At 75.7% G+C, this 56338-nt stretch carries 48 protein-coding genes, 4 pseudogenes and 1 riboswitch (1 of these 53 cut by a window edge); of the genes and pseudogenes, 25 read left to right on the forward strand and 27 right to left on the reverse strand.

Annotated features, from left to right (window positions below):
• Nucleotides 1-3262 (reverse strand): annotated as a pseudogene (locus tag BS72_RS13360) (sacsin N-terminal ATP-binding-like domain-containing protein) (it extends 55 nt beyond the left edge of the window).
• A 480-nt stretch (nt 3263-3742) separates the two neighbouring features.
• Nucleotides 3743-4681: a DUF3027 domain-containing protein gene (locus BS72_RS13365; RefSeq protein ID WP_037910626.1), complete on the reverse strand. Its 939-nt coding sequence runs from the start codon at nt 4679-4681 to the stop codon at nt 3743-3745.
• Nucleotides 4682-5023: 342 nt separating this feature from the next.
• On the opposite strand from BS72_RS13365, the gene BS72_RS13370 reads away from it, so the two are divergent.
• From BS72_RS13370 to BS72_RS13385, 4 genes and pseudogenes are all read left to right on the forward strand, one after another.
• Nucleotides 5024-6334 carry an MFS transporter gene (locus BS72_RS13370; protein ID WP_232792384.1) on the forward strand — a complete coding sequence of 437 codons (1311 nt, stop codon included), beginning with the start codon at nt 5024-5026 and terminating at the stop codon, nt 6332-6334.
• A 332-nt stretch (nt 6335-6666) separates the two neighbouring features.
• Nucleotides 6667-7149, forward strand: coding sequence for a hypothetical protein (locus BS72_RS13375; protein ID WP_037910630.1), 483 nt, complete (start codon nt 6667-6669; stop codon nt 7147-7149).
• 36 nt (nt 7150-7185) lie between these two features.
• Nucleotides 7186-7964 (forward strand): annotated as a pseudogene (locus BS72_RS13380) (futalosine hydrolase).
• 195 nt (nt 7965-8159) lie between these two features.
• On the forward strand, nt 8160-9053 hold the full coding sequence (locus tag BS72_RS13385; RefSeq protein WP_037910632.1) for a 1,4-dihydroxy-6-naphthoate synthase: 894 nt from the start codon (nt 8160-8162) through the stop codon (nt 9051-9053).
• Nucleotides 9054-9185: 132 nt separating this feature from the next.
• Here the strand turns inward: BS72_RS13385 and BS72_RS39525 are convergent, their stop codons facing one another.
• Entirely contained in the window at nt 9186-9572 is a 387-nt protein-coding gene (locus BS72_RS39525) for a cold-shock protein (protein WP_037910634.1), read from the reverse strand.
• A gap of 174 nt (nt 9573-9746) precedes the next feature.
• Here BS72_RS39525 and BS72_RS13395 point away from each other — a divergent pair, with 174 nt between their 5' ends.
• Complete coding sequence (locus tag BS72_RS13395; protein ID WP_037910636.1) at nt 9747-9974, forward strand: hypothetical protein; 228 nt, start codon at nt 9747-9749, stop codon at nt 9972-9974.
• Between the two features lie 61 nt (nt 9975-10035).
• Here the strand turns inward: BS72_RS13395 and BS72_RS13400 are convergent, their stop codons facing one another.
• The 3 genes from BS72_RS13400 to BS72_RS38215 all read right to left on the reverse strand — a co-directional run bounded on the left by BS72_RS13400 (nt 10036) and on the right by BS72_RS38215 (nt 11993).
• Nucleotides 10036-10710 (reverse strand): HAD family hydrolase, encoded by a 675-nt coding sequence (locus BS72_RS13400; protein WP_265736821.1) that lies wholly within the window; start codon nt 10708-10710, stop codon nt 10036-10038.
• Between the two features lie 169 nt (nt 10711-10879).
• Nucleotides 10880-11200 carry a hypothetical protein gene (locus BS72_RS38210; RefSeq protein WP_051951073.1) on the reverse strand — a complete coding sequence of 107 codons (321 nt, stop codon included), beginning with the start codon at nt 11198-11200 and terminating at the stop codon, nt 10880-10882.
• Between the two features lie 244 nt (nt 11201-11444).
• Entirely contained in the window at nt 11445-11993 is a 549-nt protein-coding gene (locus tag BS72_RS38215) for a hypothetical protein (RefSeq protein ID WP_051951074.1), read from the reverse strand.
• A gap of 75 nt (nt 11994-12068) precedes the next feature.
• Here BS72_RS38215 and BS72_RS13410 point away from each other — a divergent pair, with 75 nt between their 5' ends.
• Nucleotides 12069-14693 carry a helicase-associated domain-containing protein gene (locus tag BS72_RS13410; RefSeq protein ID WP_051951075.1) on the forward strand — a complete coding sequence of 875 codons (2625 nt, stop codon included), beginning with the start codon at nt 12069-12071 and terminating at the stop codon, nt 14691-14693.
• A 53-nt stretch (nt 14694-14746) separates the two neighbouring features.
• Here the strand turns inward: BS72_RS13410 and BS72_RS38220 are convergent, their stop codons facing one another.
• Nucleotides 14747-15286 (reverse strand): VanZ family protein, encoded by a 540-nt coding sequence (locus tag BS72_RS38220; protein ID WP_322942232.1) that lies wholly within the window; start codon nt 15284-15286, stop codon nt 14747-14749.
• A 606-nt stretch (nt 15287-15892) separates the two neighbouring features.
• Nucleotides 15893-16483: an LPXTG cell wall anchor domain-containing protein gene (locus BS72_RS37200; RefSeq protein WP_198545886.1), complete on the reverse strand. Its 591-nt coding sequence runs from the start codon at nt 16481-16483 to the stop codon at nt 15893-15895.
• Nucleotides 16484-16669: 186 nt separating this feature from the next.
• Between BS72_RS37200 and BS72_RS13425 the strand changes: the two genes are divergently transcribed.
• The 3 genes from BS72_RS13425 (at nt 16670) to BS72_RS13435 (ending at nt 20695) form a co-directional block, all read left to right on the forward strand.
• Nucleotides 16670-17218, forward strand: coding sequence for a hypothetical protein (locus BS72_RS13425; protein ID WP_157856217.1), 549 nt, complete (start codon nt 16670-16672; stop codon nt 17216-17218).
• A gap of 484 nt (nt 17219-17702) precedes the next feature.
• A complete protein-coding gene (locus tag BS72_RS13430; protein ID WP_037910641.1) occupies nt 17703-18911 on the forward strand; it encodes an IS110 family RNA-guided transposase in 1209 nt (402 codons plus the stop codon).
• A 155-nt stretch (nt 18912-19066) separates the two neighbouring features.
• On the forward strand, nt 19067-20695 hold the full coding sequence (locus BS72_RS13435) for a DNA repair helicase XPB (protein ID WP_037910643.1): 1629 nt from the start codon (nt 19067-19069) through the stop codon (nt 20693-20695).
• A 76-nt stretch (nt 20696-20771) separates the two neighbouring features.
• Here the strand turns inward: BS72_RS13435 and BS72_RS37205 are convergent, their stop codons facing one another.
• Nucleotides 20772-20942, reverse strand: coding sequence for a hypothetical protein (locus BS72_RS37205; RefSeq protein ID WP_198545887.1), 171 nt, complete (start codon nt 20940-20942; stop codon nt 20772-20774).
• Nucleotides 20943-21294: 352 nt separating this feature from the next.
• On the opposite strand from BS72_RS37205, the gene BS72_RS13440 reads away from it, so the two are divergent.
• Complete coding sequence (locus BS72_RS13440; RefSeq protein ID WP_037910645.1) at nt 21295-23400, forward strand: HelD family protein; 2106 nt, start codon at nt 21295-21297, stop codon at nt 23398-23400.
• Between the two features lie 93 nt (nt 23401-23493).
• Here the strand turns inward: BS72_RS13440 and BS72_RS13445 are convergent, their stop codons facing one another.
• The gene (locus BS72_RS13445) at nt 23494-24204 is read right to left on the reverse strand and encodes a copper homeostasis protein CutC (protein WP_037910646.1); all 711 of its coding nucleotides are present in this window, start codon (nt 24202-24204) and stop codon (nt 23494-23496) included.
• A 266-nt stretch (nt 24205-24470) separates the two neighbouring features.
• Nucleotides 24471-25151 (reverse strand): HD domain-containing protein, encoded by a 681-nt coding sequence (locus BS72_RS13450; protein ID WP_037910648.1) that lies wholly within the window; start codon nt 25149-25151, stop codon nt 24471-24473.
• A gap of 217 nt (nt 25152-25368) precedes the next feature.
• Here BS72_RS13450 and BS72_RS13455 point away from each other — a divergent pair, with 217 nt between their 5' ends.
• Nucleotides 25369-25863 (forward strand): glutathione peroxidase, encoded by a 495-nt coding sequence (locus tag BS72_RS13455; protein ID WP_037910651.1) that lies wholly within the window; start codon nt 25369-25371, stop codon nt 25861-25863.
• A 191-nt stretch (nt 25864-26054) separates the two neighbouring features.
• On the opposite strand, the gene murQ is transcribed toward BS72_RS13455, so the two are convergent.
• From murQ to BS72_RS39900, 4 genes and pseudogenes are all read right to left on the reverse strand, one after another.
• Nucleotides 26055-26987 carry an N-acetylmuramic acid 6-phosphate etherase gene (gene murQ, locus BS72_RS13460; RefSeq protein ID WP_037910653.1) on the reverse strand — a complete coding sequence of 311 codons (933 nt, stop codon included), beginning with the start codon at nt 26985-26987 and terminating at the stop codon, nt 26055-26057.
• A gap of 457 nt (nt 26988-27444) precedes the next feature.
• Nucleotides 27445-28413: a MurR/RpiR family transcriptional regulator gene (locus BS72_RS13465; protein ID WP_078901339.1), complete on the reverse strand. Its 969-nt coding sequence runs from the start codon at nt 28411-28413 to the stop codon at nt 27445-27447.
• A 238-nt stretch (nt 28414-28651) separates the two neighbouring features.
• On the reverse strand, nt 28652-28996 hold the full coding sequence (locus tag BS72_RS38225; RefSeq protein WP_232792385.1) for a hypothetical protein: 345 nt from the start codon (nt 28994-28996) through the stop codon (nt 28652-28654).
• 175 nt (nt 28997-29171) lie between these two features.
• Nucleotides 29172-29564, reverse strand: a pseudogene (locus BS72_RS39900) (hypothetical protein); the annotation flags it as partial.
• Here BS72_RS39900 and BS72_RS13475 point away from each other — a divergent pair.
• The 3 genes from BS72_RS13475 to BS72_RS13485 all read left to right on the forward strand — a co-directional run bounded on the left by BS72_RS13475 (nt 29563) and on the right by BS72_RS13485 (nt 31554).
• Nucleotides 29563-30000 (forward strand): hypothetical protein, encoded by a 438-nt coding sequence (locus BS72_RS13475; RefSeq protein ID WP_051951077.1) that lies wholly within the window; start codon nt 29563-29565, stop codon nt 29998-30000. The pseudogene BS72_RS39900 and the gene BS72_RS13475 sit on opposite strands and share 2 nt — an antisense overlap.
• Nucleotides 29997-30290, forward strand: a complete 294-nt coding sequence (locus tag BS72_RS13480; protein ID WP_037910658.1) for a DUF4031 domain-containing protein — start codon at nt 29997-29999, stop codon at nt 30288-30290. Before BS72_RS13475 ends, BS72_RS13480 begins: the two co-directional genes overlap by 4 nt.
• Nucleotides 30291-30657: 367 nt before the next feature.
• Nucleotides 30658-31554, forward strand: a complete 897-nt coding sequence (locus tag BS72_RS13485) for a YhjD/YihY/BrkB family envelope integrity protein (RefSeq protein WP_051951078.1) — start codon at nt 30658-30660, stop codon at nt 31552-31554.
• A gap of 404 nt (nt 31555-31958) precedes the next feature.
• On the opposite strand, the gene groL is transcribed toward BS72_RS13485, so the two are convergent.
• The 4 genes from groL to thrC form a co-directional block, all read right to left on the reverse strand.
• Nucleotides 31959-33581, reverse strand: a complete 1623-nt coding sequence (gene groL / locus BS72_RS13490) for a chaperonin GroEL (RefSeq protein ID WP_037910660.1) — start codon at nt 33579-33581, stop codon at nt 31959-31961.
• A gap of 550 nt (nt 33582-34131) precedes the next feature.
• Nucleotides 34132-34335, reverse strand: a complete 204-nt coding sequence (locus tag BS72_RS13495) for a cold-shock protein (RefSeq protein ID WP_037910665.1) — start codon at nt 34333-34335, stop codon at nt 34132-34134.
• A 480-nt stretch (nt 34336-34815) separates the two neighbouring features.
• Nucleotides 34816-35091 (reverse strand): ubiquitin-like small modifier protein 1, encoded by a 276-nt coding sequence (locus BS72_RS13500; protein WP_037910667.1) that lies wholly within the window; start codon nt 35089-35091, stop codon nt 34816-34818.
• On the reverse strand, nt 35088-36413 hold the full coding sequence (thrC, locus tag BS72_RS13505; protein ID WP_037910669.1) for a threonine synthase: 1326 nt from the start codon (nt 36411-36413) through the stop codon (nt 35088-35090). Before thrC ends, BS72_RS13500 begins: the two co-directional genes overlap by 4 nt.
• Nucleotides 36414-36431: 18 nt before the next feature.
• A riboswitch (SAM riboswitch) is annotated at nt 36432-36562 on the reverse strand.
• Nucleotides 36563-36879: 317 nt separating this feature from the next.
• On the opposite strand from thrC, the gene BS72_RS13510 reads away from it, so the two are divergent.
• The 3 genes from BS72_RS13510 to BS72_RS13520 all read left to right on the forward strand — a co-directional run bounded on the left by BS72_RS13510 (nt 36880) and on the right by BS72_RS13520 (nt 39893).
• Nucleotides 36880-37848, forward strand: coding sequence for a glucosyl-3-phosphoglycerate synthase (locus tag BS72_RS13510; RefSeq protein ID WP_037910672.1), 969 nt, complete (start codon nt 36880-36882; stop codon nt 37846-37848).
• Nucleotides 37849-38094: 246 nt separating this feature from the next.
• Nucleotides 38095-39516 (forward strand): alpha,alpha-trehalose-phosphate synthase (UDP-forming), encoded by a 1422-nt coding sequence (locus tag BS72_RS13515; RefSeq protein WP_037910674.1) that lies wholly within the window; start codon nt 38095-38097, stop codon nt 39514-39516.
• Nucleotides 39517-39698: 182 nt separating this feature from the next.
• Nucleotides 39699-39893 carry a hypothetical protein gene (locus BS72_RS13520; protein WP_037910676.1) on the forward strand — a complete coding sequence of 65 codons (195 nt, stop codon included), beginning with the start codon at nt 39699-39701 and terminating at the stop codon, nt 39891-39893.
• Nucleotides 39894-39953: 60 nt separating this feature from the next.
• Here BS72_RS13520 and otsB read toward each other — a convergent pair whose 3' ends face one another.
• The 3 genes from otsB to BS72_RS13535 all read right to left on the reverse strand — a co-directional run bounded on the left by otsB (nt 39954) and on the right by BS72_RS13535 (nt 42680).
• Nucleotides 39954-40802 carry a trehalose-phosphatase gene (gene otsB / locus BS72_RS13525; protein WP_037910678.1) on the reverse strand — a complete coding sequence of 283 codons (849 nt, stop codon included), beginning with the start codon at nt 40800-40802 and terminating at the stop codon, nt 39954-39956.
• Nucleotides 40803-40862: 60 nt separating this feature from the next.
• Nucleotides 40863-41081, reverse strand: coding sequence for a DUF3263 domain-containing protein (locus BS72_RS13530; protein ID WP_037910680.1), 219 nt, complete (start codon nt 41079-41081; stop codon nt 40863-40865).
• Nucleotides 41082-41363: 282 nt separating this feature from the next.
• A complete protein-coding gene (locus tag BS72_RS13535; RefSeq protein ID WP_198545888.1) occupies nt 41364-42680 on the reverse strand; it encodes an extracellular solute-binding protein in 1317 nt (438 codons plus the stop codon).
• 239 nt (nt 42681-42919) lie between these two features.
• Here BS72_RS13535 and BS72_RS13540 point away from each other — a divergent pair, with 239 nt between their 5' ends.
• The 3 genes from BS72_RS13540 (at nt 42920) to BS72_RS13550 (ending at nt 46138) form a co-directional block, all read left to right on the forward strand.
• Nucleotides 42920-43852 carry an ROK family protein gene (locus BS72_RS13540; RefSeq protein ID WP_037910683.1) on the forward strand — a complete coding sequence of 311 codons (933 nt, stop codon included), beginning with the start codon at nt 42920-42922 and terminating at the stop codon, nt 43850-43852.
• The gene (gene nagA / locus BS72_RS13545) at nt 43852-45072 is read left to right on the forward strand and encodes an N-acetylglucosamine-6-phosphate deacetylase (protein ID WP_051951079.1); all 1221 of its coding nucleotides are present in this window, start codon (nt 43852-43854) and stop codon (nt 45070-45072) included. The genes BS72_RS13540 and nagA overlap by 1 nt, the downstream gene beginning before the upstream one ends.
• A gap of 130 nt (nt 45073-45202) precedes the next feature.
• Nucleotides 45203-46138, forward strand: a complete 936-nt coding sequence (locus BS72_RS13550; protein ID WP_037910685.1) for a 1-phosphofructokinase family hexose kinase — start codon at nt 45203-45205, stop codon at nt 46136-46138.
• A gap of 82 nt (nt 46139-46220) precedes the next feature.
• Here BS72_RS13550 and BS72_RS36470 read toward each other — a convergent pair whose 3' ends face one another.
• Nucleotides 46221-47324, reverse strand: coding sequence for a carbohydrate-binding protein (locus BS72_RS36470; RefSeq protein ID WP_037910687.1), 1104 nt, complete (start codon nt 47322-47324; stop codon nt 46221-46223).
• A gap of 332 nt (nt 47325-47656) precedes the next feature.
• On the opposite strand from BS72_RS36470, the gene BS72_RS13560 reads away from it, so the two are divergent.
• Nucleotides 47657-48742, forward strand: coding sequence for an SAM-dependent methyltransferase (locus BS72_RS13560; protein WP_051951080.1), 1086 nt, complete (start codon nt 47657-47659; stop codon nt 48740-48742).
• Nucleotides 48743-48788: 46 nt separating this feature from the next.
• Here the strand turns inward: BS72_RS13560 and BS72_RS13565 are convergent, their stop codons facing one another.
• Nucleotides 48789-49766, reverse strand: a complete 978-nt coding sequence (locus BS72_RS13565) for an NAD-dependent epimerase/dehydratase family protein (RefSeq protein WP_037910689.1) — start codon at nt 49764-49766, stop codon at nt 48789-48791.
• A 96-nt stretch (nt 49767-49862) separates the two neighbouring features.
• On the opposite strand from BS72_RS13565, the gene BS72_RS13570 reads away from it, so the two are divergent.
• Nucleotides 49863-51014: an NADH-quinone oxidoreductase subunit D gene (locus BS72_RS13570; protein ID WP_078901340.1), complete on the forward strand. Its 1152-nt coding sequence runs from the start codon at nt 49863-49865 to the stop codon at nt 51012-51014.
• Nucleotides 51015-51207: 193 nt separating this feature from the next.
• Here BS72_RS13570 and BS72_RS13575 read toward each other — a convergent pair whose 3' ends face one another.
• Nucleotides 51208-52146, reverse strand: a complete 939-nt coding sequence (locus BS72_RS13575; RefSeq protein ID WP_037910694.1) for a hypothetical protein — start codon at nt 52144-52146, stop codon at nt 51208-51210.
• A 480-nt stretch (nt 52147-52626) separates the two neighbouring features.
• On the opposite strand from BS72_RS13575, the gene BS72_RS13580 reads away from it, so the two are divergent.
• From BS72_RS13580 to BS72_RS32290, 3 genes are all read left to right on the forward strand, one after another.
• Nucleotides 52627-53511, forward strand: a complete 885-nt coding sequence (locus tag BS72_RS13580; RefSeq protein ID WP_051951081.1) for a DUF5753 domain-containing protein — start codon at nt 52627-52629, stop codon at nt 53509-53511.
• Nucleotides 53508-53720: a DUF397 domain-containing protein gene (locus BS72_RS13585; protein WP_037910697.1), complete on the forward strand. Its 213-nt coding sequence runs from the start codon at nt 53508-53510 to the stop codon at nt 53718-53720. The genes BS72_RS13580 and BS72_RS13585 overlap by 4 nt, the downstream gene beginning before the upstream one ends.
• A 402-nt stretch (nt 53721-54122) precedes the next feature.
• Nucleotides 54123-54776 (forward strand): phytanoyl-CoA dioxygenase family protein, encoded by a 654-nt coding sequence (locus BS72_RS32290; protein ID WP_232792387.1) that lies wholly within the window; start codon nt 54123-54125, stop codon nt 54774-54776.
• A 221-nt stretch (nt 54777-54997) separates the two neighbouring features.
• Here the strand turns inward: BS72_RS32290 and BS72_RS37210 are convergent.
• Nucleotides 54998-55393: pseudogene (locus tag BS72_RS37210) on the reverse strand (rhodanese-like domain-containing protein); the annotation flags it as partial.
• Between the two features lie 11 nt (nt 55394-55404).
• On the reverse strand, nt 55405-55854 hold the full coding sequence (locus tag BS72_RS37215) for a cupin domain-containing protein (RefSeq protein WP_232792388.1): 450 nt from the start codon (nt 55852-55854) through the stop codon (nt 55405-55407).
• Between the last annotated feature and the right edge of the window lie 484 nt (nt 55855-56338).

Raw genomic sequence — 56338 nt, forward strand, 5'->3', positions numbered from 1 at the left:
AGCGCGGCCAGCTCGAAGCGGCGCTCCCAGTGGCCGGCGGCCCAGGCGAGGCCGGCCGCGACGCCCTCCACGGTGGAGCCGTGCAGTACGCCGCCGGTCCACCGCCAGTCGACCTCCACGTCGCCGGTGAGCAGCAGCCGCTCGTGCTCCACGTAGGAGGCGGGCGCGCCCGGCAGCAGGTCGTGCACGGCCGGCGGCACGTCGTGCGGCTCGCCCTCGGAGACGACCTCGGCCCGGACGGCCTCGCTCAGCCGCCCCACCTGGAACAGCTCGGCGAGCTCGGCGGCCAGCCGGGGCGGCACCGGCAGCAGGGGCCGGCCGGCGGCCAGCGGCAGCAGGTCGGGGGCGTCGGCCACCAGCGCGTCGGCGGCGTCCACGACGGCCGGCTCGCCGTCCAGCACCGCCCGCACCTCGTCCGGGAGGGTGACCTGGTCCGGGTCGAGCACGGCCAGCGCCGCGTACAGGGCGTGCAGCTGCGCGGCGGAGACCGGCCGGTCCGGGTCGGCGAGCCGGGCCAGCAGCTCGGCGGCGCCACCGGGTTCGGCCAGCAGCGCGGCCACGGTGGTGCGTACCCCGAGCGCCCGCAGCACCTGCTCGTCCACGTCCGCGTCGGTGTCGGCCTCGTCGTAGAGGCCGGCCAGCAGCCGGTCGCCGCCGGCGGCGCGCAGGCCGACCGGGCGGCGGCCGTCGAGCACCGGGTGGTCGCGCAGCCACCAGGCCGCGTAGGGGCGGACGGAGTCGGTGGTGCCGTCCGGCAGCAGCACCCGCAGCGGGGAGGTGACGGCCTCGCGCAGCGGCGGCCGGGAGAGCAGCGCCAGCGCCTGCGGCCAGGCGTCGTCGTCCACCAGGTCCAGGTCGCGGACGCCCACGATCTCGGTGGCCACCGGCGGCACGTCGGTCTCCGGGAGCTGGTCGAGCACGTCCTCGCACCACACGTCGACGGCGTCCAGCAGCCCGACGTCGTCGGGTTCGGCCCAGTCGGTGTCGCGGGGTTCGAGCTCGTCGGGGTCGAGGACGACGTCGGCGGCGCGCACCAGCGCGAACGTGGCGAGCACGCCGACCGCGGTGAGCGGCTGTTCGCCCCACCGGTCGGCGAGCGCGGTGTCCACGGCGGCGAGTTCGCCCTCCCGCAGCACGTCCTCCAGCGGGCTGCCGGGCAGCACCAGCTCGCCGGCCGGGGCGAGTTCGCCGTCCTCGTCGGGCAGCGCGAGCGCGGCCAGCCAGGGCTCGTCGCCGGGCGCGAGGCCGGCGGCCCGCACCAGCGCGAGGACGGTGTCGGCGAGTTCCTCGGCGTCCAGGCCGGTGTCGTCGTCCCAGGCGGGGCGGTCCTCGTCGAGCGAGGCGGCGACGGCCGCGCGCACCTGGGGGCTGGTCAGCACCGCGCGAGGGGTGGCCGGGGCGGCACCGAGCTTCTCCAGCAGCGGGTGGGCGGCGTCGGCGTGCGCGACCCGCAGGCCCAGCCGGGCCAGCGCGCGCGGGTCGGGGCCGTCGTCCTCGGACGGGGCGTCAACGGCGCCGCCCGGGACGGTGGACGGCTCGGGCAGCGGCACGGGCAGCAGCACCTGCCGCGGGCCCACCACGGTGCGCCCGTCGGCGAGCGGCACCGGCAGCCCGCTGAGCACGTCCGGTGAGGTGCCGGCCAGCGCGTCGTAGAGCCGCCACCACCACTGCGCGGGCCGTTCGGCGCCGGCCAGCCGGTCCACCGCGTCGGCCAGCGTCATCCGGGCGACGCCGAGCTGGCGCAGCGCCGGACGCCGCTCCAGCGCGGCCGGCAGCAGCGTCGGCAGCACCTCTGCGAGCACCGCGACGGCCTCGGCGCCGGCGCCCTCCACGATCTCGGCCTCGACCGGGCGCAGCGTGCCGCGGTCCCCGGCCAGCGGGGCCCCGCCGTCCCAGCCGCCGTCCCAGGCGTCCGGGTCGGCGGCGGGCATGCCCTCGTCCGGGCCGGCGGCGTCGGGCCGGACGGCGCGCGGCAGGAAGGCGGTGCGCGGCAGCGCGTCCAGCACGCGGCGGCGCAGTTCGCCGTCGAGCGCGCCCTGGCCGAGCGGGCCGGGCACCAGGTCGACCACGCCGGTGCCGGCCGGCTGCCAGCCGGCCATCAGCCGTACGTAGCCCGCGGCGGCGCGCTCCAGCAGGAAGTCGGTCAGCGGGCCGGGGGCGGCGTGCCGCCGGGTCGGGTCGAGGGGGAAGCTGGCCAGCAGCAGCGCCGGCAGGTCCAGCGGCTCGTCGGTCGGCGTGGGGGCGTGCACCACGCGGGCGGTGCGCGGCGCGGCCGGGGCGCCCTCGGCGTCCACGGGGACGGCCCAGGTCACCGACCAGACGGGGCGCAGCCGCTCCTCGACGGGCCGGTCGGCCAGCAGCGCGGGGTCGAGGGCGCCGCCGGAGGCGTCGACCCGCCAGCGGGTGGGCGCGGGCCGGGCGGAGTCCTCCACGAGCACGTCACCGGCACCGGCACCGGCACCGGCACCGCCGCCGTCCAGCGGGCGCCGGGTGAGGGTACGGGTGCCGGCCGGGGTCTCCACCACGACCTCGGCCAGGCCCGGCAGGGCGAGCAGCAGCGCGTCGTCCACGCCGGCCAGCAGCCGGGCGGCGAGGTCCTCGGCGCCGCCGTCGCGCAGCGGCAGCACCACGACGGTGTCGTAGCCGTCGGGGCGCTGCCCTCGGCGGGGAAGGGCAGCCGCAGCAGCGGGACGTGGCCGTCGCGGCGGCGCAGCTCGTCGGCCAGGCCGGGCACCTCGGCGGCCAGCTCGCGGGCCTCGGCCAGCGACCAGCGCGCCCCGCCGGTGCGGCTGAGCACGGCGGGCTCGTCGCTGACCGCGAGGACGGCGGCGAAGCCGACGCCGAACCGGCCGACCACGGCGTTCGAGGCGGCAGCGGTGCCGGCGTCGTCGTCGCGCTTGGCGGAGGCGCGCAGGGTGGACAGCGACTCCACGGCGGCGGCGTCCAGCGGGGCGCCGGTGTTGGCGGCGGCCAGGCAGGGCTGCGCGTCGGGGCCCGCGCCGGAGCCGGCCTCGTAGAGGGTGAGCCGCAGCCGGCCGGGGACGCCCGCGCGCACGGCGGCGTCGGCGGCGTTCTGGGCGAGTTCGACGATGAGGCGGTCGCGGTGGCCGCCGAGTGCGAGGTCCTCCTCGGCGTTGGCGTCCTCGCGGAAGCGGGCGGCGGAGCCGGACCAGGCGGTCAGGACGGCCCGTCGCAGGTCCGCCGTGCGGAACGGGTCCGGCCGGCCTTCCGGGGTGCTGCGGATTACGCCAGGGCGGGTCACTGCGGCCTTCCGTCGTGCTGCTCGTGGGTACTCGGGTGTACGGGTCGGTACGGGTCGGGTACGGCGGGCTGGCTGACGGCCCCTTCCGGGCCTCTTGCAGGGTGACGGTACCGCTCTCGTGGGCGTGCCGGGGTGCCGGGTGCTGGCGGGGCCGGGCCGCGCGGTGACGGGGTCCGGGCAGGTCCGGGGCGGGGTCGGGCAGGTCCGGGGCGGCGTCGCCGGTACCGGAGGCGGGGTCCGCGCGGCCTCGCGGGCAGAGGGGCAAGCGCCGCCCCCCGCGGGGCCGCCGCGAGACGGCCAGGCGGGATGAGACGGCAGCGCCTCACGGCCGGGCGGACCGGGCCGCTTGACGCGGGCCGTCAGCACGGGCGGGCGGGTGCGCTGGAGTGCGGCCGGAGCCCGCCTGGGGCGTGGCGGCGGCCGGGAGGACGGCGCGGGTCCCCGGCCCGCGAGGGGGTCGGGCCGGGAGGCGCGGCGGCGTCAGGAGGTGCCGGGGTCCCCCGCGGCCTCGTCGTCCCCTTCGGCCGGGTCGGCGGGGGTCTCGGGGTGCAGTTGGTCCGTCTCGTTGAGGTCGTCGAGGACCATGGGCGGCGGGGGCGGCGTTCTGGGCATCACCGCGGCCTCGGAGTGGCCGCCGCAGCCGTACTCCAGCGAGACCAGCTGGCCGTCGGAGCTCGCGTACTCGTTGGCGCACACGCCGAACGCCTGCCGCAGCGACCCGGCGACCGGCACCAGGAAGGCGCAGCTGGCGCACCGCGCGGGCGCGGCCTGCGCCATGGCGGTCTCCGGGCCGAACCGCTCCTCCCAGCGTTCGGCGGCGGCCTTCAGCCCGTACCGGGACAGCACCCGGGCCCGGTCCATGCCGATCTCGCGGGCGACGGCGCCGATCTCGGCGGTGGACGGCGGGGGTGTGACGGCGACGACGCCCGTTGACGGCTCCTGCTCAAGCTCCGGCTCGGCCTCGGCCGGCTCGGCCGGCTGAGCAGCCCTGACCTCGGCCCACTCCTGCTCGGCGGCCCGCGCCCGCGCCTGCGCCTCGGCGCCGCCGGTCCAGCCCGGTTCGAGGCGCGGGTCGTCCGGCTCGGTGGGGAGCAGGTCGCCGGGGCCCATGTCGCCGGGGCGCAGCCGCTCGCTCCAGGGCACCCACGCGGGGGCGAGGACGGCGTCGGTCCCGGGCAGCAGCACCGTTTCGTCGACCGTGACGGCCTTGCCCCGGGAGGCGCGGGTGAGCGTGGTCGCCCACCGCCAGCCCCGGTAGGCGGGCTCCTCGCAGGCGAAGAGGTGGGTGACGACGCGGTCGCCCTCGGCGACGACCCCGAGATGCTCGCCCACCGACTCGTGGCCGACCGCCTCGCGCGTCACCGTCCGCGCGAGATCGACCGCCTCGGCGCACAGGCGGTCAGGGGTACGGCTTCGCATCGCAGGACTCACAGAAATCGTTTCTCTCTCTACGCCGTCTGAACGCCTTCTCGTGGTGTGCGCACGGGGGCGGGCGGGACGCGGGCGGTGCCTGGAACGTGCGGCGGAGCGGACCTGCGGACCGCTTCAACGCCTGGTTCCCGGCTCTCCCCGGTCCTGCCCGAGCGTCCTCGGGCGCACCTGTTGCACCTATTCTGCGCGATCGCACGGTACCGGTGCGCACCACGGCCGCAAAGGAGGGGGTGCGGAGACTTCCATTTGGGGCAGGATTGCGACGTGGCACGAACTCTGGCCGCGGGTCGTGGACCCGTTCGCAGAGCCGGGCGCGCCCTCGTCGGCGGCGTGGGGCGATCGGCCGGCGCGGTGCGCCGCCGCGTCCGCCGTACGACGCACGCCGGCGGGGCGGGCGAGTCCGGGCTGGCCAAGCTGATCGAGCTGCACGCGGTGCACTCCGCGGGCGACATGCTCATCACCGTGGCCCTGGCCAGCACCGTCTTCTTCTCCGTCCCGAGCGGCGAGGCCCGCAACCGGGTGGCGCTCTACCTGCTGGTGACGATGGCTCCGTTCGCCCTGCTGGCGCCGGTGGTCGGCCCGCTGCTGGACCGGATGCAGCACGGCCGGCGGGCGGCGATGGCCGGTTCGCTGATGGCCCGCGCCGCGCTCGCCTGGACGATGGCCGGGGTGGTGTCCACGGCGGGCCTGGGCCTGTATCCGGCGGCACTGGGCGTGCTGGTGGCGTCCAAGGCCTACGGAGTACTGCGCAGCGCGGTGGTGCCCAGGCTGCTGCCGGCCCGCACCACGCTGGTCAAGGCGAACTCCCGGGTCACTCTGGCGGGCCTGCTCGCCACCGCGGTGGCCGCACCCGTCGGAGCGGGGTTGCACGTGATCGGGCCGCAGTGGCCGCTGTACGGGGCGTCGGTGATCTACGTCGGCGGCGCGCTGATGTGCATGGCGCTGCCGGCGGTGGTGGACTCGGCGCGCGGCGAGGGCAAGGCGCGGCTGTCGGCGGACGAGGAGGCGCCGCCGGAGCCGACCGGTCTGCCGGGGCGGCCGCCGGGGCTGCTGGGGGTGGGCCCCTCCGTACTGCACGCGCTCCAGGGCAACTGCGGGCTGCGCGCGCTGTCCGGGTTCCTGACGATGTTCCTGGCGTTCATGCTGCGCGAGCACCCGGTCGGCGGGCTGTCGCCGGAGCTGTCGCTGGGCATGGTGGCGGTGGCGGCGGGCGCCGGCAACGCGCTGGGCACGGCCCTGGGCGCCTGGCTGAAGTCCCGCGGGCCCGAGGTGATCATCGCGACGGTGCTGGTGTGCGCGCTGTCCGCCGCGGTGGTGGCGGCCGGCTGGTTCGGTGTGGTCACGGTGGTCCTGGTGGCGGCGGTGGCGGGCATCACGCAGGCGCTGGCGAAGCTGTCCCTGGACGCGCTGATCCAGCGGGACGTGCCGGAGCGGGTGCGCACCTCGACGTTCGCCCGCTCCGAGACGGTGCTCCAGCTGTCGTGGGTGGTGGGCGGCGGGCTGGGCATCGTGCTGCCGCTCAACGGCGCGCTGGGCATGGCGGTGGCGGCGGCGCTGGTCCTCACGGCGTTCGCGGTGTCGGTGCGGGGGCTGCTGGGCTCGGCCCGGCGCGGCGGCGCGACGAGCGCGCGGGTGGCGTGAACCCCCGGGGGCCCGGGCGCGGGTTGCCCGAACCGCCTGAAGGTCGGGCGGCGGGGGCGGCCCGCGGTCCGCTGAGAGGTCCGTTCCGCCGCAGGCAGGGCACCGCGCGCGGAGGTCCGTTCCGCTGCAGGCAGGGCACCGCGCGCGGCCGTGCGGCGGCCCTCCCACGGGCTCCCGGACCGTGCCGGCGGCGGGTCCCTCCGAAGGGTGTTCGACGGGCGTCCGGCCGTCCCCCGGACGGGTCGTGGAGCGGTCCCTGACGTGCCGTTCGCCGCAGGACACGGCGCACCCCCGCGCGGACCTGGAGCGACCACCCCGGTAGCCTCACCCCCATGACCATTCGCCGCACCGCCACCGCTCTCGGTGCCCTCTCCCTCGGACTGCTCAGCCTCACCGCCTGCGACAAGCCCACCGCGCAGGCGACGGTGACCGTGGGATCGAAGTCCGTCCAGGCCGAGGCCAGGCCGGCCTGCCGCGCCAGCGACGACAAGCCGCTGGACCAGACCACCTTCGTGGCCTGCCTCAACGGGACGCCGACGCACCACATGACGGTGCCGGTCGGCGACCAGGTGCGGATCGGCGTGGACCCGTCCATCGGCGACAAGGGCTGGCTGATCGCGGCCGACAACGCGCTGGTCACCCCCGAGCTGCTCAAGGACAAGACGTACTGGTCGGTGGACAGCGCGCAGCTGTTCCAGGACCAGCAGACGGGCACCACGAAGTCGTCGGTGACGCTGGCCGTGGTCGAGAGCACGGACACCACGGGCAAGGACTCCTACCGGGTCATCCAGTTCAAGCTGGTCCGCGGCAAGTGACCGGGCAGGGCCGGCCCCCCGGTCCGGGGCGGGCGGCTGCTGGTCGTGGCCGCGGTGCCCGCGGAGGCCGACGCGGTGACGGCCGGCCTGGCAGGGCGGGCGGCCGCGGGAGCGGTACCGGACGCGGCGGTCCGCGGCGCTGGCGGCGGCGCCGGCGTCGACGTGCCCGCCGACGTGCTGGCCGGCGGGGTCGGCCCGCGGCGGCGGCCGCCGCGACCGCCCGGGCGCTGGCCGTGGCGGCGGCGGCCGGACGGCCGTACACGCTGGTGGTGAGCGCGGGGATCGGCGGCGGGTTCGCGCCGGCGGCGCCGGTCGGTTCGCTGGCGGTGGCGAGCGCGATCGTGGCGGCCGACCTGGGTGCCCAGACGGCCGACGGCTTCGTCCCGGTGGCGGAACTCGGCTTCGGCACCTCGGTCCACCTGCCCCCGGCCGGTCTGGCGACGGCCGTGGTGGCGGCCCTGGAGCCCCTGGGCGCCTGCCTCGGCCCGGTGCTGACCGTCTCCACGGTGACCGGCAGCGCGGAACGGGCCGCCGAGCTGGCCGCCCGTCACCCGGGCGCGGTGGCGGAGGCGATGGAGGGCTTCGGCGTCGCGGAGGCGGCGTCGGCGGCCGGGGTCCCGGTGCTGGAGGTGCGCGCGGTGTCCAACGCGGTCGGCCCGCGCGACCGTTCGGCCTGGCGGATCGGTGACGCGCTGACCGCGCTGACCCGGGCCTTCGAGCTGCTGCCGGACGTGCTGGACGCGTCCGAGGTACTGGACGCGCCGGACGTCCTGAGCGCGCCGCCGTCCGGTGGGCCGGCGGCCAGGACGGCCTGAGCGCGGGCGTGGCGGCGTACCGTCGCACCGGGCGCCGGGCGGAGCACCGCGGGCGGGTGGACGCGGAGCGGCGGCGGGTGAGCGGGTGAACGGGGACCACGGGGAGCAGCAGGCGGACGGCGCGTGCGGGACACGGGCCGACGCGAGAGACGCGTGAGAACGCGGCAGGACGCGGTAGAGCAGGGTGAGGGTCATATGAACGCACAGGCAGCGGCACAGACGGAGCGGACCGGCGAGGACGGGCGGGCGGCGGACACGCTGCGGATCGCCTACTCCCCCTGCCCGAACGACACGTTCGTCTTCCACGCGTGGGCGCACGGCGAGGTCGAGGGCGCGCCGCCGCTGGACGTGTCCTTCGCCGACATCGACATCACCAACGGCCTGGCCGAGCGCGGCGAGCTGGACGTGCTGAAGGTGTCCTACGCGGTGCTGCCGTGGGTGCTGGAGGAGTACGCGCTGCTGCCCTGCGGCGGCGCGCTGGGCCGCGGCTGCGGGCCGCTGGTCCTCACCCGGGAGGCGGACGCGGACCTCTCGGGCGCCACCGTCGCGGTGCCGAGCGAGCGCTCCACGGCCTACCTGCTCTTCCGGCTGTGGGCGGCGGCGGAGGTCCCCGGCGGAGTCGGGGAGATCGTCGTGATGCCGTTCAACGAGATCATGCCGGCGGTGCGCGACGGCCGGGTGGACGCCGGACTGGTCATCCACGAGGCCCGCTTCACGTACCAGGACTACGGCCTGCACAAGCTCGCCGACATGGGCGAGCACTGGGAGGCCACCACCGGCCTGCCGATCCCGCTGGGCGCGATCATCGCGAAGCGCTCGCTGGGCCGGGAGCGGCTGCACGCGCTGGCCGAGGCGACCCGGGCCTCGGTGCGGCAGGCGTGGCAGGCGCCGGAGCGGTCCCGCGACTACGTGCTGGCGCACGCGCAGGAGATGGACCCGGCCGTCGCCGACCAGCACATCGGGCTGTACGTCAACGAGTTCACCGCCGACCTCGGCGAGGCCGGCTACGCGGCCGTTCGCGGGCTGCTGGACCGCGCCGCGACCGAGGGCCTGGTGCCGCCGCTGGCCCCGGGGGCCCTGGACTTCTGACCTCCGGCCCCGAGCCGCCGCCGCGCCGGAGGTACCTCTTCCGGCGCGGCGGCGGCTCGGCACCCGCGGGGAGCGCGGCCTGGGGGCACGCGGCGCGGGGCGCGGGGCGCGCCCCAGGGCCCCGCTGGGCTCTCAGCCGACGTCGAGCTGGTCGGCGACCACGCGGAGCACCGAGGCGATCTTGTGGCCCTGGGCCTTGTCGGGGTAGCGGCCGCGCTGCAGCGAGCGGGCCACGTCCTCCAGGAGCGAGGTGAGGTCCTGGACGATCGGCAGCAGCTCGTCGGGCTTGCGCCGCTGCGCCGCCGCGACCGAGGGGGTGGGGTCGAGCAGTGTCACCGTCAGCGCCTGGTCCCCCCGCTGGCCGGCGACCACGCCGAACTCCACGCGCTGCCCGGGCTTGAGCACGGTGACCCCGGCGGGCAGCACCGAGGAGTGCACGAAGACGTCGCCGCCACCGTCACGGGAGAGGAAACCGAAACCCTTCTCGCTGTTGAACCACTTGACCTTGCCGGTAGGCACGTGCGACCTCGTCCTCGTTGTGTTGGAAGTTGCGCGAAACCGCTCTGAACAAGACGGCAGCGGGCCCGTCGGGGACCCGCCGGGACCAGGCTAATGGCCCTGCGCCGGGTGGCAAGACGGCCTGGGGTCGAGTGCCGTGCCCCCACCGCTTCCCCTCGGACCTACCCTTGTCGGGTGAGCGAACAAACCAAGGGCGCGGGCGACCTGCTGGTACGGATCGGCGCCATCACCTTCGTGGTCGGCGCGGTGGCGACCATCGTGACCGTCATCCCGTTCCTGCTGGGCACGACGCGGCTGCCCACCCCCGCGTACTTCGTCTCGATGCTGATGGGCCTGGGGATGCTGCTCGCCCTCGTCGGCCTGCTGCGCGCGGCCCTCGCCCAGCGCCAGAGCTCCAGCTGACGCCCAGGGCTCCGGCTGACGCGCGGGCGGGTGACCGCCGGGCCTGCCGCCCGACGGCCGGTCAGCCGGCGTGGGCGGCGGTCCGGGCGCCGGCGTGGGCAGCGGTGTGGGCGGCGAGCCAGCCGGGGAACTCCGTGAGGTCGGCCAGGACGACGTCCGCGCCGGCCGCCCGCAGCTCCTCGGCCGTGCACGGGCCGGTCGCCACGGCCACCGAGACCGCTCCGGCCCGCCGGGCGCCGCGCACGTCCCCGACGTGGTCGCCGACGTAGACCGAGGCGCCCCACTCCACCAGCGCCTCCGCCTTCGCCTCGGCCCACAGCGAGCCGCACAGCTCGGCGTCGATACCGACGTGGTCCAGGTGGAGCCGGGCGTTGGGGCCGTGCTTGGCGGTGACGACCAAGGACCGGCCGCCCGCCCGCCGCACGGCGTCCATGGCCGCCAGCGCGCCGGGCATCGCCGGCGTGGGCGCGATCGCGTGGTCGCCGTACAGCTCCCGGTAGCGGTCGGCCATCGCCGGCACCCGCTCGGCCGGGAACCAGTGGGCCAGCTCCTCGTCGAGCGGCGGCCCGAGGCGGGTCACCGCGAGGGCGGAGTCGATGAAGACGCCGGTCTCCTCGGCGAGCCGGTCGTACACCGCCTTGATGCCGGGCCGGGAGTCGATCAGCGTCATGTCGAGGTCGAACCCGACGGTCAGCGGACCGGCGGGCGCGGCGGCGCGGTCACCCGCGTCGGGCACGGCCGTCCCGGCGTCCAGGGGGCTTGCGGTGGCCACGGCGTTCACAGCGTCTCCAGCGTTCACAGCAGCCATTGTCCCCGACCGCCCGCACAGCTGTACGGGAGCCCGTCCGGGGACCCGGCGGTCCGGCGGCGCCCGGGTGGTGTGCGGAGGCGCCGGCGCGGCCGTCTCACACCGAGCGGCGGGCCCGCCAGAGCAGGTACGCGGCCGAGCCGGCGGCGGCGACGCGGACGGTGACGGGCAGGCCGTCCAGGACCGCCTGGCCGGTCCGGCCGTGCGCGATCGGGTCGCCCCACTTGCCCTGTCCACGCCCCCAGACCCAGAGCAGCAGCCCGGCGGCGGCCGTCCCGGGGACGCCGAAGACCGCGATCTTGGCCTGGGTACGGCTGTAGGCCCGGCTGAAGTACCCGGCAAGCCAGCCCGCCCCCAGCAGCACCCAGGAGCCGGCCACCGCGCCCGCGACCAGCAGCGCGGCGCCCAGCAGCAGCATCGGGCCGCCCCAGCGGCGCGCTCCCGCGCCGCCCCGCCGTCGCCGCGGCGGCGGCGCCGGAGCAGCCCGCCCAGCGGCCGCCGCCTCGCGGCCGGAGCGGCCTCGGGCTCCTCCTCGGCCGCCGCCTCGGCCGCTTCCGCCTCGGCGGCCTTCGCCGCGGCGCGCTCCGCGGCGGCCCGGCCGGAGCCGAGGTCCTCGTCGTCGAAGGGGATGGAGATGCTGCCGGTCATCCCGGGCAGGCCGGTCAGCTCCTCCCCGGCCAGCGGCCCGGACCCCGCGGCCTCCTGCCACCAGTCGCGGGCGGCGCCGTCCTCGGGCGTGCTGAAGCGGAAGCCCGGCGGCGTCGCGCGGTCGGCGCGGGCTGCTCCGTCCCGGCCCGGCCGCTTGCGGAAGTCGGGCTTCGCGCCGGCCGCGCCGCCCATTCCGGCCGTCCCGTCACCGCTTTCCGTACGGTCACCGCCGTCCCGGCCCTCGGCCGCGCCGCGGGCGGCGCGGCGGGGCGCGTGTAGGGGCCGTAGGAGCCCGGCGGCGGCTCGGCGGGCGGCGGGGCCTCGGCGCGCCGGGGTGCGGGGGCGCTGGACGCCGCCGCCTCCACCACCTCGTCGGGGCTGCCGATCCGGCCGAGCAGGCGTTCCACGGAGGCGGGGGTGTCGCCCTCGCCGCGCTGCTGGTCGATGTCCCGGCGCAGCTGCGCGACCAGCCGCATCCGGTCGGCGGCGGGCAGCGCGGTCTGCGCCAGGTCGCCGACCCGGCTCAGGTAGTCGAACACCAACCGGTCGCTCTCCACACCCATGACCGGGCCCCCTTTCGCGCATGCCAGGACGACCGTACCCGTAGGCCACCGGCCGGTGCGGCTAATGTGGGACGGATGGACCGGAAGGACCACACCGAATCCGTGGACACGGCCGGACCGCGCACCCTCGCGGAGGAGCTGCGCGCGCGGAACGACGACGCCCTGGCGCGGCTGCTGCGGGCCCGTCCCGACCTCCTCGCGCCCGTGCCCGCCGACATCACGCAGCTCGCCACCCGGGCCGGCACCCGCGCGTCGGTACTGCGCACCCTGGACCGCCTCCCCCGGTTCACCCGCCAGGTCGCGGAGGCGCTGGCGGTGGCCCCGGACCCGTGCCCGTACGACGTGCTGCTGACCCTGATGGCGGGCGCCCCCGAGCCCGGTGCCGAGCCCGGTGCCGGTCCCGCGGCCGGTCCGGACGCGCGGGACGCCGGGGCAGCCGAGGTGATCGCCGGAGGGGCCTCCGGCGAGGACGCCGGTGCCGCCGCCGGGCCCCTGGACGACGTGCTGCCGCGGCCGCTGGCCGCCGCCGTCACCCGTGCCCTGCCCGCCGCCGTCGGGACCCTGCGCGCGTACGGCGTGCTGTGGGGCGGCGAGGACCGGCTGCGGCTGGTCCGGGCCGCGCACGAGGTGCTGGGCCCGTCCGCCTCGGTGGCCTCGGGCACCGGCCTCGGGCCCACGGTGGGCGAGGCCACGGCGGGCATGTCGCCGGCCCGCCTCCAGCAGATCGTCACCGACGCCGGGCTGCCGGCCACCTATGACCCGGTCAGCGCCATAGAGGCGCTGTCCGCGCTGTTCGGCGACCGGGCGCGGCTGGCCGCGCTGCTGGCCGCCGCCCCGCAGGGCACCCGCTCGCTGCTGGAGCGGCTGGTGTGGGGCCCGCCCTACGGCGAGGTGCGGGACGCGACCGCGCCGGTGCGGGCGGCGGAGGCCGCCGGGCCGGTCCAGTGGCTGCTGGCCCGCGGCCTGCTGCTGCCCTCGGGCCGCAGCACCGTGGTGCTGCCCCGGGAGGCGGCGCTGACCCTGCGCGGCGGCCGGGCGCACCGCGTCCCCGAGCCGGCGGCGCCCGAGGTGGCCACGGTGGCGCGTACCCCCCGGACGGTGGACATGACGGCGGCGGGGCAGGCGTTCACCGCCGTGCGCACCGTCGCGGAGCTCCTGGCGGCCTGGGAGACCGGCGGCCCGGCGGTGCTGCGGGCCGGCGGCCTGAGCGTCCGCGACCTCAAACGGACGGCCACCACCCTCGACCTGACGGAGCAGCAGAGCGCGTTCTGGCTCGAACTCGCCTACGCGGCCGGGCTGGTCGCGGCCGACGGCGAGGTCGACGAGGCGTACGCGCCCACCCCGGCGGCCGACGGCTGGTCCCAACTGCCCGCGCACGAGCAGTGGGCGCGGCTCGCCTCGGCCTGGCTGGCCGCCACCCGCACGCCCGGGCTGGTCGGCAGCCGCGACCCCAAGGGCCGGGCGCTGGCTGCGCTCGGACCCGAGCTGGACCGCTCGCTCACCCCTCAGGTGCGGCGCGCGGTGCTGGGCCTGCTGGCGGGCCTGCCGGCCGGCTCGGCCGCCGACCGGGAGTCCCTGCTGGCCCGGCTGCGCTGGGAGCGGCCGCTGCGGGCGGGGGCGGAGGCGCTGCGCGCCGAGCTGGTGGCGTGGACGCTCCAGGAGGCCGAGGACCTCGGCGTCACCGGCCGCGGCGCGCTGGCCGCGCACGCCCGCCCGCTGCTGCCGGGACCGGCGCCGTCGGAGGGCGAGGACGCGGCGGCGGCCGACGTGGCGGCGGCCGCCGCCGCGCTCGCGCCGCTGCTGCCCGAGCCGCTGGACCACGTGCTGCTCCAGGCCGACCTGACGGCGGTGGCGCCGGGGCCGCTGGTCGCGCCGCTGGCCGAGACGCTGGGGGTGCTGGCCGACATCGAGTCCAAGGGCGGCGCCACGGTCTACCGGTTCACCCCGGAGTCGGTGCGGCGGGCCCTGGACGCGGGACGCACCGCCGACGAGCTGCAACGGTTCCTGTCCGCGCACTCGCGCACCCCGGTGCCGCAGCCGCTGAGCTACCTCGTCGACGACGTCGCCCGCCGTCACGGCACGCTGCGGGTGGGCGCCGCCTCCGCGTACCTGCGCTGCGACGACGAGGCGCTGCTGACCGGGCTGCTGACCGACCGCCGGGCGGCCGGTCTGGGCCTGCGCCGGCTGGCGCCGACGGTGGTGGCCGCGCAGACGGACCCGTCGACGCTGCTGGAGAAGCTGCGGGCGATGGGCCTGGCCCCGGCGGCCGAGTCGCCCGACGGCGACGTGCTGATCACCCGGCCCGACGCCCACCGCACCCCGCCGCGCACCGCCCCCGTGCCGCTGTCGGAGGGGCCGCCGGCGCCGGACGCGAAGCTGCTGGAAGCGGCGATCCACGCGATCCGCGCGGGCGACCGGGCCAGCACCGCGGTACGGCGGGCGCCGGCCGCGCGCGAGGACGGCCCGCCGCGCACCCCGGCCGCCGACACCCTCGCCACCGTGCAGGCGGCGACTCTCGCCGGGGAGTCGCTGTGGATCGGCTACGTCAACGCGGAGGGCGCCGCGAGCCAGCGCGTCATCGCGCCCACCCGGGTGGAGGGCGGCTTCGTGACGGCGTACGACCACACCGCCGACGAGATGCGGCGGTTCGCGCTGCACCGGATCACGGGGGTGTCGGCCATCGCGGACGACTCGGACTGACGGGCCGTCACATCGCTGCGCGGGCAAGGCGGTTGGCGTCCGAGGCAGGCCGGTCAGCGCGCGGGAGGGCGGGGGCCGGCGCCGAGGCCGAGGCGGTGCCACCAGTGCGTCCGCCGCGGGTGCAGGGCGCGGCCGAGACGGCGGCCGAGCGCCAGGTAGCCGAGCAGGGCGCCGGCCGTGTTGAGGATGACGTCGTCGATGTCGAAGGCGCGCCCCTCCACGAGGGTGCCCTGGGCCGTCTCCACCATCACCATCACCAGGGCGGTGAGCAGCCCCACCCGGACCAGGCCGCGGAACCTCGGGAAGAGCGTCGGCAGCAGCACCCCGAAGGGGACGCCGAGCAGCACGTTGCCGCCGATCTGCTTGACGGTGTCGCGCGTCCCGGGCTGGTCGAGGTAGGCGCGGATCGAGGCGCCGGGCCGCAGGTTCGTGTGGACCAGGGCGTCGGACGAGGGCGACGGGACGAGGGTGACCCTGGCCAGCGCCACCGCGAAGGCGACCATCCCCACCAGCAGCGCGGCCAGCACCAGCCAGCGGGCGGCGAGGCCGACGGCCGAACGGCGTTGCAGCAGCGGCCTGGAGGGCGGCGGCACCGCCACGGCCTCCCCGCGCGCGGCCTTGCGCCGGGTCGCCGCCTCCCCAACGCCCTCTCGTCCGGCTGCCGTCGAGTCCCTCCCGTTCGACGCCCACGGCAGTCGGCGGGTCCAGGCGGGCCGCCCTGCCGACCGGGCCGACGCGGCCGGCTCAACCGGTTCAACCGCTTCGGCCGCGCGGGGCTTAGCGGACCTCCCCTTCCACCAGGGCCGGTTGCGGCGGGCGTCCGACCCCGGGGACGACGACGGGGACGGGGAAGGTGATCCCGAGGACGGCCCGGAAGACCGCAAGAGGCGGCCGGGCCAGCCCCAACGCGTCGGCTTCCGCGGCGGGTTGGCGGAGGACCCGCGGGCCGGCCGACCCCGGCGCGGCGCGGCGGCCCCGGCCGTGCGGGTGGTCCTCGCCGTGCGGGTGGTCCCGGTGGACGCGCCGGCTCCGCCCGATCCGGCCGAGGGCCGCGCCGACGCCGTCCGGAAGAGTGTGTCGCGCAAGGCCATGGAGCGTTTCCCCCTCGGGTAGGCGCCGACAGGGCGGCGCCTACCCCGGGCCGGCCCCGGCACGCCCATTCACGGGCGCGCCGGGGCCGGTTTCCGGTCAGGCGGGCGTCAGCTGTGACGTCCGCGCCGGCGGGCGAGCACCACGAGCACGCCACCCGCGGCGAGCACACCGGCCGCCGAGGAGGCCGCCCACTCCAGCTGGGTCGACGAGGCACCGGTGTGCGGCAGCGACGGCGGGGTGGTGGGAGTGCTCGGGTGGTGGTGCCACGGCGGGGTGCTGGGCGGGGTGCTCGGGTGGTGGGAGGGCGGGGTGCTCGGGTGGTGGGAGGGCGGCGTCGTGGGAGGCGTCGTCGGCGGTGTGGTCGGAGGTGTGGTCGGCGGCGTCGTGGGAGGCGTCGTCGGCGGTGTCGTAGGAGGTGTGGTCGGCGGCGTCGTGGGAGGCGTCGTCGGCGGGCAGGGCCGGTGGTGCACCGGCGGGTGGGGTGGTGGCCCGGGTGGCCCGGGTGGTGGTGTGTGGGCGGCGTGGTCGGAGGCGTCGTCGGCGGTGTGGTCGGAGGTGTGGTCGGCGGCGTCGTGGGAGGCGTCGTCGGCGGGCAGGGCCGGTGGTGCACCGGCGGGTGGGGGTGGTGGACCGGGGGCGGCGCCGGGTGAGTCGTCGTCGGCGGCGTCGGCGGGGCGGGATGCGTGGACGGCGGGCACGGGTGGCTCGGCTTGGGGGACTCGCCGTAGCCGTTGCCGTTGCCGTAGCCCGGCTGGTCCGACGACGGGCTCGGGGACGGGCTCGGGGCGGCCGTGGTGTAGCCACCCGTCGGCCAGGAGGAGTCGTCGCCGCTCGGCGCGGTCGCGTCCTCGCCCGACGCGGTCGTGTCGCCGCCGGAGGCGGAGGTGTCGCTGCCCGACGCGGAGGTGTCGTCACCGGACGCGCTGGTGTCGCTGCCGGAGGCGGACGTGTCGTCACCGGACGCGCTGGTGTCGCCGCCGGTGGCGGACGTGCCATCGCCGGACACGGACGTGCCGCTGTTCGACGGGGTCGTGTCGTCGGCGCCGTTGGGCCACTGGCTGTCGTTCGGCCACTGGTCGGCGTCGGCGGCCGACGCGCCCTCCCCGCCGGCCTTCCCCGTACCGGACGACGAGGAACCGGACGAGGGACCGGACGGCTGGGCGTCCGAGCCGGTCATGGAGCGGGAGGCGGCCGAGTCGCGGCGGCTGTCCGGTGCGGCGGCGGCACCGGCGGCACCTGCCGCACCGGCCACGCGGACGGCCGACGACAGGAAGTCGGGAAGGGCTCCGGCGTCGGCCACGGCGTCCGATCGGCTGGTGTCAGTGGTCGCGGCGCCGGCGGGCGTGCCGGGCAGCAGCAGGCCGGCGGCGGCCATCACGGCCACCCCGGCCACGGCCGTGGACGCGGCGACGGCGCGGAACGGGCCCCGATGACGGGGCTCGGTGGGGGGAAGCGTCTGCTCGTGATCCATGGGGGCAGAAAACATCACATATGACTATTCATCCTGTATGCCTGGCCTTGAGTCTCTGCGAATTCCCCCCTTTGGCTGGCCCCGGCGCTCCCCCGTACCGACACCGCCCGCCCCGGTCCCGCCCCAGCCCGGGTTCCGAGTTCCCAGCCAGCACCCCGGCCGCCCCGCGAGCCACCCCGCAGTCGCCCCGTTATGTTTTTCGTGGTCCTGCAAGAGGGCCGCTGGCCTCCGGGCCCGGTATGACTTTTGCCCCCTGTCGATCGGATGACCTGGGGGGTGGTGTCACCGGGCCCGAGGGGTGCCGTCGGAGACGCTGATGAGAGGTCCGGCCGCCGCCCGGCCCGGCGCAATGCCCGGCCATCCGCGGGCGGCAGGTCTGCATAACGTGGATGCGCGAGAACGGCCCCGATGCCCAGGCCAGCAGGCAACGAGCATGTGGGGGCACGGTGATCGACACAAGCGGTGTGGGCGTCTTCCTCGGACTGGACGTCGGCAAGAGCACCCACCACGGGCACGGCCTGACGCCGACCGGCAAGACGGTCTTCGACAAGCAGCTGCCCAACAGCGAACCGAAGCTGCGGGCGGTCTTCGGCAAGCTCGCGGCGAAGTTCGGCACCGTGCTGGTGGTCGTGGACCAGCCCGCCTCGATCGGCGCCCTGCCACTGGCCGTGGCCCGCGACGCGGGCTGCCGGGTCGCCTACCTGCCGGGCCTTGCCATGCGCCGGATCGCCGACCTCTACCCGGGCGAGGCCAAGACCGACGCCAAAGACGCCGCAGTGATCGCAGACGCCGCCCGCACCATGCCCCACACCCTGCGCTCGCTGGAACTCACCGACGAGATCACCGCCGAACTCACCGTCCTCATCGGCTTCGACCAGGACCTCGCAGCAGAGGCCACCCGCACCTCCAACCGGATACGCGGCCTGCTCACCCAGTTCCACCCCAGCCTCGAACGCGTCCTGGGCCCGCGTCTGGACCACCAGGCCGTCACCTGGCTCCTGGAACGCCACGGATCCCCGACCGCCCTACGCACAGCCGGCCGCCGCAAGCTCGTCGAACTGATCCGCCCCAAGGCCCCCCGCATGGCCACCCGACTCATCGACGACATCTTCGACGCCCTCGACGAACAGACCGTCACCGTCCCCGGCACCGGCACCCTTGACATCGTCGTCCCGTCCCTGGCCCGCTCCCTCGCGGCCGTCCACGAGCAACGCCGAGCCCTGGAAGCCCAGATCAGCGAACTCCTGGAGGCCCACCCTCTTTCCCAGGTCCTGACGTCACTGCCCGGCGTCGGCGTCAGGACCGCCGCAGTCCTCCTGGTCACCGTCGGCGACGGCAGATCCTTCCCGAGCGCCGCCCACCTCGCCTCCTACGCCGGCCTGGCACCAGCGACCAGATCCTCCGGAACCTCGATCCACGGCGAGCACGCCCCCAGAAGCGGGAACCGCCAGCTCAAACGCGCGATGTTCCTCTCCGCCTTCGCCGCCCTCCACGACCCCGCCTCCCGCACCTACTACGACAAATGCCGGACCCGCGGCAAAACCCACACCCAAGCCCTCCTCCGACTCGCCCGCCACCGCATCAGCGTCCTGTTCGCCATGCTCCGCGACGGAACCTTCTACGACCCACCCCAATCCGATGCAGCCACCGCATGACCACCCCAAACTTGACGAAAGACATAGAGGCACCCCCCCGCACGGCCGCCCGCAGGCCATCCGTCGCCCTCCTCACAACGACCGTCGGCAGCCGCCGGGCCGGCGGTAGAGTGGTCTGTTCGCCCCGAACGCCGTCCCCGCCCGGAGGCCCCCGCGTGTCCTGCCTGATCGTCCAGAGCGACAAGACGCTCCTGCTGGAGGTCGACCACGAGCTGGCCGACGCGTGCCGCCGTGCCATCGCGCCCTTCGCCGAGCTGGAGCGTGCTCCGGAGCACATCCACACCTACCGGCTGACGCCGCTGGGCCTGTGGAACGCCCGCGCCGCCGGCCACGACGCCGAGCAGGTGGTGGACGCGCTCATGGAGTACTCGCGCTACCCCGTGCCGCACGCCCTGCTGGTCGACGTCGCCGAGACGATGGACCGCTACGGGCGGCTGCGGCTGTCCAAGGACCCCGCGCACGGCCTGGTGCTGACCAGCACCGACCGGCCCGTGCTGGAGGAGGTGCTGCGCTCCAAGCGGGTCCAGCCGCTGGTGGGCGCGCGGATCGACCCGGACACCGTGGTCGTCCACCCCTCCGAGCGCGGCCAGATCAAGCAGGTACTGCTGAAGCTGGGCTGGCCGGCCGAGGACCTCGCCGGGTACGTGGACGGCGAGGCGCACCCGATCGGCCTGGCCGAGGACGGCTGGAGCCTGCGCCCCTACCAGCAGCAGGCGGTGGAGAACTTCTGGCACGGCGGCTCCGGCGTCGTGGTGCTGCCCTGCGGCGCGGGCAAGACGCTGGTCGGCGCGGGCGCCATGGCCAAGGCGGAGGCGACCACGCTGATCCTGGTCACCAACACCGTCTCGGCCCGCCAGTGGAAGCACGAGCTGATCCGCCGCACCTCGCTCACCGAGGAGGAGGTCGGCGAGTACAGCGGCACCCGCAAGGAGATCCGCCCGGTCACCATCGCCACGTACCAGGTGCTGACCACGAAGCGGAAGGGCGTCTACCCGCACCTGGAGCTGTTCGACTCCCGCGACTGGGGGCTGATCGTCTACGACGAGGTGCACCTGCTGCCGGCGCCCGTCTTCAAGTTCACCGCCGACCTCCAGGCGCGCCGCCGGCTGGGCCTGACCGCCACGCTGGTCCGCGAGGACGGCCGCGAGTCGGACGTCTTCTCGCTGATCGGGCCGAAGCGGTTCGACGCGCCCTGGAAGGAGATCGAGGCGCAGGGCTACATCGCCCCGGCCGACTGCGTGGAGGTACGCGTCAACCTGACCGACTCCGAGCGGCTGGCCTACGCCACCGCCGAGCCGGAGGAGAAGTACCGCTACTGCGCCACCACCGACAGCAAGCGCCGGGTCACCGAGGCACTGGTCGCCAAGCACAAGGGGCAGCAGACCCTGGTGATCGGCCAGTACATCGACCAGCTCGACGAGCTGGGCGAGCACCTGGACGCCCCGGTGATCAAGGGCGAGACCGGCAACGCGCAGCGCGAGAAGCTCTTCGACGCCTTCCGCAACGGCGAGATCTCGGTGCTGGTCGTCTCCAAGGTGGCCAACTTCTCCATCGACCTGCCCGAGGCGACCGTGGCGATCCAGGTCTCCGGCACCTTCGGCTCCCGTCAGGAGGAGGCCCAGCGCCTCGGCCGGGTGCTGCGCCCGAAGGCCGACGGGCACGAGGCGCGCTTCTACTCGGTGGTCGCCCGCGACACCATCGACCAGGACTTCGCCGCCCACCGCCAGCGCTTCCTGGCCGAGCAGGGCTACGCCTACCGGATCGTGGACGCCGACGACCTGTGATCGCGCTCATCCAGCGGCGCGCGTCCAGCGGCGCGCGTCCAGCGGCGCGGGTTCAGCGGAGTTCAGTGGCGCGGGTTCAGTGCGGGCGGCTCTCGCTGCCGAGGACGGCGACCTCGACGGCGGCGCTGACGTAGACGCGGACCGCTCGCACGGCGTCGCCGATCCGGTGCCGGCTGTGCTCGGCACCGGTGCCGATGGCGGTGCCGCCGTGGGCGGCGGGGGCTTGGCGGAGTGCGGTGGAGGCCATGTATCCACCGTACGAAGGCAGCGGCCACGACGGCGTCGGTCCACGGACCGACTTCGCCCGGTCCCGACACCGGCCAGGGCCGTCGCAGGCCCCAGGCCCGTCTCAGGCCGTCTCGGCCGTCCCCCTGGGGGAGCGGACTCGGCCGGCCTCGTTCGGGTGACGTACCGCCCGTTCGGCGGAGCATCGGGAAAACCGGCTGGCCGTCCCCGATCGGGCGGCGTATGATCGCCCGTCTTGCCGCCTCCCCAGTTGCCGGGAGTGCCGCCGCCCGGACGGAAACCGGCCGGCCCTTCGTGACACCGCCGCGCGTACGCGACGCCGTACGCCCCACGTATCAGCCGGAGGCTCCGCCGTGCCCTCGCACGCCCCGAAACCGCCCGCCGCCCCCTCGCCGGAAGCCGGTGGGCACGGCGCCCCGCCCACCCCGGACCTGCTGCGGGTCGAGCGGGACCACCTCGCCGCCTCGCGGACGGCGCTGCGCGCGATGCGCCACGACGTGGAGTCGCTGGACATCAGCGACGTGACCGGGAACTGGGTCAACGCCAGGGTGCTGGCCGAGCAGATCGACGCCCGGATCAGGGCACTGGCGGACCTCGCCGACACCCCGCTGTTCTTCGGCCGCCTCGACTACCTGCACGCGCCGGGCGCGGCCGAGGCGGAGGGCGCGGAGGGCGAGAACTTCTACATCGGCCGCCGGCACGTCCACGACGAGCACGGCTCGCCCATGGTCATCGACTGGCGCGCGCCGGTCTCGCAGCCGTTCTACCGCGCCTCCCGCACCGAGCCGATGGACGTCCGGCTGCGCCGCCGCTTCGGCTACACCGGCGGAGAGCTGACCGCGTACGAGGACGAGCACCTCGACGACGCCGCCGAGACGCAGGTCTCCAGCCGGCTGCTCCAGGCGGAGATCGAGCGCCCGCGCGTCGGCCCGATGCGCGACATCGTCGCCACCATCCAGCCCGAGCAGGACGAGATCGTCCGCGCCGACATGTCCGGCACGGTGTGCGTGCAGGGCGGGCCGGGCACCGGCAAGACCGCCGTCGGCCTGCACCGTGTGGCCTACCTGCTCTACGCGCACCGCGAGCGGCTGGCCCGCACCGGCACGCTGGTCGTCGGACCGAACGCGTCCTTCCTGCGCTACATCGAGCAGGTGCTGCCGGCCCTCGGCGAGCTGCACGTCAAGCAGGCCACGGTGGACGGCCTGGTGGCGCACGTGCCGGTGCGGGGCACGGACCAGGCCGCCACCGCCACCCTCAAGGGCGACGCGCGGATGGCGCTGGTGCTGCGCAACGCGGTGCGTTCGGGCATCCGGATGCCGACCGAGCCGGTCATGGTGGTGCGCGGGTCGCGCCGCTGGCGGGTGGCGGCGTACGAGCTGGAGGAGATCGTCCGCGAGATGGCCGCGCGCGACATCCGGTACGGCGCCGCCCGGGAGGCGCTGCCGCAGCGGATCGCGCACCTGGTGCTGGTGCGGATGGAGCACGCCGGGGAGGCGCCCGACGACCGGGTGCAGGACGCGGTGGCCCGCAACGCCGCGGTGAAGGCGGCCGTCAAGGAGTGCTGGCCGGCCGTCGACCCGAAGAAGCTGGTGCTGCGGCTGCTGTCGGAGCCGGAGTTCCTGGCCTCGTGCGCGGACGGGGTGCTGACGGAGGAGGAGCAGCGGCTGCTGCTGTGGGAGAAGCCGGCCCGGGGGGTGGCCTCGGCCCGCTGGTCGGCGGCGGACGCGGTGCTGATCGACGAGGCCGCGGACCTGGTCCAGCGCACCCCGTCGCTGGGCCACGTGGTGCTGGACGAGGCGCAGGACCTGTCGCCGATGCAGTACCGGGCGGTGGGCCGGCGCTGCTCGACGGGGTCGGCGACCGTGCTCGGCGACCTGGCGCAGGGCACCACGCCGTGGGCGACCGGGGCGTGGCGGGAGGCGCTGGAGCACCTGGGCAAGCCGGAGGCCCGGGTGGAGGAGCTGACCCGCGGCTTCCGCGTGCCGCGCGAGGTGATCGCGTACGCCTCGCGGCTGCTGCCGGCCATCGCGCCGGGGCTGGCGCCGGCCACCTCGGTCCGGGAGTCGCGCGGCGCGCTGTCCGTGCGGCAGGTGGCGCCGGACGCGCTGGACGCGGCGGTGCTGGCGGCCTGCCGGGACTCCCTGGAGCAGGAGGGGTCGATCGGCCTGATCGCCGCGGACGCCCGGCTGCCGGAGCTGGCGGCCGCGCTGGCCGCGGACGGCCTGCCGTACCTGGAGCCCGGTGAGGAGACCTCGGCGCAGGCCCGCCTCACGCTGGTGCCGGCCTCGCTGGCCAAGGGCCTGGAGTACGACTACGTGGTGCTGGACGACCCGGCCGCGATCGTGGCCGGGGAGCCCGACACCCGGACCGGGCTGCGCCGGCTGTACGTGTGCCTGACCCGTCCGGTGTCGGGGCTCACGGTGGTGCACGCCGACCCGCTCCCGGACGCGCTGGTCTGAGCAGCTGACGGCCTGGGGCACGGCTCGGGTACCGCCCCCGGGCGCCGGGGCGGTTGAGGGGCCCGGTCGAGGGGCCCGGTCGAGGGGCCCGGTTCAGGCGACGGTCACGGGCGCGTCGACGGCCTCGCGCCAGGCCCGGACGGCCGCGGCGTCGACCGGGCCGGCCCAGCCGTCCCGGCGGACGGCGCCGCCCACGTGGAAGGCGTCCACCCCGGCCGCGCGCAGGGCCGGCACGTGGTCGAGCAGCAGCCCGCCGCCGACCAGCAGCCGGGGCTCGTAGCCGGGTTCGCCGTCGCGGGCCGCCTCCGCGCGCAGCACGTCCAGGCCGGCGCTGACACCCTCGGCCGAGCCGGCCGTGAGGTAGGCGTCCAGGCCGGGCAGGCCGGCGAGCTGGAGGCGCAGCGCGTCGCGGTCGACGGCCCGGTCGATGGCCCGGTGGAACGTCCAGGCGCAGCCCTCTATGACGTCGACCAGCGCGTAGACGGCGTCCATGTCGGCGTGGCCGCGCCCGTCCAGGAAGCCGAGGACGAACTCCTCGGCGCCCTCCGTGCGCAGTTCCTGCGCGGTCTCGCACAGGACGTCCAGCTCCTCGGCGCTTCCGGCGGCGAAGCCGTCGGACAGCCGCAGCATCACCCGCAGCGGCAGCGTGACCGCGGCCCTGATCCGGGCGAAGGCCGCGCGGGAGGGGGTCAGGCCGTCGGCCTCCATGGCGGCGACCAGTTCGAGGCGGTCCGCCCCGCCGTCCTGGGCCGCGCGCGCGTCCCGCGCGTTGAGGGCGATCACCTCGACGACTGGTCTAGACATATGAGCAAGGGTGCCACAGGGCGCCCTTCCGCAACAGCCGTCCAACCGTGATCCGCCCGCGCGCGGGCCCCACGCGGTACCCTGCGGCCCGCACACGTCCGGTACGGGCCCGCTTCGGATGCCGTTCCACCCGATTCCTGTGCGGCAAGGACCGGTTGAGGCCGGTTCGGGCGCGTTTCGGTCCCACCCCTGCACGAGAAGCAGGCCCGGGCAGCAGGCCGGGCCGGGGCCCGGTCAGCCCAGACTCGGTTCCGTTCAGGCCCGGTTCACGCCTCCAGCAGCTCCAGCTCCGTCGCCATGTTCCGGCGGGCCACCGACTCCCAGTGGTCGAAGCCGTAGTCGGTGCGGAACAGCCGCGGCAGGCCGAGGAGATGGCGCAGCACCGCGGCCCGGCCGGCGCGGAACCGCGGGTCGGGCACGAAGGCGTACTCCTCGCGCACGGCGGCCGCGTAGGCGGCGTAGTCGGCCGGGTCGCCGGCCAGTACGGAGAGGTCGGCGTCGCACAGCACCTCGCCGTCGGCGTCCCCGTCGGCCGGGTCGTGGTCCACCGTCAGCCGTACCAGCCGGGCCACCTCGGCGGTGCGCCAGGCGTCCACCCCGGCCTCGGACAGCGCGCGCGTGGCGAGGGCGGCGCTGCGCTCCTCGTTCTCGTCGCGGTCGGGCCGGTAGACGGCGTCGTGGAACCAGGCCGCGAGGGCCACCGCGTCCGGGTCGTGCGCGTAGGCGGTCAGCTCGGCGGCCCGGCCGAGGACCGCGACCAGGTGGTCCAGCGTGTGGTAGCGCCGCTGCGGCTCGGCCCAGCGGGCGAGCAGTTCCCGGCCGTAGACGGCGGGTTCGGGGGCCTGCGCGTCCGCTGACTGGCAGCGCCGCAGCAGCTCGCACCACTCGGCGAGCAGGGCCTCGTAGCGGGGGTGAGCAGCGGCTCGGCTGTCGGGCATGCGGATCATTGTGCGGCATGACACGCCGCTCGGTGACATCGGACCCGAGTGGCCTGAATCCGCCGTTCCGCCGGGCCCGTGACCGGCCCGGCTCTCCTGTCACGGGCGTACCCAGGCACCTCGGCGGACCCTCGCGCGGGCCGGCAAGAGGCCGGGAAGAGGCCGGGAAGGGACCGGGACGGGGCCGGGACGGGGGTACGGCGGCGGGCGCGCGCATGATGGAGGCATGAGCGATCTCACCACCCTGCCCCTGACCACCCTTTCCGGCGAGCCCACCACCTTCGGCGGCCTGACCGGCGGCAAGCCCGCCCTCGTGGTGAACGTGGCCAGCCGCTGCGGCCTCACCCCCCAGTACGAGGCCCTGGAGGCGCTCCACCGCGAGCTGTCCGGCAGCGGCTTCACCGTCGTCGGCTTCCCCTGCAACCAGTTCGGCGGCCAGGAGCCCGGCACCTCCGAGGAGATCGCCGAGTTCTGCTCGGCGACCTACGGCGTGACCTTCCCCATGGCCGGCAAGATCGACGTCAACGGCCCCGACCGGCACCCCGTCTACGAGGTGCTGACCGGGCACCCGGACGCGGCGGGCGAGGCCGGCGACGTCCAGTGGAACTTCGAGAAGTTCCTGGTGGACGCCGACGGCCGGGTCGTGGCCCGGTTCCGCCCGCGCACCGAGCCGGACGCCCCCGAGGTGCGGGCCGCCGTGGCGGAACTGCTCTCCGCCTGAGCGGCGGCACCGCTGTCGCGGCGGTACGGCGGTGCGGGGTACGGCGGACCCGCGCCGTAGCCGGGCCGCACGGCCGGTGGAGCGGGCCCGCACGCCGGGCCCGCTCCACCCCTTTCGGCTGCTCCGGCTGCTCCGGCTGCTCCGGCTGCTCCGGCTCCTCCCCCGTTCCGGAGGCCGCCGGCCGCCCGGGCTCAGCGGTGCGCGGCCTCCAGCGCCGCCCGCAGGTGGCCGCCGGACTCGGCGAGCAGCCGCGCGGCGGTCCCGGCGTCCACCTGTGCGAGCAGCGTGAGGATGGCCGGCTTCACCTCGCCGTCGGTGGCGGTCAGCGCCTCCTCGATGGCCTCGTCGGGCGCCCCGGTGGCCAGCGCGACGATCCGCCGGGAGCGCGCCCGCAGCTTCTCGTTGGAGGCGCGCACGTCCACCATGAGGTTCCCGTAGGTCTTGCCCAGCCGGATCATGGTGATCGTCGAGAGCATGTTCAGCACCAGCTTCTGCGCGGTGCCGGCCTTCAGCCGGGTGGAGCCGGAGACGATCTCGGCGCCCACCACCACCTCGATCCCGTGGTCCGCCGCCGCGGCCAGCGGGGAGCCGGCGTTGCAGGCGAGCCCGACCGTCAGGGCTCCGACGGAGCGGGCGTACTCCACGGCGCCCACCGCGTAGGGGGTGCGGCCGGAGGCGGAGACGCCGACGACGGTGTCGGCGGCCGTGACGCCGAGCTGCCGGAGGTCGGCCGCGGCCAGCTCCGGGCTGTCCTCGGCGCCCTCGATCGAGGTGATGATGGCCTGCGGGCCGCCGGCGATCAGGCCCACCACCTCGCCGCCCGGGGTGGTGTTGAAGGTCGGCGGGCACTCGCTGGCGTCGAGCACCCCGAGCCGTCCGGCGGTGCCGGCCCCGGCGTAGACCAGCCGGCCGCCGCGCGCCATGCGCTCGGCGATGCCGTCGATGGCCGCGGCGATCCGCGGCAGCTCGCCGGCGACCGCGGCCGGCACGCTCTGGTCCTCGCCGTTCATGATCCGAGCGATGTCCAGGGTGGTCAACCGGTCGATCTCGGCGAGGTCCGGCCGGAACGCCTCGGTGGTCAGCGTCTCCAACTCCCGGCGCAGGTCGGTGTACTGGTCGGTCATGTGCGGCTCGTTCATCCTTTGGGCATCGGTGCGGCGGTGGGGGTCGCCGCGCACCACGGGGTCGTCAGCATCACGGGGTCGTGAGTGGATCGTACGGAAGGCTGCGTATGGGCGGCTGTGCGCCGCTCTGGTCGGGTTCGGACCGCTTCGGGCGGCGCGTCCGGGCGGACGCCCCCTTCCCGGCTCCCGACGGTGGGCGCGGCCCGGCCCGCGGTCCGCCGCGACGCGCGCCGGGCCCGCGAGACGGCGGAGCAGCGGGGCAGCGGAGGCAGCCGGGGCAGCGGGGCGCGGACGGGACGGCGGTTGACGGACGGCAGGACGGCGGCCGGGGGGACGACCCGGGGCGTCCGTTCTCCCGCCGCCCGGCGGCCTCCGCCCGTCACCTGTGCCACCCCACCCCGCCACCCCGCCGTCCCGGTCCGCCGCCGCCGCTCGTCCGCTCCTTCGATCAGCCGGTTCAGCGGCCGCGTGCGCCCCGGGCGGTGTGCCGGTGCGCCAGGGCCTCGTAGGAGGCGGACAGCGCCGGGGCGGCCGCGTCGTAGGTGCGCTGCGCGACGCCGATGAACAGGCAGTCGACGACGAGGAGTTGCCCGGTCCGGCTGGACATCGCGGCCGGCCGCAGCTCGGTCTCGCGGGAACAGGAGGTGGTGAGCACGATGTCGGCGTACTGCGTGACCGGGGAGTCGGAGCGGCCGGTGATCGCGATGGTGGTGGCGCCGCGCTCGAAGGCGGCCCGCAGCGGCTCGATCACGTCGTAGGTGTTGCCCGAGTGGGTGATCGCCAACGCCACGTCGCCGCCGCGCAGTTGCACGGCGTTGGTGACCGCCAGGTGCGGGTCCACGTGGGCGTGCGCGATCAGCCCTATGCGCAGCAGCTTCTGCGCGAGGTCCTGGCCGACCAGGCCGGAGGCGGCGATCCCGTACACGTCGGTGCGCCGTGCGGCGGCCAACGCCGCTACGGCGGCCTCCAGTTGGACGGTGTCGAGCTGCGACGCGGTGTCCGCGAGCGTCTGCTGCTCCTCCAGCGCGAGCTTGGTGACGACGTCGGCGAGCGGGTCGTCGACGGCGATGTCGGCGGTGACCGCGGGCGCCGCGCCGGTGGCCTGCTGTGCGGCCAGCGCGGCCAGCGCCAGCCGCAGGTCCCGGTAGCCGGGGTAGCCCAGCAGCCGCGCGGTGCGTACGACAGTGGCCTCGGAGGTGCCGGTGTGCACGGCCAGGGCGGTGACGGTGAGGTGGGAGCAGCCGGCCGGGTCGCTCGCGACGGCCTCCGCGACCCGCTGCATGGAGCGGGTCATGGAGGGGGCGAGGGTGCGGACCTTGGCGGCCAGGGCCCCCGGGTCGGGGGGCGTGACAGGGGCGACGGGCGCGCCGGGGACGCGGAGCGCGCGCACGTTCGGTGAGAAAGTTTCCTTCACGCTGTAGGTCACCCAATGAAAGGTATTTTCATGCCCCCGGAGGCGTCAAGCCCCCGGCCCGCCGATCCGGACGGCCCGTACGCCCCCTCCCGGGCCGCCGACGGGCCCACCGGAGCGCCGCTCACGCCTCGGCGGCTCCTCAAGGTGACACTCAGGTCACGCACGGCGTGGCGCAGTGGCGCTCCGACCTGCACCATGCCAAGCGGGGCCGACCGGGCCCGCGGGCGGTACGCACCCCGGTGGGCCCGGGTCAGCTCCCCGAACCGGCCACCGGGCCACCGTCCGGGGCGCCCTCGTCGTCCAGCAGCGCGCGCAGCGCGGGCCGCAGCAGGGCGGCCGCACGGGCGGCCTCGGCCTCCCGCAGCACGGGGAGCTCCAGGAGCTGGTGGGCGATGGTGACGCCCAGGACGGCGGCGACCGACAGGGCGGCTCGCAGCTCCACGTCCCCGTCGGCGGCCGCGCTCGCCTCGCTTCCGGCGGCTCCGCCGTCCGCCCGGCCATCGCGCCGGCCCTCGCGCAGGCCCTCGCCGACCGCCCGTACCTGCCGGCCCAGCGCCTCGCGCGCCCGCTCCGCGCTGGCGGGGTCGGTGAGCATCGAGCGCAGCATGGCGAGCGTCGCCTCGGGCAGCCCGCCGAGCTTGAGGCCCAGCGAGGGCGAGCAGGTGGTCGACCAGGGCGTCCGGGCCCGCGCCGTGCGGAACCGTCTCCCCGCCCCGGATCGCCGCGGCGAACAGCCCCCGCTTGGTGCCGAAGTACTGCATGACGAGCGAGGGGTCGACCTCGGCCGCCGTCGCGACGGCCCGGATCGTGGTGCGCTCGAAGCCGCGCTCGGGTACCGCGCCGCCTGGGGGGCGATGCCGGCGGCGGTCCTGGACATCGAGGAGGTCTCCTTCCACGAGACCGCCGACCCCGGGGTGGTCGTGGCCGAGCAGGTGGTGGTGGCCGCGCCGCCCGGCGGGGCCGCTTTCCGGGTGCCGGGCCTGCTCGTCATCGAGGTCCGCGGCGGTCTGATCCGCCGGACCCGCGACTACGTCGACGCACTGGCCGTCCGCCCCGGCCCGGCCGCCGGGCAGCCGCTCCGGGCGGGCAGTGCCGCGGGCGGGCGGGCCGTCGCCGGGGGCCGTGGCGCGGCTTCCGGGCCGGGGCGGCGAGAATGGACGCATGGACAACGGCCACGACGACGCCCCGAACAGCCCCGGTACCCCCGACGGGCGGGACGCCGAGGCCGTGCTGCACCGCGCCCGCGCCCGCGTGCTGGCCGACCTCACCGCGCGCGGCGCCGCCGGGCCGGAGGCCGTCTCGATGCTGGAGGAGGCGGTCAGCTCCCGCCGCTGGTGGCTGGAGCAGTGGGCGGACGGCGCCGAGTTCGTCCCCGGGCTGGTGGCCCAGGACGTGCAGGACGCGCTGCTGGAGGTGTTCGGCCGCTGGCCGCTGTGCCCGCTGTGCGACGACCCGCACGCCCTCGCGGTGGAGCCGGAGCTGGGCCCCGACCCGCACTGGGTGTGCGAGGCGCGCGGGGTCGGGATCGCCCCGGTCGGCTCCCTCGGAGCCGGCCCGGACGAACCGCGGGGGCCGCAGGAGCCGCGGGAGCCCCGGTGACCGTGTACATCGACCCGCCGACCTGGCCCGGCCACGGACGGTTGTGGTCGCACATGGTGAGCGACGCCTCCTACGAGGAGCTGCACGCGTTCGCCGACCGCCTCGGCGTCCCGCCGCGCGCCTTCGAGCGGGACCACTACGACATCGCGCAGACCCGGTACGCGGCCGCGGTGGCCCTCGGCGCGGTCCCCGTCGGCTCGAAGGAGCTGGTGCGCCGCCTCACCGGCGCCGGCCTGCGCCGCCGCAAGTACCAGGGCGGCGGCGCACCGGCCGGCTCCGCCTCCGCGTAGCGGCACCCGGCACCGTCCCGGCGCGCGGCCCTTCTCGGACCGCGCGCCGTCCGCTCGCCGTCCACTCCCTGCCCGCTCCCTGCCCGCTCCCCGCCTGCTCCCCGCCTGCTCGCCGCCTGCTCGCCGTCCGCCGGGCGGCCGGATCGGGAACAGCGCGCGGCAACGGGATGAACTGGACGGCCAGAACGGGCCGTTCCCGGCAGTTCGCCCCCATGGGCCGCGTACACCGGCGTTGTTGGCGTCCAATAGTGTGCACTGCGGCCGGTCCACGTCGTACGGTGCCGCAACGACCACGAGTGGGACCCGAGTTGCGCACCGGCGAGTCCAGCGGGTATCCACAGCGGGTGACGCTGGGAGAAGGTGAGCCATGGCGCTGGTGACAGGTGTGTGGAAGCGGTCCGCGATCGGACGGTTCGCGAAGCAGGCCGCCCACATCGAGCTGCTGAACCGTGCGATGGGCTTCGCCGCGCTCGGCTTCGTGACCCTGATGCCGCTGCTGGTGGTGGTCGCCGCGGCGACTCCGTGGGAGCACCGGCCGGGCTTCGCGCAGTGGGTGGTCGACGGCATGGGCCTGGACGCGCAGAGCGCGCACGGGCTGCGCGAGCTCTTCGCCGCGCCCACCAACGTGCTCAGCGCCACCAGCGCGTGGAGCCTGGCCTCGCTGGCGTACTTCGGGCTCTCCTTCGCGGCGAGCGTGGAGACCGGCTACCGCAAGATCTGGGACCTGCCGGCCGGACCGTGGCACCGGGACTGGCGGCGCACCGTCTGGCTGGCGGTGCTGACCGGGTACCTGTTCTGCGAGTCGCAGAGCGCGGCGGTGCTGGGCAGCGGGCCGATGCGGGCCGGGCTGCGGCTGGTGCTGACCTTCGTGCTGGGCGTGCTCTTCTTCGCCTGGGGGCAGCGCTTCCTGCTCTACGGAGGCGTGACCCTGCGGACGGCGCTGCCGGGCGCGGTGTGCACGATGGTGGGGCTGGCCGGGCTGCGGGTGGTCTCGCACCTGATCTTCGCCCAGATGATGGTCTCCAACGCGGGCGCCTACGGCCCGGTGGGCACGGTGCTCACCGTGGTGAGCTGGCTGGTCGGGGTGGGCTTCGTGGTCTTCGGCGGCGCGCTGGTGGGCCGCCACATGCGCGACAGCCGCATCCTGCGCCTCGGCGCCGAGATCCCGCGGCCGCAGCAGCCCGAGGGCTGGTTCGAGCAGCCCGAGGACGAGCCGGCGGTGCTGCGCTGGCGCTCCGACGGCCAGGGCGGCGCGGCGGAGTGACCCGCCGGCCGGAGTGACCCGCCGGCCGGAGTGACCCGCGGACCCGCCCGCTCGACGGGACGGGGTCCGCGACAGGACGGGTCCGCGACGGCTCCCAACCCGCGCACCGCGTCCGCCCGTCCGGCGCGACGCCCAGCGCGGCCGACACGATGTCCGCCCCGTCCAGCGCGTCCGACACCATGTCCATGTCCGCCCCGTCCAGCGCGTCCAGCGCGTACGGCACGTCCGGCGCGACGTCCAGCACGTCCGGCGCGCCCAGGACGCCCGCGGCCGACGGCCGCGACCCCCACGACGGCCGCCACGGCCCGGCGGACAAGACGGCGGCGCCGCCCTCCCCCAGCGGGGAGGGCGGCGCCGTCGGTCGTGCGCGGAGGGCCCGAGGGGCCCGGACGCTGAGCCGGGGCTCAGAAGTCCATGTCACCGCCGGGCATGCCGCCCGGAGCGGCCGCGGCGGCCTTCTCCGGCTTGTCGGCGATGACGGCCTCGGTGGTGAGGAAGAGCGCGGCGATGGAGGCCGCGTTCTGCAGCGCGGAGCGCGTCACCTTCGCCGGGTCGATGATGCCCTCGGCGATCAGGTCGACGTACTCGCCGGTCGCGGCGTTCAGGCCGTGGCCCGGGGTCAGGTTGCGCACCTTCTCCACCACGACACCGCCCTCAAGGCCGGCGTTGACGGCGATCTGCTTCAGCGGTGCCTCAAGGGCGAGCTTGACGGCCGACGCGCCGGTCGCCTCGTCACCCTGGAGCTCCAGCTTGTCGAAGACCGCGGAGGCCTGCAGCAGGGCCACGCCGCCACCGGCGACGATGCCCTCCTCCACGGCGGCCTTGGCGTTGCGCACCGCGTCCTCGATGCGGTGCTTGCGCTCCTTGAGCTCGACCTCGGTGGCGGCACCGGCCTTGATGACGGCCACGCCGCCGGCCAGCTTCGCCAGGCGCTCCTGGAGCTTCTCGCGGTCGTAGTCCGAGTCGCTGTTCTCGATCTCGGCACGGATCTGGTTGACCCGGCCGGCCACCTGGTCGGCGTCGCCCGAGCCGTCCACGATGGTGGTCTCGTCCTTGGTGATGACGACCTTGCGGGCGCGGCCCAGCAGGTCCAGCCCCGCGTTCTCCAGCTTGAGGCCGACCTCCTCGGAGATGACCGTGCCGCCGGTGAGGATGGCGATGTCGCCGAGCATGGCCTTGCGGCGGTCACCGAAGCCCGGGGCCTTGACGGCGACGGACTTGAAGGTGCCGCGGATCTTGTTGACCACCAGGGTCGACAGGGCCTCGCCCTCGACGTCCTCGGCGATGATCAGCAGCGGCTTGCCGGACTGCATGACCTTCTCCAGCAGCGGGAGGAGGTCCTTCACCGCGGAGACCTTGGAGTTGACGATCAGGATGTACGGGTCGTCGAGCGACGCCTCCATCCGCTCCAGGTCGGTGGCGAAGTAGGCGGAGATGAAGCCCTTGTCGAAGCGCATGCCCTCGGTGAGCTCGAGCTCCAGGCCGAAGGTCTGCGACTCCTCGACGGTGATGACGCCTTCCTTGCCGACCTTGTCCATGGCCTCGGCGATCAGCTCGCCGATCTGGGTGTCAGCGGCGGAGATCGAGGCGGTGGAGGCGATCTGCTCCTTCGTCTCGACGTCCTTGGCCTGCTCCAGCAGGGCGGCGGAGACGGCCTCGACGGCCTTCTCGATGCCGCGCTTGAGGGCCATCGGGTTGGCGCCGGCGGCGACGTTCCGCAGGCCCTCCTTGACCAGGGCCTGGGCGAGGACGGTCGCGGTCGTCGTGCCGTCACCGGCGACGTCGTCCGTCTTCTTCGCGACCTCCTTGACCAGCTCGGCGCCGATCTTCTCGTAGGGGTCCTCCAGCTCGATCTCCTTGGCGATGGAGACACCATCGTTGGTGATCGTGGGGGCGCCCCACTTCTTTTCGAGGACGACGTTGCGGCCCTTCGGGCCGAGAGTGACCTTGACGGCGTCGGCGAGCTGGTTCATCCCGCGCTCAAGGCCGCGCCGTGCCTCCTCGTCGAACGCGATGATCTTGGCCATGGTGAAGTGCCCTCCGCGGACTTGTCGGTTGCGCTCGGACCAGGCGGCGCCCGCGACGGACGGCCGCGGGGCTCCGGTCTCTTCCCGGCTCCCGCACGAGCCTCACCGGCCCGGTCCTCCTGTCACTCTCACTCGTAGAGTGCTAACGCCAATGATTAGCACTCACCCCCTGCGAGTGCAAGCGCCTCCCCCCGCACCGGCCACCTCGCGCCCGCCCGCCGGGCGGCTCCCGCCGGACCTCAGCCCCCTTCCGGGCGGCCGGCCGGAAGCCCCACGGCGGCAGACCGGGAGTCGGCCACGGGCGGTCGGGAGGGGCCGGTCAGGAGGGCGGGCAGGAGGCGGCCAGGAGCCGGACAGGGGACCGTCGGCGGCCCGTCAGGGCCCGTCTCAGCGCCCCGCGGTGGCGACACGAGGGGATCGCGAGGGGATCGCGAGGGGAACACGAGGGAGAACGCGGGGAGAACGCGAGGGAGCCGCACCCCCGCGGCGGGGTGCGGCTCCCGTGGTGCTGGTGCTACAGGTCGCGTCGGTGGCCGAACGCGCCGGGAGGTCAGACAGCCAGACGGACCATGTCCGCCTGCGGCCCCTTCTGACCCTGCGAGATCTCGAACTCGACCCGCTGGCCTTCTTCGAGGGTGCGGTACCCGTCCATCTGGATCGCGCTGTAGTGGACGAAGACATCCGCACCACCGTCGACCGCGATGAAGCCGTACCCCTTCTCCGCGTTGAACCACTTGACGGTGCCCTGAGCCATTCCTAACTCCCCTATTGCTGGCCCTGTCGCGGCCCCGCACTTCACGGGCCCGGGTCAGACCTCACCCGTCCTGGATTCCCGACCCGATGAGGGAGGGAACCCCGGGGGGCGTGCGCCGGAACGCGTCGACCGCGGCTGAATGTATCTGCACGGATGCCCACTGCAACAGGTCAAATGGACGAGAATTCTCGGCGCGACCGATCGGAAATGCACCGAGAAACATCGATAATGCGGGGCATCCCGGACAGGGCAAACGGGACGCATCGGGATAATTCACCGATGAATTTGGCGATAAATCGCCGCAGTCGTCTTCCGCAAGGACCAGGGTTTACTTCCGGCAACTGTACAACTCTTCAACTACCGCCCGGACAGCGGGACGCCCCGTCCACCCGAAGGGGTGAACGGGGCGATGGTGGCCGCTGCCGGCGGAAACACCCGCCGCCGGCGGCGGACACGGACGGCGCGTGGCCGCCGGTGGTTTCAGCCGCCCGCGACGGCGGGAATGATCGAGACGCTCGCACCGTCGGGGACGACCGTGGCCAGCCCGTCGGAGAAGCGGACGTCGTCGTCGTTGACGTAGACGTTCACGAAGCGGCGCAGCTTGCCCGCGTCGTCCAGGACACGGGCGGAGATGCCGTTGTGGTCGCGCTCCAGCGAGTCGATGACCTCGGCCAGCGTGGCGCCCTCGGCGGGCACCTCGGCCTGGCCGCCGGTGTAGGTGCGCAGGATGGTGGGGATGCGGACGGAAGCACTCATGCGAGGCCAGCCTCTCGGAAAGCGGCAAGGGTGGGGCGGATCGTCGCGGTCGGCCCGCTGGTGGCCGCGACCGCGTCCAGGGTCTTGAGTCCGTCGCCGGTGTTGAGGACGACGGTCTCGCCGGCCGGGTCCAGCTGCCCGGTCTCGATCAGCTTCTTCAGCACGCCGATGGTGACGCCGCCCGCGGTCTCCGCGAAGATCCCCTCGGTACGGGCCAGCAGCTTGATCGCCTCGACGACCTGCTCGTCGTTGACGTCCTCCACCGCGCCGCCGGTGCGCCGGGCGATGTCCAGGACGTAGGGGCCGTCGGCCGGGTTGCCGATGGCGAGCGACTTGGCGATGGTGTCCGGCTTGACCGGCCGCACCACGTCGTGGCCGGCCTTGAAGGCCGCCGAGACGGGCGAGCAGCCCTCGGCCTGGGCGCCGAAGATCTTGTAGGGCTTCTCCTCGACCAGGCCGAGCGCGATCAGCTCGCGCAGCCCCTTGTCGATCTTGGTCAGCTGGGAGCCGGAGGCGATCGGGATGACCAGGTTGTCCGGGAGCCGCCAGCCGAGCTGCTCGGCGATCTCGTAGGCCAGCGTCTTGGAGCCCTCGCCGTAGTACGGCCGCAGGTTCACGTTGACGAAGCCCCAGTCCTCGCCGATCGGGTCGCCGATCAGCTCGGAGCAGAAGCGGTTCACGTCGTCGTAGGAGCCCTCGATCGCGACGAGGTCGCCGCCGTAGACGGCGGCCATGACGACCTTGCCGGCCTCCAGATCGTGCGGGATGAACACGCAGGACTTCAGGCCGGCCCGGGCCGCGGCGGCGCCGACCGCGCCGGCCAGGTTGCCGGTGGAGGAGCAGGACAGGGTGGTCATCCCGAAGGTGCGGGCGGCCTCCAGGGCGATGGCCACCACGCGGTCCTTGAAGGAGTGCGTGGGGTTGCCGGAGTCGTCCTTGACGTGCAGGCCGCCGGTGATGCCCAGCTCGCGGGCCAGCCGGTCGGCCTTGACCAGCCGGGTCCAGCCCGGGTTCAGGTTGGGCTGCTCGGCGACGTCGGCGGGCACCGGGAGCAGCGGCGCGTAGCGCCAGATGCTGGCCGGACCGGCCTCGATCCGGCGGCGCAGGCCCTCGGGGTCGCCGGTCGGCAGGTCGTAGGCCACTTCGAGCGGGCCGAAACACTCCAGACACGCGAAGACCGGGCCGAGCGGGAAGCGGGTCCCGCACTCGCGGCAGGAGAGCGCGGCGGCCGGGCCGAAGGGGGCGCGCGGCTCACCGGCGGAGTCGCCGGACGCGGTGGTCGCGGTGGGAAGTTCGGTGCTTGCGGCAGTGTGCGCAGCCATAACTGGCGAGGCCCTTTCTCCTCATCTTCCTCGTGGCGCGGGCGCGCCAGGAGACGGAATTGGCACCTTCCCCACCGTGTGACCTCGCGGTCGGCGGGAGGGTTGCCGGGGCTTCAACGGGCCGTTCCCTCTGCCCCTCTGGATGAGCGGTATGGCGCCGGGCGGCCTGCCCATGGACGGCGGGCCCGGTGCGTTTGTCGGCGGGACCCCGGCATGCCGGCGCCTCGCGTGTTGTTCAAAACTGTAACCGACGAACCCGGGGGCGGAGACAGGGGTCCGCAACGCGAGACGTGTCACACCGGTCCCCGCGTCGCGGCGCCGGCGCCGGCTGTTCCGGCCTGATCCGGCCTGATCCGTTCGCCGGCCCCGCGTTGGCCGGCCTCCCGGTCGGCCGGGTCGGCGGGCCCGCGGCTCGTCCGCGACTGAAGCGACTGAAGCGACTGAAGCGACTGAGGAGAGGAGATCCGTGCTCGACGAGGTGGAGCGCTGGCTGAAGAGCCGGACGTGGTCGGCAGCCGACCGTCCGCTGGAGGAGCTGCTGGCCGCCAAGCACGCGGCCGGCTCCCGGGGGACGGTCAGCGTGGTGCTGCCGGCGCTCGACGAGGAGGCGACCGTCGGCGCGATCGTGGCCGCGATCCGGGGGCGGCTGATGGCCCCGGACGGGGTTCCGCTGGTGGACGAGCTGGTGGTGGTCGACTCGGGCTCCAGCGACGGCACCGCGGAGGTGGCCGCCCGCGCGGGGGCGCGGGTGGTGCGGCGCGACGAGGTGCTGCCGCGGCTGCCGGTGCTGCCCGGCAAGGGCGAGGTGCTGTGGCGGTCGCTGCTGGCCACCCGCGGCGAGATCGTCTGCTTCGTCGACGCCGACCTGCGCGACTTCGACCCGTCCTTCGTCTCCGGGATCGTCGGCCCGCTGCTGACCGAGCCGGACGTCCACCTCGTGAAGGCGATGTACGACCGGCCGCTGGAGTCGGGCGGCCAGGTGGTGCCGGCCGGCGGCGGCCGGGTCACGGAACTGGTCGCGCGGCCGCTGCTGAACCTGCACTGGCCGCTGCTGGCCGGCTTCGTGCAGCCGCTGGGCGGGGAGTACGCGGCCCGCCGCCCGCTGCTGGAGCGGCTGCCGTTCCCGGTCGGGTACGGGGTGGAGCTCGGGCTGCTGGTCGACGCGCTCGACGCGGTGGGCCTGGACGGGCTGGCGCAGGTCGACGTGGGGGTGCGCCACCACCGGCACCAGGACGGCCAGGCGCTGGGACGGATGGCGGCGGCGATCTACCGCACCGCGCAGAGCCGGCTCCAGCACGGCCACCTGGTCCGGCCGCGGCTGACCCAGTTCGACCGCGCGGCCGGCGGCTTCCGCCCCACCACGCACGCGGTGGACACCGACGAGCGGCCGCCGATGGCCACGGTCCCGGAGTACGCCGCCCGCCACGCCGCCTGACCGTCGGACAGGGCCTGCGGGCCACCCGGGCGGCCCCCGGCCCCGGAGGCCCCCGCGTACCGGTGTCGCCGCAGGTCGCGTGGCGTCCCGAGGGGCAGGACGACGCGTGGGGGACGTTTGAGACGGGGCGCGGGTGGTAGGTCCTGTCTGACGAGCGGCGCCGTCCGCGCAAGGGGCGGCGCCGCTCCTCGAAGCAGGTCCGGAGCGGCGCGGCGTGGTGGCGTGGAAGGAGGCGTGGGAGGTCGGATGGCAGGCAGCGAGGGCAGCGCGCGGGTACTGGTCGCGTCGAACCGCGGCCCCGTGTCGTACACCGTGGGTGAGGACGGCGGGCTCACCGGCCGACGCGGCGGCGGCGGGATGGTCTCGGGGCTGAGCGCGATCGGGCCGGACGCCGGCGCGGTGTGGGTGTGCGCGGCGATGTCGGAGGGCGACCGCGAGGCGGTGCGGCGCGGCGTCGCCGAGCCGGGCACCCGCATGATCGCGGTGGAGCCGGACGTCTTCCACGCGGCGTACAACGACATCGCCAACTCGGTGCTGTGGTTCGTCCACCACCTGCTCTACCAGACCCCGCTGGACCCGGTCTTCGACGAGGAGTTCCGCTCCCAGTGGGCGTCGTACGAGGCGTACAACGCGGCCTTCGCGGACGCGATCGCCGAGGAGGCGGCCGAGGGCGCCGCCGTCCTGGTGCAGGACTACCACCTCGTCCTGGTGCCCGCGCTGCTCCGGCAGCGCCGCCCGGACCTGCGGATCGGCCACTTCTCGCACACCCCGTGGGCGCCGCCGGACTACTTCCGGCTGCTGCCGGACGACGTCGCGGCGCAGGTGCTGGAGGGGGTGCTCGGCGCCGACCGGGCCGCGTTCCTCACCCGCCGCTGGGCCGCCGCGTTCGCCGCCTGCTGCGCCGACGTGCTCGGCGCCGAGGTGTCCGCCGACGGCATGTCGGTCAGCTACGCGGGGCACACCACGCGGCTGGGCGTGCACGGCCTGGGCGCCGACGCGGACTTCCTGCGGGAGCGGGCCGGCCGGGCGGACGTCGAGGAGCGGATGGCGGCGCTGCGGGCCGAGGCCGGGCCGGGGCGCCGGCTGATCGTGCGGGTGGACCGCACGGAGCTGTCGAAGAACATCGTGCGCGGCCTGCTGGCCTACCGGCGGCTGCTGCTGGAGCACCCGGGCTGGCGCGAGCGGGTGGTGCACGTCGCCTTCGCCTACCCCTCCCGCCAGGACCTGGCGCTGTACCGCGAGTACACGGCGGAGGTCTCCCGGGTCGCGGCGGAGATCAACGAGGAGTTCGGCACCCCGGGCTGGACCCCGGTGGTGCTCAAGGTGGACGACGACTTCGCCCGTTCGCTGGCCGCCTACCGGATGGCCGACGTGGCCCTGGTCAACCCGATCCGGGACGGGATGAACCTGGTGGCCAAGGAGGTGCCGGTGGTCTCCGACCACGGTGTCGCGCTGGTGCTCTCCCGCGAGGCCGGGGCGTTCGAGGAACTGGGCGACGACGCGGTGGTCGTCAACCCGTACGACGTGCGGGCCACCGCCGCCGCCCTCAACACCGCGCTCACCCTGCCGGAGGCCGAGCGCGCCGACCGCACGAAGCGGCTGGCGGCGGCGGCCACCGCGCTGCCGCCGACGCAGTGGTTCCTCGGCCAGCTCGACGCGCTGAGCTGAACGGGAGCCGGCACGTCGGCACCGCTGAACGGACGCCGGCACCACGCACGTCGGCACGTCGGCACGTCGGCACGTCGGCACGTCAGGGCAGGTGTCGCCCGTCCGCATGACGCTTCCGCCACGGCCCCGGTGGCACCCGGCGGTCCACCGCATTCTGGCCACACACGGGAAGGGAGCCGTCCATGAGCGTCGACGCGATCGCGCACACCGAGTTCCCCAGGGGGTACACGGTCCTGTCCGGGGCCGACGGCTACGTCGCGGCGCACACCCGCCGTTACGGCACGGGCAGGCTTCCCGTTCCGCTCGCCGACGGCCGCGTCTTCACCCTCGACCTGGATGAACTCCCGTACCCGAAGCCCGAGTCGGAGGTTCGCTGACGGAGGGCTCCGGCCGCGGCCCGGCCGGGTACTCCCCCGGCCGGGTGGCCTGACCAGCCGTCAGGAGTCCAGGGCGTCCGCGATGGCGTCGAGCAGCGCGACCACGCCCTCCGGGCCAGGCACCGCCAAGTCGGCCTGGTCCAGCAGCTCCTGGGGGGTCTCACCGGTGGCCGCGCTGGCCACGAGCAGGCCCGGGACGCCCTCCTCGCGCAGCCGGGCCACGGTCGCGAAGGCCGCGAGGTCGCCGAGGTCGTCCCCGGCGTAGAGCACGCTGCGGGCACCGGTCTCGCGCAGGTACTCGAAGAGCGCGACGCCCTTGTCCACACCCGGAGGACGCAGCTCCAGCACGTAGCGGCCGGGCTCCACCACCAGGCCGTGGGCGCGGGCGAGTTCGGCCAGCGGTTCGCGCAGCGCCTCGAAGGCGGCCTGGGGGTCCTGGGCGCGGCGGGTGTGCACGGCGACCGCGCGGCCGCCCTTGTCCTCGATCCAGGTGCCGTGCCAGGCACCGACCCGGTCGAGGCAGCCGGCCAGTTCGGCCCGGACCGCGTCGACCCCGGGGTCGGGCGCGGGGGCGCGCACCTCGCCGGAGCGGGCGTCCCAGCGCTCGGCGCCGTAGTGGCCGAGGACGGCGAGGCGGTCGAGCCCTGGCACTCCGGCGAAGCCGCCGTAGCGGACGGCGACCCCGGCCGGGCGGCCGGTGATGATGACGGCGGCGGCCAGTCGCGGTGCGAGCCGGGCGAGGGCGGTGGCCGCCCCCGGGAGCGCTCTGGCCTGTTCGGGGTCGGGCACGATCGGCGCCAGCGTGCCGTCGAAGTCGAGTGCTACGACGGCCTGTTCGGGGCGGGCGAGGAGCGCTTCGAGGGCTCCCTCGCCCTCGGGCGTGTGCGGCGTGGGGATCTCGGCAGCCATGCGTGCGACCCTACCCGCGTACCCCCGGCGCATGTCGGGCGTACGGCGGCACGTCGCGGATCAGCGCGAGCGGCCGTGCCGGTCGCGCGCCGCCCGCCAGCGGTTGACGGTCCCGGGGGCGTAGCGCAGCGCGGCGGGATCGTCCAGCAGCGCGTTCAGGTGCTGGAAGAAGGCGGTCGGCGACATGCCCAGCCGCTCGCGGATCGCCCGGTCGCGCGGGCCGGGGCCGGACCAGCCGCGCCCGGCCAGGTCCAGTACGGCGGTGTCCCGCGCCGACAGCCCCTCAGCCCCCGGCCGGTCGCCGTCCGGCGGCCCTCGGCGTCCGGCCCCTCGGCGCCCGCCCGGTCGGCGCCCGGCTGTTCGGTGTCGGGCCCCTCAGCGGCGTCCGGTCCCTGGCCGGGCTCCGTGCCGGGCCTTCCGTCCGGCCGCGGCCGCGGCTGCGGCTGCGGGACGTCGTCCGGGCCGGGGCCGGGACCCTCGGGGGTGCTCATGGACGACTCCTCCGCCGCGCGGTGCCGGCCGCGCCGGCCGGTACCGCGATCGTACGGCCGACCCGGGGCGTCAGTTCGCCGCGACGGACTTGGACTTGTTGTCCTGCGTCTCGGCGTAGATCTGCAGGTCGGACAGCACCTTCTTGGGGTCGGAGTGCACGGCCTGCCCGATGACGTCCTTGAGCCGCGAGCTGACCTCGGCCCAGGAGGTCTTGTCGACCGGGTAGAAGACCGCGTCCGGCAGCAGGTTGAGGAACTGGACCAGGTCCTTGTCCTTGGGGTTGGCGCGCATCGCGTCCGAGGCGGACGTGGTCACCGGCAGCAGGCCGTACTCGTCGAGGAACTTGACGCTGTTCTTCTGCTGGTAGACGAACTGGAGGAACGTCCCGTCGGCGTCGCGGTTGCCGCTGTGGTTGAAGGCCATCATCCAGTCGGCGACGCCCAGGGTGTTGGTGTCGGTGCCGGTCTCGCCGGGCAGCGCGGCCACGCCGACGTCGATGCCCTTCTGCTTGGCCTGGGCCAGCAGGGTGGGGTGGCCGTTGATCATGGCGGCGTCGCCGGCCAGGAACTCGTCGAAGACGTCCTGCCGGTTGGTCTTGGCCGGGTCCTTGGGGCCGACGAGGCCGGGCTTGACCAGGTTCTTCGTCAGCCAGCTGAACGCCTCGACGTTGGCGGCGCTGTCGAAGGTGTAGTTGTCGGCCGAGTCGGTCAGCCCGCCGCTGCCGCTGCTGCCGGTCGCGCCGAGCATCCACATCAGCGACTCGGCCTGGGCCTCCTCGGGGCCGAGCGGCAGGCCGTAGGGGACCTTGACGCCGGCGTCCTTGAGCAGCTTGGCGTCCTCGGCCAGCTCCGCCCAGGTCTGCGGGGCCTTCTCGATGCCGGCGTGCGCGAAGAGCTTCTTGTTGTAGAAGAACATCCGGGAGCTGGACACCCACGGGATGCCGTACTGGGTGTGGTCGACCGTGCCGGCCTGCGCCAGCGAGGGGATGAAGTCGGCCTGCTCGCTCACCGTGAAGAGGTCGTCGGCGCTGTAGAGCTGGCCCGCGGCGGCGTAGGAGGCGTAGGAGCCGATCTGCGCGATGTCCGGCGGGGTGCCCTTCTTGACCATGTCGGCGACCGTCGCGTCGACGTGCGTCCAGTCGACCACCTGGACGTCCACGGTGATGCGCGGGTTCTGCTTCTCGAAGGCGGAGACGATGCCGTTCCAGTAGCTCGTGGAGCTGGTGTGCGCCTTCGGGTCGCCGTAGTCGGCGGCGACCATGTGGATCGTGACGTCCTTGCTCAGCGGGGAGCTCGCCCCGCACGCGCTGACTCCGGTCAGGGCCAGGGCCGATGAGAGGCAAGCCGTGATGCCGAGGAGTCGTCGCCGCTGCACTGTTCCTACCATCCTTGGACTTCACCGAGACGTGCGCGGGCGCCCGCTCGGCGGGCACCGCGGAAGGGGAGAGTCTTCCGCATACCTTTAGCCAAGGTCTACACCATGAGTGATCGTTCTCCGTCGCCGGGGGCAGCGGCATTCTCGGCCCACCCCCGCGACGTGCGGTTTCCTCGTCCATCGGGGCGGAAACGGATCTTGCCCTCCGAGTGGACTAGACCTGTTCTGGGGTGAGACGCGAGACTGTACCCGTGAGACACGTCATCGCTCTCGATGTGGGCGGCACCGGGATGAAGGCAGCGCTGGTCGGCGAGGACGGCGCGCTGCTGTACCAGGCACGCCGCCCGACCGGTCGCGAACGCGGGCCCGAGGCGGTGGCCGAGGCCGTCCTGGACTTCGCCGCGGACCTCTACGCCCACGGCGCCGCCGCCTTCGGCCACGGCGCCCTCGCGGCCGGGGTGGCGGTACCGGGGATCGTGGACGAGGACTCCGGCACCGCGGTGTACTCGGCCAACCTGCGCTGGAAGGACCTGCCGCTGCGCGACCTGGTCTCCGCCCGGCTGGGCGGCCTGCCGGTGGCGCTCGGCCACGACGTGCGGACCGGCGGGCTGGCCGAGGGCCGGATCGGCGCCGGCCGGGGCGCCGACCGCTTCCTGTTCGTGCCGCTGGGCACCGGCATCGCCGGCGCCATCGGCATCGACGGGCGGATCGAGGCCGGCGCGCACGGCTGCGCCGGCGAGATCGGGCACATCGTGGTCCGCCCCGGCGGCCGCGTCTGCGGCTGCGGCCAGCTCGGCTGCCTGGAGGCGTACGCCTCGGCCGGCGCGGTCTCCCGCACCTGGGCGCGGGCCAGCGGCGACCCGGCGGCGGACGCCGCCGCGTGCGCGCGGGCGGTCGCGGACGGCGACCCGCGGGCGGCGCGGGTGTGGCAGGAGGCTGTGGACGCCCTCGCCGACGGCCTGGTCACCGGCCTGACGCTGCTCGACCCCCGGACGGTGGTCGTCGGCGGCGGCATGGCCGAGGCCGGCGCCACCCTCTTCGACCCGCTGCGGGAGGCCGTCGAAACCCGGCTGACCTTCCAGAAGCTCCCGCACATCGTCCCCGCCGCGCTCGGGGACACCGCCGGCTGCCTGGGCGCGGGCCTGCTCGCCTGGGATCTGATCACCACGGAGGTGGACGCCTGATGGCCCCCGTAACGACACCGCCCACACCGGCGGTACCGCCGTCGCCGTCGACCCCCTCGGCCGCGCGGCGCACCGTACTGGCGGGGGTCCGCGCCGTGCTGCCCTCCGGGGTGCTGGAGGACGGCCGGATCGCCGTCGAGGGCACCCGGATCGCCGAGCCGGAGGCCGCACGGCCCGACGAGGCGGTCGTGGACCTCTCCGGGCGCGGCTGGACGGTCGTGCCGGGCTTCGTGGACCTGCACAACCACGGCGGCGGCGGCGCCTCGTTCACCTCCGGCACCGCCGAGGACGTCCTCACCGGGGTGCGCACCCACCGCGAGCACGGCACCACCACTCTGGTGGCCTCCACGGTCACCGAGTCGGAAGAGGCGCTGACCCGGCAGGCGGGGCTGCTCTCGGAGCTGGTGGAGCAGGGCGACCTGGCCGGCATCCACTACGAGGGCCCGTTCATCTCGCCCTGCCGCAAGGGCGCGCACGACGAGACGCTGCTGCGCCACCCGGACCCGGCCGCGGTGCGCCGGCTGGTGGAGGCGGGCCGCGGCGCGGTGCGGATGGTCACCCTCGCCACCGAGCTGCCCGGCGGCATCGAGTCGGTGCGGCTGCTGGCCGACCTCGGCGTGATCGCCGCCGTCGGGCACACCGACGGCGACTACGAGCAGACCGTCGCGGCGATCGACGCCGGCGCCACGGTGGCCACCCACCTGTTCAACGCGATGCCGCCGCTCCAGCACCGCGCCCCCGGCCCGATCACGGCGCTGCTGGCCGACGAGCGGGTCACCGTCGAGCTGATCAACGACGGCACCCACCTGCACCCGGCCGTCCTCGAACTCGCCTTCGCCAGCGCCGGACCGGACCGGGTCGCGTTCATCACCGACGCGATGGACGCGGCCGGCTTCGGCGACGGCCTCTACGACCTGGGCCCGCTCAAGGTCGAGGTGCTGGAGGGCGTGGCCCGGCTGGTGGAGGGCGGCTCGATCGCCGGCTCCACGCTCACCCTGGACACCGCCTTCAAGCGGGCGGTGACGGTGGACCGGCTGCCGCTGGAGCACGCGGTGAAGGCGCTGTCCGCCAACCCGGCGCGGCTGCTGGGCCTGTCCGACCGGATCGGCTCGCTGGAGCCGGGCAAGGACGCGGACCTGGTGGTGCTCGACGCGCAGTACGACCTGGTGGGTGTGATGCGCGGGGGCGCGTGGGTGGTCCGCCCCGACGGGGTGCTCTGACCCCGCGCGGTACCGCCGCGGTCGTACGGCGGGCCGGAATGTTCAACGGCTCGGCAAGGGCCGCACCCCGGGCCGTAAAGGCGGCCGGTCCGCTCTGGGCCGGCCGCCGTTGTCTTGCCAGAATCGACGGGTGATCATCACCGTCACGCTGAACGCCGCGCTCGACCTCACCTACCGGGTCCCGTCGCTGGTGCCGCGCTCCACCCACCGGGTGCCGGCCGTGGTGGAGCGGCCCGGCGGGAAGGGGGTGAACGTCGCCCGGGTGCTGGCGGCGCTCGGCCACCGCGCCACCGTGACGGGCTTCGCCGGCGGGCCGGCCGGGCAGGAGCTGCGGCGCGGCCTGGCGGCGGTGCCGCACGCGGACCGGCTGACGGACGCGCTGGTACCGGTGGCCGGGCGGACCCGGCGGACGGTGGCCGTGGCGGCCGAGGACACCGGCGACACCACGATGTTCAACGAGCCGGGCCCGGCGGTCTCCGCGGCCGAGTGGGCCGCCTTCCAGGACCGGTACCGGGAGCTGCTGGCCGGCCCGGACACCCGGGCGGTGGCGCTGTGCGGCAGCCTGCCGCCGGGCGTGCCGGTCGGCGCCTACGCGGACCTGGTGCGGGAGGCCCGGACGGCCGGCGTCCACGTCCTGCTGGACACCGGCGGCGAACCGCTGCGCCGGGGTCTGGCCGCCCGCCCGGACCTGATCAAGCCGAACACGGCCGAGCTGGCCGGCCTCACCGGCTTCGCCGAGCCGGCCCGGGCGGCGCTGGACGCCCGCCGCCGCGGCGCGCGCACGGTCGCGGCGTCGCTGGGCGCTGACGGGATGCTGGTGCTCGCCGAGGACGGCGGCTGGCGGGCCGAACCGCCCGCCCGGCTGCGCGGGAACCCGGCCGGGGCCGGCGACTCGGCCGTGGCCGGGCTGCTCTCCGGACTCGTCGAGGGCCTGGACTGGCCGTCGCGGGTGGCCCGCGCGGTGGCGCTGTCGGCGGCGACCGTACTGGCGCCGGCCGCGGGCGAGTACGACCGGGCCGCCTACGCGGACCTGCTGCCGAAGGTGGCGGTCAGGCCGCTCGGCTGAGGGCGACGACGGCGTCCGGCCGACGCGCCCGGAGCCCGCCGGACGCGGACCCGCGGACGCGGACTCGGCGGACGCGGACCCGCTACTTCGTGACGTAGCCCTGCTTGAGCCAGACCTGGTCCAGGTTGACGCCGCAGTTGGTGTCGGCCGGGGTGCAGGACAGGGAGAGCGTGTTGGCGCCCTTCTTCAGGTCCACCCACGAGTACGTGGACATGCTCCACGCCTTGGCCCAGTCGGTGGCGTGGCTCCAGTTGTTCATCTTCACCGGGCCGGTGTGCGGCTTGCCGTCGACGCCGAGCGTGAGCGTGGCGTCCGGACCGGCGTTGCCGTAGCTGATGAAGTACGTGTACTTGCCGTCCTCGGGCACGGTGACGGTCCACGTCGCCGAGGCGCCCTGCGTGGCCATGTTGTCCACGTAGGTGCCGCCGGCCGCCTGGGCGCCCGGGTGCTCGGTGGAGGTCGCGGCGCCCCCGGCGAGCGCCAGCGTGGCCGCGTCCGCCTTCAACGAGCCGAAGGGGGTCGCGGTGGGCGAGGCGGAGGCGCTGGTGGGGGGCGCGGAGGTGACGGCCGGCGCGGAGGTGCTGCTCGCCTCGGCCTTGTCCTTGCCGCCCGAGCCGTTGGTCATCGCGAAGGCGATGCCGACGGCGACCGCGGCCACCACGGCGACGGCGCCGATGAGCAGGCCCCGGCGGTTGCCGGACCCCGCCGGGCCGCCCGGGCCGCCCGGACCGCCCGGCTGCTGCGGCCCGCCCGGCTGCTGGAACCCGCCGGGCTGCCCCGGCTGGCCGGGGACCGCCTGCGTGGGCCCGGCGTACTGGCCCGCGTAACCCTGGCGGCCCTGGCCCTGGCCCTGACCCTGGCCCTGGTCGTAGCCGTAGGGGGCCTGCGCGGGCGCCTGGGGCGGGTAGCCGTAGCCACCCTGCTGCTGACCGGCGCCCGGCTGGGCCTGCGGCGGGTAGCCGTAGCCGCCCTGCTGCTGGCCGGCACCGGGCTGGGCCTGCGGCGGGTAGCCGTAACCGCCCTGCGCCGGGCTGCGGCGCTCGCCGACCCGCTGCACCTGGTGGTACGAGGTCCGGGGCACGCCTGGCTGCCCCGCGGTCTGGCCCGGCTGCTCGCCGCCCTCGGACCGGTAGAGGTACGCGAACGGGTCGTCGTCCTCCGGGGTGCCGTCGTTTCCGGCAGTCATCGGCTTTCCACTCCCTCGTACTGTGGTATCCCACGACCCTACCGGCCCCATGGGACACACCGTCCAGCTCTTCGACGCCGGCGCGGGGTGCGCGGGTTCCCCCCGGCGGCCCGCGCGCCCCGGCGGTGACGGGGCCGCGGAGCAGCGGTGAACGCGCGGTGAAACGGGGTGGACGGCGCGGGGCGCGGGGCGCTCGGGGCGGCACGGCCGGGCGGCGGACGGGGGACGGCAGGCGGACGGCGAGCGGACGGCGAGCGGTGGGGAAGGGCGGGCGGATCGGTGACAGAAGGCAGCAGGCCGGTGGCGGAAGGCAGCAGGCCGGTGGCGGCGCGATGACGGGCGGACCCGGCGTGAGCCCCGTCGACGGCTCGGCTGGTGACGGCTGGCTGCGGTGGCGGACGGCCACCGAGCGGGCCCTCTACGGGCCGGGCGGCTTCTTCGTCCGCGAACGGCCGGCCGCCCACTTCCGCACCTCCGTGCACGCCTCGCCGCTCTTCGCCGCGGCGGTGGCCCGGCTGCTCGTCCGGGTCGACGCGGCGCTCGGGCACCCGGCGGAGCCGGCCTTCGTGGACATGGGGGCGGGCGGCGGCGAGCTGGCCGCCGGGGTGCTGGCCGCGCTGCCGGCCGGGCTGGCCGCCCGGGTCCGGGTGCACGCCGTCGACCTCGGGCCGCGCCCGGACCGGCTGGACCCGCGGGTGGCGTGGTCGGACCGTCCGCCGCCGGGCGTGGCGGGCCTGCTCTTCGCCAACGAGTGGCTGGACAACGTGCCCGTCGACGTGGCCGCCCCCGGCCCCGACGGCACCCCCCGCTACGTCGAGGTCCGCCCCCGCGACGGCGCCGAGCGGCTGGGCGCGCCGCTGGACGCGCGGGACGCCGAGTGGCTGGCGCGCTGGTGGCCGGCCCCGGACGGGCCGGACGGGCCGGACGGGCCGGACGGGCCGGACGGGACCGACGACGCCGTCGGCGAGGACCTCGGCCCCGCCGGCCGCCGGGTCGAGCTGGGGCCGCCCCGGGAGGCGGCGTGGCGCGAGGCCGCGGGCACGCTCCGCGCGGGGCTGGCGGTCGCCGTGGACTACGGCCACACCCGGGACACCCGTCCGGCCGCCGGCACCCTCACCGGCTACCGGGACGGCCGCCAGGTCCCGCCCGTGCCCGACGGCTCCCGCGACCTGACCTCGCACGTCGCCATGGACGCCCTCCCGGGCACCCTCACCACCCAGCGGGCGGCCCTGCGCGCCCTCGGTGTCAGCGGCGCCCGGCCGCCGCTCGCGCTGGCCTCGCGGGACCCGGCCGGCTACGTGCGGGCGCTGGCCGCGGCCGGCGAGGCGGCCGAGCTGACCGACCCGCACGGTCTGGGCGGCTTCCTCTGGCTGGCCACGCCTGCCGACCCGGGCTGCGCGGACCTGCTGGCACCCTGAGCACGAGGCCGGGCCCGGAGACCCCCAGCGACACGTCGGCCGCGCGTCAGCCGCCGAGCGCGGCCAGCACCCGGGCCTCCACCGCCGGGTCGAGCCCGACCGGTGCCCGGTCGGGACGCTGCGGCGCGCTGCCGCCGATCGAGGCCAGCCACCGCCAGGTGTCGGCGACGGTCTCGCCGACCGGGCGGCACCGCAGCCCCGCGGCCAGCGCCTTGCCGACGTCTCCCTGGTGCATCGTGACGTGGTCCGCGCCCGGCGGCAGCCACACCGGCAGCTGCGTCCACGGCTCGATGCCGGCGGCCAGGACCGTCTCGGGCGCCGCCCAGCGCAGCACCGCGTCCGACCCCGTCACGGCCGCGCACTCCGCCAGCAGCTCCCCCATGGTGGTGTGGCCGGGCGGGCTGACGACGTTGTAGGGGCCGCCGCGCCCGGCGGCGAGCGCGTCCAGCGTCCAGGCGGCCAGGTCGCGGGCGTCGACGTACTGCAACGGCAGGTCCCGGGGGCCGGGGGCGAGCACGTCGCCGCCGCGCGCGATCCGGTTCAGCCACCAGGGCAGCCGCCCGACGTTCTCGCGCGGGCCCAGGATCAGCCCGGCCCGCACCAGCAGCGCCGCGTCCCCGTAGACCCGCTGCGCCGCCAGCTCGCCCGCCCGCTTCACCGCCGCGTAGTCCTCGCCCTCGCCGCTCACCACGGGCGCGCTCTCGTCGAGCCGGGCCGGGGCGGGCTCGGCGTACACCGACCGGCTGGAGACGTACGCGTAGCCCCCGACCCGACCGCGCAGCGCCCGTGCCGCCTCGGCGACCGGTCCCGCCGCGGCCGACCAGGTGTCCACCACGGCGTCCCACTCCCCCGCGGCCAGCGCGCCGAGATCCCCGGTGGCGCGGTCGCCGAGCAGCGTCCGCGCTCCCTCGGGCGCGGGGTGCCGGCCGCGGTGGAAGACCGTCACCCCCCAGCTGCGCGCCACCGCGGCCTCCGCCACCGCCCTTCCGACGAACTCCGTCCCGCCCAGCACAAGGATCTCCATGCCCTCCACCCTGGCCCGGCCGCCGCCGCTCGGGAAGGCGGGAACGCCCGCGGCGGATTCCGCCCACGGCGCAACGCCCCTGCCGGCCCTGAGAGGATGGGACCCATGACGGAGACGACGATCGGGGTGGGTGGCGCGGCCGAGGGTACCGACATGGTGCTGAACATCGGTCCTCAGCACCCGTCGACCCACGGTGTGCTGAGGCTGCGCCTGGTGCTGGACGGCGAGCGGATCCGCAGCGCCGAGCCGATCGTCGGATACATGCACCGGGGCGCGGAGAAGCTCTTCGAGGCGCGGGACTACCGGCAGATCATCATGCTGGCCAACCGCCACGACTGGCTGTCGGCCTTCTCCAACGAGCTGGGCGTGGTGCTGGGCGTCGAGCGGATGCTCGGCATGGAGGTGCCGGACCGCGCGGTGTGGCTGCGCACCCTGCTGGCCGAGCTGAACCGGGTGCTCAACCACCTGATGTTCCTCGGCTCCTACCCGCTGGAGCTCGGCGGCATCACGCCGATCTTCTACGCGTTCACCGAGCGCGAGGAGCTCCAGCACGTGATGGAGGAGGTCTCCGGCGGGCGCATGCACTACATGTTCAACCGGGTCGGCGGCCTGAAGGAGGACCTGCCGGCCGGCTGGCTGGACCGGGCCCGCACGGCCGTGGCCGGGGTCCGCTCCCGGATGGGCCGGTTCGACGACCTGGTGCTCGGCAACGAGATCTTCCGCGGCCGCACCCGCGGCGTCGGCGTGCTGTCCTCCGCCGACGTGCACGCGTTCGGGGTGAGCGGTCCGATCGCCCGCGCCTCCGGCGTCGACTTCGACCTGCGCCGCGACGAGCCGTACCTGGCGTACGGCGAGCTGGCCGACACGCTGCGGGTGCCGGTCCGCACCGAGGGGGACTGCCTGGCCCGCTTCGAGGTGCTGCTGGAGCAGACCCACAACGCCCTCGACCTGGCCACCGCCTGCCTGGACCGGATCACGCAGCTGCCGCCCGGCCCGGTCAACCAGCGCCTGCCGAAGGTCCTCAAGGCCCCCGAGGGCCACACCTACGCCTGGACGGAGAACCCGCTCGGCCTCAACGGCTACTACCTCGTCTCCAAGGGCGAGAAGACGCCGTACCGGCTCAAGCTGCGCTCCGCGTCGTTCAACAACATCCAGGCCCTGACGGTGCTGCTGCCGGGGACGCTGGTGGCGGACATGGTGGCGATCCTGGGCTCGATGTTCTTCGTGGTCGGCGACATCGACAAGTAGGCGCCATCGACGCGCGGGCGACGCCGGCGCCCAGGAGCGTCGACACGTAGGGGACGCCGACGCGCGGGCCCCAGGCGGCCGGGCGGCGGCGTGGCGGCCCTCGGCCACGGGCCGCCGGTGGACGACGAGGGAGCCGGACCCGCCTCGGGTCCGGCTCCCTCTCCTTTGACCAGCTTCGTGGGCGCCGTCGCGGCTACGCCTGGGCGCGCAGGTCGCGGACGTCGAGCTGCTCGGTCTCGTCGTGCGCGGTCAGGTCGATCACCTCGGACGCCTGCGCGTGCTCGACCGGTGCGGCCGGGTGCTGGACGACGGGGCCGACCGGCGCCAGGCCCTGCGGCGGCGCGGGCTTGAGGCCGGTGCCCGAGCCGAAGAAGTCGAAGCCGCCGATCGCGCGGCTCGCCGTCGCGTTCGGGCGGGTCGGCTGCGCGTACGGCAGCACCGCCGAAGCGGTCGGCGCCGTCCGGGGCTCGCCGGGCCGCGGCACGGGCGCGCCCCAGGCGTGCCGGGCCTGCCGTCCGTCGGGGGCGGCGTCCCGGCGACGGGCCTCCTCGACGGTGCGCCGCGCCTGCTGGGTGGCGGCGTTGCGGGCGAGGTTGCGCAGCGCGTCGGCCGCCTTGAGGTAGGCGGCGGGGCCGACGGGGGCCGGTCCCGTGCCGAGGGCGAGCCGGCCGGCGGCCGCTCCCTCGCGCTGCACCCGGCGCCGTGCCTCCAGGGCGCGGGCCCGCTCGGTCTCGGCGGTGGCGTAGCGGCGCAGCAGGTCGGCGTGCTCGGTGCGCAGCCGGCCCAGCTCGGCCCGCTTGGCCCGCAGCTTCTTCTCCAGCCTGCCGCGGATCTCCCGGGACTCCTCCAGGTCCGTCTCCAGCTCCGCCTCGCGCTCCTCGGCCTTCCGCTCGTCGCGGACCTGCCGTGCGGTCAGCTCGCCCACCTCGCGGCCGGCGGAGCGGTCCCAGACCCGGGCCAGCGCCGCGCCGGCCCCGGCGACGAGCGCGGCGGCGACGGCGAGCACCCGCACCAGGGCGGTATCAGCGCAGATGAGCGAGGCGAGGGCGAGCACGGCCGCGGTACCGGCGACGGTCAGCGGCGGCAGCATCCGGTGCAGCGGCTGGGAATGGCGGTGACGTCCACGGGGCATGGCCAGAAATCTAGCGCGCGACGGCCGCCCGCGGGGCGGTGGGGGCGTAACTTCCGGTACCAACGGCCCGGCCCTCGCCAACCGGCCCCGGGCGGCCTCCCCAACAGCCCTTTCCAGCCCACGGGTAACCGCTGTTCCGGGCCGCGCCGACCCCCGCGGCGGCCGGCGGGCCCGCGGGCCCGCGGCGTCGGCGGGGCGGCGGGGGCGGCGGGGGCGGCTGGAGCGGCGGTCCTCCGATCGCCGGCCGGCTCACCGGGGTCGGCTCCTCCCGCCCGCGGCCCACGGCAGGAGCGGAGGGAACCCGGTGGATCACGGAGCGCGACGGCCCGGCTCGACGCGGCGCCCCGGGGACATGGCAGGGGTCCCCCCTTTGGGCATCCCGACGCGGGAACCGCGGAGAACCGGTGCCGGGAATGATCACCACTTGCCGTTCCACGGACGGCTCGGGAGACTGAGCGCGACCAGAGCGAGGGAGACGCCATGCCACCCGGCCCGACCGCACGACGGCGCCAACTCGCGCGTCGCCTCAGGGAGCTGAGGGAAGGGCGCGGCCTCACGCTGGAGGCGGCCGCCGAACTGGCCGGCGTGTCCAAGTCGAGCATCAACCGCTACGAGAAGAAGGACGACAAGGGCGCCGTGAAGTGGGCCGCCGTCAAGGCGCTCTGCGCGGACGCGTACCAGGCGGACCCCGATGTCACGGCCGAGCTGGTCGAGTTGGCGAAGAACGCCCGCGTGGAGGGGTGGTGGGAGCCGTTCGGGTCGGCCGCGCCGGACAGCGTCACCCCGCTCCTGGGCTTCGAGGCCGAAGCGGCGGAACTCCTCTACTGGGCACCCGGGCGCACGCCGGGCATGCTCCAGACCGAGGAGTACGCCACCGCGGTCATCAGCGCGGCCGAGGTCCGCGCCGAGCCCGCCGAGATCAGGCAGATGGTGGACGTGCGCATGCGGCGCCGGGCCGTACTGGAGCGCCCCGACCCGCCGCTCCTGTGCGCGATCCTGGACGAGGCCGTCCTCCGCCGGCGGGTGGGCTCGAACGAGGTGATGGCCGGCCAGCTCGCGTACCTGGTGGAGTGTGCCCGCAGACCGCACATGACCATCCAGGTCCTGGAGTTGGCCTCGGGCGCCCACGCAGCCGGCGAGCCCGGCTTCGTCTACCTGCGCGGCTCCGAGCCGGGCCTCGACCTCGTTCACGTGCCCCTGGTGGGCTCCGCCGCCCTGTATCTGGACAAGACGGCAGAGGTGGAGACGTACCGCGAGGCGTTTGACGACCTGCGTTCCCAGGCACTCGGACCGGCCGAATCATCCGAAGTGATGACAAAGCTTGGCCACGCTTACGAAGCTGCAGCACGACGGGAGTCCCGATGACGAACCCACCCAATAACGAGCCCGAGTGGCGCAAGAGCAGCTACAGCGGCGGAGCCGGCAACGACTGCGTGGAGGTCGCGGCGGGGGCGTCCGACCGGACGCTGGTGCGTGACTCCAAGGACCCGGAGGGGCCGCGCCTCTGCTTCTCCGCGAACGCGTTCGCGGAGTTCGTGGACGCCGTCGCCAGGGACCGGTTCCGGACGCTCTGACGGCCGAGCCGCACCCCGGGGTCCCGGTACGCCCGTTGGCCTGCCGGGACCTCTTCACGTGCGGTGACGGGCGTCGGGCGGTAGGCCCTGGAAGGCGGCCGCGCGGCGCGCCACTCCCCCTCGCCGCCAACCGCTGCCGCCGCCACCTGCGGCTGGACGCCCGGACGCCCGGGTGTCCGGTTCACGCCCGTCGCCGGACGGAGAATCCCTCCACGGGATTCCCGTGGAGGGATTCCCGGAGTCATACTCCGAGCATCGCCAGGCGGCACGGCATCGTCCCGCACAGCGGTACGGGGCGCTTCTCTCTGCACCCCACGGACTGACGCGAGGGGAGCGCCCTCTATGGGCATCACGAAAACCGATGCGCGGTCGACCACCCGTCCTCTCCTGGGCGGCTCAGGCGTGAGCGCGCCGATCGAGTGGACGTCGCCGGGCGCGGCCCGCACCCGCGCGGCGCGGATCGTCGCCGAGCAGCGGACGCTCGGCCCGGAGATCGTCCGCAACCCGCACCTCAGCCAGCCCTGGGCCCGCGCGGCCGTGCGCGCCCTGGCCGGCGCCGCCCGGTCGGTGATAGGCCCGGCCGTCGCGGTCGAGAACACCTTCCTCGTCATCACGGGGTCGGGCCACCCCTTCGAGATCCCCTGGCACCAGGACGGGATCGGCCAGCGCGTCGAGCTGGACCCCGCCCGGTCGGTGTCCGCGTGGCTCGCCCTGACCGACACCGGCGTCGACAACGGTTGCCTCCAGGTCCTGCCGGGCTCCCACCGCAGGGGCTACCTCCCCTACGCGGCGGAGGCGCCCATGGGCGCGGCCCCCGGTCAGGCACCTCAGGCACAGGGGACCACGAACGTCCCCGACTCCGGGAACGCGGTGCCTCTGCCGCTCCGGGCCGGCCACGCCTTCCTGTTCGACGTCCGTCTGCTGCACCGATCGGGCTCCGCCGGCCGCGAAGGCGCGCGCGTCGGCCTGAACGTCCGCTACCTCGCGCCGGGCGGCGCCCACCGGCGCGACCCCGCGTACCCCGGCCTGGACATCCTCAGCGGGTCCGGCTGGTAGTCGTCCGGTCGCGGACCGCGGGACCGCCGCGGACATCCTCCGGACCGACCGCCGAGCCCCTGTCCGGCTCCCCGCACCCGTCGGCTTCAGCCGGAGCCGGAGCCGGAGTCGGTGCCGGAGCCGGAGTCGGAGTCGGTGCCGGAGCCGGTGCCGGAGTCGGAGCCCGGGTCGGGGTCGGTGCCGGACAGGGGCGGCGCGGGGACGGTCGGCCGGCCGTCGGGGGCGGTGACGGGGAGGCCGGCGGCGCGCCACGCCTGGAAGCCGCCGTCGATGTCGGTGGCCCGGCCCAGCCCGAGGTCGTGGAGGGAGGCGGCGGCCAGCGAGGAGGCGTACCCCTCGTTGCAGAAGACGATGACGTGCAGGCCGTGGCCGGTCGCCTCGCGGACGCGGTGCGAGCCGGCCGGGTCGAGCCGCCACTCCAGCTCGTTGCGTTCGACGATCACGGCGCCGGGCACGGTGCCGTCCCGGTCGCGCAGGGCGGCGTAGCGGATGTCCACCAGCAGGGCGCCGGCCCGCGCGGCCTCGGCCGCCTGCCGGGGCGTCAGCCGCGCCAGCCGGGTCCGCACGGTGGCCAGGTGCTCGTCGATCCCGCGCGGGCGGCCCTGCGGGCCGGGTATGCCGGCCACCGTCACCACTCCTCGGCGCGCTCGACGGCCGCCAGCCGCAGCGTGCCGCCGTCGCGGCTGAAGCGGCGCATCAGCGGCAGCGGCGGGTAGTAGGCGTGCACGGAGACCGCGTGGACGGTGGCGGAGTGGTTGACGACCTGGTGCACGTGGTGGCTGCCGAAGGCGCGGCCCCGGCCCGCGGGCAGTACCCGGTGCCGGTCGACGCCGTCGGCCAGTTCGAGCGACCGCCAGCCCTCGGTGGGCAGCGCCACCGACAGCGAATCCTCGGTCAGCTCGCCCGCGGCGGTGACGAAGGCGCCGTAGGAGCCGCCGTGGTCGTGCCACCCGGTCTCGGCGCCGGGCGGCCAGCCGATCAGCCACGCCTCGCAGCCGCCGGGCCCCTCCAGCCGCCGCCAGGTGCGGCCCTCCGGGTCCAGCACCAGGCGAGCCACGGCCGCCGGGTCGGCGGCCACGGAGCGGGCGAAGTCGAGGAGGTCGGCGAGGGTGGGGCGGCGTCGGGACGGGGCCGCCGACGGAAGAGGGGACCGTGGGGGCGCCGAGGACTCGGGCCCGGCGGGGCCTCGACGGCGGGCGCGCTGGCGAGAGGGGCACTGCGGACATGGGGAAACCACCCTGAAAAGGGGACGCCGCCGCTACGGGCCGGCGCCGGGTGAACGTCGGGAGGCCGCGGAGCGCGCGCGGGACCTCGGACGGGTCAACCGCGACGCGCGGGCGTACACACGCTGCTGGCATGCCGGACCAGGTCCAGATGGACCCTCCGGTGCAGGCGCAGGCGCGTAGCGTTCACCACACGGGGAGCGAACCACGGAGCCGGGTCGCCGGTCAACCCTCTGTCACCCCTGAGGGTGAGCGCCACGGGCTGACGGCCGCACGCGCCGGCGCGCCTGACCGGTACCCCCGATACCCCGGTACGCCCGGCGCGGCTTCCCGGCTTCC

The sequence above is a fragment of the Actinacidiphila yeochonensis CN732 genome (assembly GCF_000745345.1).
GTDB lineage: Bacteria > Actinomycetota > Actinomycetes > Streptomycetales > Streptomycetaceae > Actinacidiphila > Actinacidiphila yeochonensis.

Bases quoted from the DNA above. Each gene is read 5' to 3' on its own strand.
- BS72_RS13365 (WP_037910626.1), bottom strand. From the start codon at position 4,681: ATGCGAAGCCGTACCCCTGACCGCCTGTGCGCCGAGGCGGTCGATCTC.
- BS72_RS13375 (WP_037910630.1), top strand. From the start codon at position 6,667: ATGACCATTCGCCGCACCGCCACCGCTCTCGGTGCCCTCTCCCTCGGA.
- BS72_RS13385 (WP_037910632.1), top strand. From the start codon at position 8,160: ATGAACGCACAGGCAGCGGCACAGACGGAGCGGACCGGCGAGGACGGG.
- BS72_RS38210 (WP_051951073.1), bottom strand. From the start codon at position 11,200: ATGCTGCTGCTGGGCGCCGCGCTGCTGGTCGCGGGCGCGGTGGCCGGC.
- BS72_RS38215 (WP_051951074.1), bottom strand. From the start codon at position 11,993: ATGGGTGTGGAGAGCGACCGGTTGGTGTTCGACTACCTGAGCCGGGTC.
- BS72_RS13410 (WP_051951075.1), top strand. From the start codon at position 12,069: ATGGACCGGAAGGACCACACCGAATCCGTGGACACGGCCGGACCGCGC.
- BS72_RS37205 (WP_198545887.1), bottom strand. From the start codon at position 20,942: ATGGCCTCCACCGCACTCCGCCAAGCCCCCGCCGCCCACGGCGGCACC.
- BS72_RS13445 (WP_037910646.1), bottom strand. From the start codon at position 24,204: ATGTCTAGACCAGTCGTCGAGGTGATCGCCCTCAACGCGCGGGACGCG.
- BS72_RS13450 (WP_037910648.1), bottom strand. From the start codon at position 25,151: ATGATCCGCATGCCCGACAGCCGAGCCGCTGCTCACCCCCGCTACGAG.
- BS72_RS13455 (WP_037910651.1), top strand. From the start codon at position 25,369: ATGAGCGATCTCACCACCCTGCCCCTGACCACCCTTTCCGGCGAGCCC.
- murQ (WP_037910653.1), bottom strand. From the start codon at position 26,987: ATGACCGACCAGTACACCGACCTGCGCCGGGAGTTGGAGACGCTGACC.
- BS72_RS38225 (WP_232792385.1), bottom strand. From the start codon at position 28,996: ATGCTCACCGACCCCGCCAGCGCGGAGCGGGCGCGCGAGGCGCTGGGC.
- BS72_RS13475 (WP_051951077.1), top strand. From the start codon at position 29,563: ATGGACAACGGCCACGACGACGCCCCGAACAGCCCCGGTACCCCCGAC.
- BS72_RS13485 (WP_051951078.1), top strand. From the start codon at position 30,658: ATGGCGCTGGTGACAGGTGTGTGGAAGCGGTCCGCGATCGGACGGTTC.
- groL (WP_037910660.1), bottom strand. From the start codon at position 33,581: ATGGCCAAGATCATCGCGTTCGACGAGGAGGCACGGCGCGGCCTTGAG.
- BS72_RS13495 (WP_037910665.1), bottom strand. From the start codon at position 34,335: ATGGCTCAGGGCACCGTCAAGTGGTTCAACGCGGAGAAGGGGTACGGC.
- BS72_RS13500 (WP_037910667.1), bottom strand. From the start codon at position 35,091: ATGAGTGCTTCCGTCCGCATCCCCACCATCCTGCGCACCTACACCGGC.
- thrC (WP_037910669.1), bottom strand. From the start codon at position 36,413: ATGGCTGCGCACACTGCCGCAAGCACCGAACTTCCCACCGCGACCACC.
- BS72_RS13515 (WP_037910674.1), top strand. From the start codon at position 38,095: ATGGCAGGCAGCGAGGGCAGCGCGCGGGTACTGGTCGCGTCGAACCGC.
- BS72_RS13520 (WP_037910676.1), top strand. From the start codon at position 39,699: ATGAGCGTCGACGCGATCGCGCACACCGAGTTCCCCAGGGGGTACACG.
- otsB (WP_037910678.1), bottom strand. From the start codon at position 40,802: ATGGCTGCCGAGATCCCCACGCCGCACACGCCCGAGGGCGAGGGAGCC.
- BS72_RS13535 (WP_198545888.1), bottom strand. From the start codon at position 42,680: ATGGTAGGAACAGTGCAGCGGCGACGACTCCTCGGCATCACGGCTTGC.
- nagA (WP_051951079.1), top strand. From the start codon at position 43,852: ATGGCCCCCGTAACGACACCGCCCACACCGGCGGTACCGCCGTCGCCG.
- BS72_RS36470 (WP_037910687.1), bottom strand. From the start codon at position 47,324: ATGACTGCCGGAAACGACGGCACCCCGGAGGACGACGACCCGTTCGCG.
- BS72_RS13560 (WP_051951080.1), top strand. From the start codon at position 47,657: ATGACGGGCGGACCCGGCGTGAGCCCCGTCGACGGCTCGGCTGGTGAC.
- BS72_RS13565 (WP_037910689.1), bottom strand. From the start codon at position 49,766: ATGGAGATCCTTGTGCTGGGCGGGACGGAGTTCGTCGGAAGGGCGGTG.
- BS72_RS13570 (WP_078901340.1), top strand. From the start codon at position 49,863: ATGGGACCCATGACGGAGACGACGATCGGGGTGGGTGGCGCGGCCGAG.
- BS72_RS13575 (WP_037910694.1), bottom strand. From the start codon at position 52,146: ATGCCCCGTGGACGTCACCGCCATTCCCAGCCGCTGCACCGGATGCTG.
- BS72_RS13580 (WP_051951081.1), top strand. From the start codon at position 52,627: ATGCCACCCGGCCCGACCGCACGACGGCGCCAACTCGCGCGTCGCCTC.
- BS72_RS13585 (WP_037910697.1), top strand. From the start codon at position 53,508: ATGACGAACCCACCCAATAACGAGCCCGAGTGGCGCAAGAGCAGCTAC.